The 57671-nt window shown below is 51.1% G+C and carries 51 protein-coding genes (2 of these 51 cut by a window edge); 18 read left to right on the top strand and 33 right to left on the bottom strand.

The features are described from left to right. The 6 genes from IE055_RS03350 to IE055_RS03325 form a co-directional block, all read right to left on the bottom strand. Positions 1–357 carry the beginning of a family 43 glycosylhydrolase gene (locus IE055_RS03350; protein WP_189398565.1) on the bottom strand. It extends 612 nt beyond the left edge of the window, so only the first 357 of its 969 coding nucleotides appear in the window; it begins with the start codon at positions 355–357; the stop codon falls past the left edge of the window. Between the two features lie 183 nt (positions 358–540). Next, the gene (locus tag IE055_RS03345) at positions 541–2151 is read right to left on the bottom strand and encodes a hypothetical protein (RefSeq protein WP_189398564.1); all 1611 of its coding nucleotides are present in this window, start codon (positions 2149–2151) and stop codon (positions 541–543) included. A 267-nt stretch (positions 2152–2418) separates the two neighbouring features. Beyond that, positions 2419–3081: a 2OG-Fe(II) oxygenase gene (locus tag IE055_RS03340; protein ID WP_189398563.1), complete on the bottom strand. Its 663-nt coding sequence runs from the start codon at positions 3079–3081 to the stop codon at positions 2419–2421. A gap of 155 nt (positions 3082–3236) precedes the next feature. Then, entirely contained in the window at positions 3237–4370 is a 1134-nt protein-coding gene (locus tag IE055_RS03335; RefSeq protein WP_189398562.1) for a PepSY-associated TM helix domain-containing protein, read from the bottom strand. 80 nt (positions 4371–4450) lie between these two features. Then, positions 4451–6520: a TonB-dependent siderophore receptor gene (locus IE055_RS03330; RefSeq protein WP_229794112.1), complete on the bottom strand. Its 2070-nt coding sequence runs from the start codon at positions 6518–6520 to the stop codon at positions 4451–4453. Positions 6521–6765: 245 nt separating this feature from the next. After that, positions 6766–8763 carry a right-handed parallel beta-helix repeat-containing protein gene (locus IE055_RS03325; protein ID WP_189398560.1) on the bottom strand — a complete coding sequence of 666 codons (1998 nt, stop codon included), beginning with the start codon at positions 8761–8763 and terminating at the stop codon, positions 6766–6768. Between the two features lie 353 nt (positions 8764–9116). On the opposite strand from IE055_RS03325, the gene IE055_RS03320 reads away from it, so the two are divergent. Next, positions 9117–9881 carry a sulfotransferase family 2 domain-containing protein gene (locus tag IE055_RS03320; protein ID WP_189398559.1) on the top strand — a complete coding sequence of 255 codons (765 nt, stop codon included), beginning with the start codon at positions 9117–9119 and terminating at the stop codon, positions 9879–9881. 72 nt (positions 9882–9953) lie between these two features. Here IE055_RS03320 and IE055_RS03315 read toward each other — a convergent pair whose 3' ends face one another. Continuing rightward, positions 9954–10097: a DUF3096 domain-containing protein gene (locus IE055_RS03315; RefSeq protein ID WP_189398558.1), complete on the bottom strand. Its 144-nt coding sequence runs from the start codon at positions 10095–10097 to the stop codon at positions 9954–9956. Positions 10098–10249: 152 nt separating this feature from the next. Next, complete coding sequence (locus tag IE055_RS03310) at positions 10250–10519, bottom strand: ArsR/SmtB family transcription factor (protein WP_189398933.1); 270 nt, start codon at positions 10517–10519, stop codon at positions 10250–10252. 192 nt (positions 10520–10711) lie between these two features. Between IE055_RS03310 and IE055_RS03305 the strand changes: the two genes are divergently transcribed. Further along, positions 10712–12091, top strand: a complete 1380-nt coding sequence (locus tag IE055_RS03305; protein ID WP_189398557.1) for a pyridoxal phosphate-dependent decarboxylase family protein — start codon at positions 10712–10714, stop codon at positions 12089–12091. Between the two features lie 97 nt (positions 12092–12188). Then, entirely contained in the window at positions 12189–13115 is a 927-nt protein-coding gene (locus tag IE055_RS03300; protein WP_189398556.1) for a class I SAM-dependent methyltransferase, read from the top strand. Positions 13116–13151: 36 nt separating this feature from the next. On the opposite strand, the gene IE055_RS03295 is transcribed toward IE055_RS03300, so the two are convergent. Beyond that, complete coding sequence (locus tag IE055_RS03295; protein WP_189398555.1) at positions 13152–13967, bottom strand: DUF2189 domain-containing protein; 816 nt, start codon at positions 13965–13967, stop codon at positions 13152–13154. Between the two features lie 142 nt (positions 13968–14109). Here IE055_RS03295 and IE055_RS03290 point away from each other — a divergent pair, with 142 nt between their 5' ends. From IE055_RS03290 to IE055_RS03280, 3 genes are all read left to right on the top strand, one after another. Beyond that, positions 14110–14895 (top strand): alpha/beta hydrolase, encoded by a 786-nt coding sequence (locus IE055_RS03290; RefSeq protein ID WP_229794110.1) that lies wholly within the window; start codon positions 14110–14112, stop codon positions 14893–14895. 391 nt (positions 14896–15286) lie between these two features. Beyond that, positions 15287–15625: a DUF4404 family protein gene (locus IE055_RS03285; RefSeq protein WP_189398553.1), complete on the top strand. Its 339-nt coding sequence runs from the start codon at positions 15287–15289 to the stop codon at positions 15623–15625. A 49-nt stretch (positions 15626–15674) separates the two neighbouring features. Then, positions 15675–16007 (top strand): DUF4156 domain-containing protein, encoded by a 333-nt coding sequence (locus IE055_RS03280; protein ID WP_189398552.1) that lies wholly within the window; start codon positions 15675–15677, stop codon positions 16005–16007. A 40-nt stretch (positions 16008–16047) separates the two neighbouring features. Here the strand turns inward: IE055_RS03280 and IE055_RS17795 are convergent, their stop codons facing one another. Together IE055_RS17795 and IE055_RS03270 are read right to left on the bottom strand one after the other, a co-directional pair. Then, positions 16048–17604, bottom strand: a complete 1557-nt coding sequence (locus IE055_RS17795) for a reprolysin-like metallopeptidase (protein WP_229794109.1) — start codon at positions 17602–17604, stop codon at positions 16048–16050. 84 nt (positions 17605–17688) lie between these two features. Beyond that, positions 17689–18594: an AraC family transcriptional regulator gene (locus IE055_RS03270; protein ID WP_189398551.1), complete on the bottom strand. Its 906-nt coding sequence runs from the start codon at positions 18592–18594 to the stop codon at positions 17689–17691. A gap of 248 nt (positions 18595–18842) precedes the next feature. Between IE055_RS03270 and IE055_RS03265 the strand changes: the two genes are divergently transcribed. The 9 genes from IE055_RS03265 to IE055_RS03225 all read left to right on the top strand — a co-directional run bounded on the left by IE055_RS03265 (position 18843) and on the right by IE055_RS03225 (position 29189). Next, the gene (locus tag IE055_RS03265) at positions 18843–19598 is read left to right on the top strand and encodes an SDR family NAD(P)-dependent oxidoreductase (protein WP_189398550.1); all 756 of its coding nucleotides are present in this window, start codon (positions 18843–18845) and stop codon (positions 19596–19598) included. Between the two features lie 119 nt (positions 19599–19717). After that, the gene (locus IE055_RS03260) at positions 19718–20593 is read left to right on the top strand and encodes an alpha/beta hydrolase (protein ID WP_189398549.1); all 876 of its coding nucleotides are present in this window, start codon (positions 19718–19720) and stop codon (positions 20591–20593) included. Continuing rightward, on the top strand, positions 20590–21288 hold the full coding sequence (locus tag IE055_RS03255) for an ABC transporter ATP-binding protein (RefSeq protein ID WP_189398548.1): 699 nt from the start codon (positions 20590–20592) through the stop codon (positions 21286–21288). Before IE055_RS03260 ends, IE055_RS03255 begins: the two co-directional genes overlap by 4 nt. Further along, the gene (locus tag IE055_RS03250; RefSeq protein ID WP_189398547.1) at positions 21282–23750 is read left to right on the top strand and encodes an ABC transporter permease; all 2469 of its coding nucleotides are present in this window, start codon (positions 21282–21284) and stop codon (positions 23748–23750) included. The genes IE055_RS03255 and IE055_RS03250 overlap by 7 nt, the downstream gene beginning before the upstream one ends. Then, complete coding sequence (locus IE055_RS03245; protein ID WP_189398546.1) at positions 23747–24433, top strand: response regulator transcription factor; 687 nt, start codon at positions 23747–23749, stop codon at positions 24431–24433. Before IE055_RS03250 ends, IE055_RS03245 begins: the two co-directional genes overlap by 4 nt. 17 nt (positions 24434–24450) lie before the next feature. Continuing rightward, positions 24451–25701 carry a sensor histidine kinase gene (locus IE055_RS03240; protein ID WP_189398545.1) on the top strand — a complete coding sequence of 417 codons (1251 nt, stop codon included), beginning with the start codon at positions 24451–24453 and terminating at the stop codon, positions 25699–25701. 175 nt (positions 25702–25876) lie between these two features. Next, a complete protein-coding gene (locus tag IE055_RS03235; RefSeq protein ID WP_189398544.1) occupies positions 25877–27322 on the top strand; it encodes a right-handed parallel beta-helix repeat-containing protein in 1446 nt (481 codons plus the stop codon). Between the two features lie 24 nt (positions 27323–27346). After that, positions 27347–27505, top strand: coding sequence for a hypothetical protein (locus IE055_RS03230; RefSeq protein ID WP_189398543.1), 159 nt, complete (start codon positions 27347–27349; stop codon positions 27503–27505). Positions 27506–27704: 199 nt separating this feature from the next. Beyond that, positions 27705–29189 (top strand): DUF3300 domain-containing protein, encoded by a 1485-nt coding sequence (locus IE055_RS03225; RefSeq protein WP_229794108.1) that lies wholly within the window; start codon positions 27705–27707, stop codon positions 29187–29189. A gap of 5 nt (positions 29190–29194) precedes the next feature. Here the strand turns inward: IE055_RS03225 and IE055_RS03220 are convergent, their stop codons facing one another. The 8 genes from IE055_RS03220 to IE055_RS03185 form a co-directional block, all read right to left on the bottom strand. Further along, positions 29195–29878, bottom strand: a complete 684-nt coding sequence (locus IE055_RS03220; protein WP_189398541.1) for a Fe2+-dependent dioxygenase — start codon at positions 29876–29878, stop codon at positions 29195–29197. Positions 29879–29891: 13 nt separating this feature from the next. Beyond that, entirely contained in the window at positions 29892–30998 is a 1107-nt protein-coding gene (locus IE055_RS03215) for an alpha-hydroxy acid oxidase (RefSeq protein WP_189398540.1), read from the bottom strand. A 100-nt stretch (positions 30999–31098) separates the two neighbouring features. Then, a complete protein-coding gene (locus IE055_RS03210) occupies positions 31099–33432 on the bottom strand; it encodes a TonB-dependent receptor (RefSeq protein ID WP_189398539.1) in 2334 nt (777 codons plus the stop codon). An 8-nt stretch (positions 33433–33440) separates the two neighbouring features. Next, positions 33441–34328: an energy transducer TonB gene (locus tag IE055_RS03205; protein WP_189398538.1), complete on the bottom strand. Its 888-nt coding sequence runs from the start codon at positions 34326–34328 to the stop codon at positions 33441–33443. A gap of 3 nt (positions 34329–34331) precedes the next feature. After that, positions 34332–34724: an ExbD/TolR family protein gene (locus tag IE055_RS03200; protein ID WP_189398537.1), complete on the bottom strand. Its 393-nt coding sequence runs from the start codon at positions 34722–34724 to the stop codon at positions 34332–34334. A 3-nt stretch (positions 34725–34727) separates the two neighbouring features. Next, positions 34728–35171 carry an ExbD/TolR family protein gene (locus tag IE055_RS03195; RefSeq protein WP_189398536.1) on the bottom strand — a complete coding sequence of 148 codons (444 nt, stop codon included), beginning with the start codon at positions 35169–35171 and terminating at the stop codon, positions 34728–34730. Between the two features lie 2 nt (positions 35172–35173). Beyond that, on the bottom strand, positions 35174–35827 hold the full coding sequence (locus IE055_RS03190; protein ID WP_229794107.1) for a MotA/TolQ/ExbB proton channel family protein: 654 nt from the start codon (positions 35825–35827) through the stop codon (positions 35174–35176). 227 nt (positions 35828–36054) lie between these two features. Further along, entirely contained in the window at positions 36055–36297 is a 243-nt protein-coding gene (locus tag IE055_RS03185) for a DUF5808 domain-containing protein (protein ID WP_229794106.1), read from the bottom strand. Positions 36298–36674: 377 nt separating this feature from the next. Between IE055_RS03185 and IE055_RS03180 the strand changes: the two genes are divergently transcribed. Further along, complete coding sequence (locus tag IE055_RS03180; RefSeq protein ID WP_229794105.1) at positions 36675–37529, top strand: helix-turn-helix domain-containing protein; 855 nt, start codon at positions 36675–36677, stop codon at positions 37527–37529. Positions 37530–38117: 588 nt separating this feature from the next. On the opposite strand, the gene IE055_RS03175 is transcribed toward IE055_RS03180, so the two are convergent. The 6 genes from IE055_RS03175 to IE055_RS03150 form a co-directional block, all read right to left on the bottom strand. Then, positions 38118–38600: an EVE domain-containing protein gene (locus IE055_RS03175; RefSeq protein WP_189398534.1), complete on the bottom strand. Its 483-nt coding sequence runs from the start codon at positions 38598–38600 to the stop codon at positions 38118–38120. Between the two features lie 5 nt (positions 38601–38605). Beyond that, positions 38606–39607, bottom strand: a complete 1002-nt coding sequence (gene ahr, locus IE055_RS03170; RefSeq protein WP_189398533.1) for an NADPH-dependent aldehyde reductase Ahr — start codon at positions 39605–39607, stop codon at positions 38606–38608. A 68-nt stretch (positions 39608–39675) separates the two neighbouring features. Next, positions 39676–40242, bottom strand: a complete 567-nt coding sequence (locus IE055_RS03165) for a Tll0287-like domain-containing protein (RefSeq protein ID WP_189398532.1) — start codon at positions 40240–40242, stop codon at positions 39676–39678. 17 nt (positions 40243–40259) lie between these two features. Beyond that, complete coding sequence (locus IE055_RS03160) at positions 40260–41654, bottom strand: cytochrome c3 family protein (RefSeq protein WP_189398531.1); 1395 nt, start codon at positions 41652–41654, stop codon at positions 40260–40262. Between the two features lie 58 nt (positions 41655–41712). Further along, positions 41713–43635: an FAD-dependent oxidoreductase gene (locus IE055_RS03155; RefSeq protein ID WP_189398530.1), complete on the bottom strand. Its 1923-nt coding sequence runs from the start codon at positions 43633–43635 to the stop codon at positions 41713–41715. Positions 43636–43913: 278 nt separating this feature from the next. Continuing rightward, entirely contained in the window at positions 43914–44462 is a 549-nt protein-coding gene (locus tag IE055_RS03150; protein WP_189398529.1) for a hemerythrin domain-containing protein, read from the bottom strand. 386 nt (positions 44463–44848) lie between these two features. Here IE055_RS03150 and IE055_RS03145 point away from each other — a divergent pair, with 386 nt between their 5' ends. Further along, complete coding sequence (locus IE055_RS03145; protein WP_189398528.1) at positions 44849–47095, top strand: TonB-dependent receptor; 2247 nt, start codon at positions 44849–44851, stop codon at positions 47093–47095. Between the two features lie 87 nt (positions 47096–47182). On the opposite strand, the gene IE055_RS03140 is transcribed toward IE055_RS03145, so the two are convergent. From IE055_RS03140 to IE055_RS03120, 5 genes are all read right to left on the bottom strand, one after another. Further along, a complete protein-coding gene (locus IE055_RS03140) occupies positions 47183–48451 on the bottom strand; it encodes an amidohydrolase family protein (protein WP_189398527.1) in 1269 nt (422 codons plus the stop codon). Then, positions 48448–49872, bottom strand: a complete 1425-nt coding sequence (locus tag IE055_RS03135) for an amidohydrolase (RefSeq protein WP_189398526.1) — start codon at positions 49870–49872, stop codon at positions 48448–48450. Before IE055_RS03135 ends, IE055_RS03140 begins: the two co-directional genes overlap by 4 nt. Before the next feature lie 71 nt (positions 49873–49943). Next, positions 49944–50354, bottom strand: coding sequence for a hypothetical protein (locus tag IE055_RS03130; RefSeq protein ID WP_189398525.1), 411 nt, complete (start codon positions 50352–50354; stop codon positions 49944–49946). A 20-nt stretch (positions 50355–50374) separates the two neighbouring features. Next, entirely contained in the window at positions 50375–51772 is a 1398-nt protein-coding gene (locus IE055_RS03125; RefSeq protein ID WP_189398524.1) for a DEAD/DEAH box helicase, read from the bottom strand. Positions 51773–51950: 178 nt separating this feature from the next. Next, positions 51951–54014: a glycoside hydrolase family 97 protein gene (locus tag IE055_RS03120; protein ID WP_189398523.1), complete on the bottom strand. Its 2064-nt coding sequence runs from the start codon at positions 54012–54014 to the stop codon at positions 51951–51953. A gap of 167 nt (positions 54015–54181) precedes the next feature. On the opposite strand from IE055_RS03120, the gene mobA reads away from it, so the two are divergent. Continuing rightward, positions 54182–54775 (top strand): molybdenum cofactor guanylyltransferase MobA, encoded by a 594-nt coding sequence (mobA, locus tag IE055_RS03115; RefSeq protein ID WP_189398522.1) that lies wholly within the window; start codon positions 54182–54184, stop codon positions 54773–54775. On the opposite strand, the gene gspG is transcribed toward mobA, so the two are convergent. The 3 genes in view from gspG to gspE are tightly spaced (at most 33 nt apart) and all read right to left on the bottom strand, a layout consistent with a single transcriptional unit that may run on beyond the window. Beyond that, positions 54776–55213, bottom strand: a complete 438-nt coding sequence (gspG, locus tag IE055_RS03110) for a type II secretion system major pseudopilin GspG (protein WP_189398521.1) — start codon at positions 55211–55213, stop codon at positions 54776–54778. It lies immediately after the preceding gene. A 33-nt stretch (positions 55214–55246) separates the two neighbouring features. Next, positions 55247–56473 (bottom strand): type II secretion system inner membrane protein GspF, encoded by a 1227-nt coding sequence (gene gspF, locus IE055_RS03105; RefSeq protein ID WP_189398520.1) that lies wholly within the window; start codon positions 56471–56473, stop codon positions 55247–55249. 12 nt (positions 56474–56485) lie between these two features. Beyond that, positions 56486–57671, bottom strand: the 3' portion of a protein-coding gene (gene gspE / locus IE055_RS03100; protein WP_189398519.1) for a type II secretion system ATPase GspE. The gene runs 368 nt beyond the window's last position; 1186 of the gene's 1554 nt are visible here — the last part of the coding sequence; its start codon lies beyond the right edge, outside the window — the gene reads right to left on this strand; it ends in the stop codon at positions 56486–56488.

The following is a 57671-nucleotide window of genomic DNA, read 5'->3' as shown; positions in this document are numbered from 1 at the left end:
CGTACCGGCTGGAAAGATGAGGTAATACTTGCCATTTTTATAAGCCGCATCTGGCGCCCAGGCAAAGTTATCTGCCCACGTCAGCTCATTGACCGATAGACTCGGCCCGTGATCTACCCAGTCCACTAGGTTTGATGATGAAAAGGTATGCCAGTTTTTCATGTAAAAATCGGGCTGACACTCTTCATCATGCGAGGTATATAAATACATCTTACCGTCCGACCAGACGTGTCCAGAGGGGTCAGCAGTACGAATACTACTGCCAAAGTCCAGCGGATTTCCCGCCTCCGCTGTGAGCGTTCCCACACTCGCTGCCAAAAACAAGTTCGTTATAACAAGACACTTTAATCGATCCATTTTTTCTCCTTTTACCCATCAGGCTTATATTATTTATCCAATAAGTATAACGTTTCGCGGCACCTGACGGCGGCGGCGCGGCTGATAAATTTTTAGGCTTTTGGTCGACTTTTGTCTTAGTCGATAAAGTAAGACCCCAAAGTCGACATAACTTTGGGGCCCTTAGATTAAAACAACGACGGATTATTGACTAAGCCATGCCTTTTCCGTTTTAGCAACGTCCGCTTTGAGTTGTTCGAGGAAAGCGTTGACACCATATTCCGTGCCTTTTTGAATCAACTCATCCAGCTCTTCCACCTTAATGGCGCTCCGCTTGACATCTTGACCAGCGAACTGCATTTTAAGCGACTCTCGAACTTCCTGGGTTTGAATCGCGATGCCACCTAACACGTAATCAATCAACAACTCATGCGGTGGGCAACTCAAACACACAGGGTCAATGTCGATTCGCGGGATTAACTCTTTTTCAAGCAGCTTACAGAGCCAAGGTCTAACAACGCAAATATTCTGTAATACAAACTTAAGCACACCGCATTTTCCCCAACGACGAACGAGAGATGCGTTGAAACTACGGCCAATGTCGTAAATCGAATCGCGCCCGAAATCGTAGACGTACTCCTCAATAAATGGGTAGTCAAACTGCGCGTCCAACACATCAAATGTGCAACGATTTTTGTACAAACCCTTGGGCGCGAGGTACTTAGCAACATTGAGAAAATAGCGCCCAATTTTGGCCCAGTTTTTACCACCGGCAGCTTTGATCCCATCGACATTCATACCAAACCAGTGGTGCCAGGTGGAGTCCACCACAACGCGACCGACGTTGGCTTTATGACCGTCATATGCACTGATCATATCGAAGGTGTATTGTTTAACCTCGCCCTTTTGTAAATTGTATTGGTGCGAATTCTTACCGGTCGCAATGATACGCGGTCGCTCACGGTTGCCCCCTACTTCCGGATACTCGTCCGTATTCGCCACAGTCGTGGAAAACGGAACGGCCGCGTTTAAGGTGATGGACGCGGGTTTTTCACATTCACCTTCATGCGGATGGTCCGGCATCACATTGATGACGCCATACTTTGGATGGCACAAAATTTCATGCGGATAATGAAGCCGTCTGAAAGGACTCGTGTAAAGCTTCTTGAACGGCAGCGCTGTTATGGTTTGCGGATACTCATCACTTTGTGCTGTATTTGGCACCAAGCCGGTGCCAGCCATTTGTGCGGCATCGGTAGGATCAGGCTGGTTAGTATCAATACGGTCCTCGCCACTACCAGGTGGAACACCATCCGTCGTGGTCCATTTACGCATGCTTCCAACTCGAGGAATCTTACTCGCCAAGCGCTGCCCCAATGTGGAATGGTCGCCGGTAGCGAACACACCGTGCCCTGCGTTCATCCACTCGTGCAATGCGGCGAGCTGATCATCAGGCAATGCGGTACTACTCGATTCAATGGCAAAAATGAACATCACGTCAAAATCATTCAAAATCAACTGCCCATTGGCTTTCTGAGATGTAAACTTGAAATTACTGTAGTGGGGATCGTTGTCACCTGGGGTATCGTCAATGACCACATTACCACCACCGTATCCATACACGGCACGTTTGACCGAAATCTGCGTGCAGCCTAAAGTCTTGCCCTGCATGTACTCGTAGACCGTATTGATGCTGGTAAGCCCGCCATCAATTACCATCAGTACGCGCAGCTTGGTTTTGCGCAGATAGCGATACCAGTCGTGGTAATGACGCAGCTCTTTGAGCTCCACGTGCGTTAATATATTAGGTTCCATTTAATTGCTCCTTTTATTGTCCTTAAGACATCAGTTAAGTAGATGGAAGGTGAGTGACAACCACACCAGACTGGCAGCGGTGAATGACCCCTACTTACTTTATTTCCTTTTCACACCATCCCAGTGTGCGCAGCGTCATGCTGTTCAACGACCTCCCGTAAAATGCTCGGTAATTCCTCACCAAGCGTAGGCAGCATACGTGCTGCCCCAGCTATACACTATCCTTAATAGTGATGATGGAAACGGCGGTACAGTGACAGCGGAAGACTATCGAGGCGGATCAACTTTACCGTTGATCGAGGTATTGACCCGATACCAGCCAGCCACAGAGTAACGATCTCGTGATGCGGGTAAGACTTCATGTGGAAATTCTTCGCTTAGAAACACGGCCAAAGTTCCGTATAAAGGCACCACACGGGTTCCAGTTCGATCCGTGTCACTGTGATACAACACCAGTTCCCCGCCATCGTGTGCAGTCCACCCCGGATTGAGGTAGGCAACCACCGATAAGACGCGATTGGTTTCCCCACGAAACGCATCGTAGTGACGTTTATAGTAATCACCTGGTGAGTAGTGTGCGAAATGACTCTCGAATGAGAATAAGCCAAGGAAAAGACGTCGATTCAAATACGCCTGCAGATCCGCGGTCCACGCGTTCCAGTGTCGACCAGCGTCTGATTCACCGGTGATCCAGCAAATCGCGTCAGTGCGAACAAACTCATTTTTAAGGTAGTCATCACCACGACCAATCCCCGCCTCCACAAACTTGGTCTCCTGTATACGCTGTGCATGTTGATACAACGCATCGGTAACTTCGGCTGGCATCGCGCCAGCTTGAACACTAAAGCCTTGGGTTTCGATATCCTGTGCAATTTGCTCAAATAAAAGTTCGTCGCCGGGCAACGGAGTTGCTACCGGAAAAACTGTCATGGGAGCTAATGTCTGATCAATCGCATCCAAATTCGTGTTCTTCTATTAACGCGCCAAGTAGCGCCGTATGCTGAGTTAACTGGGCGTAATAGTACTGCCAAACGTCAACGTCACCTAGCAAAAAAAACACGATTTATCGGAGATCACTAGATCGACTAACTGGTAGCGTAAGCCATCGCAGATCGTTTCTTTTTGGATCGCCGATGCGACCAGATATAGACACCGGTAATGCCCAAAATAAGCGGGGAAAGTCCGAGGATGCACCAGAGAAGCTTGCTGAAAAGACCTCCGAAAGAGCCAAAGTGCAGCTCTCGAAAACTATCAGTGACTTTGATTACCGCATTGGCATCACGACCGTCGATTGCAGCCATAAGCACACCACTCTCGCGGTCATAGGTCACGGTGGACGAGTAATCGCTGGCAAATGGATTCACGCTTGGTTGGTGCCCGAACACCGTAAAATGCACTTCCGGCTCATACGGATACAGCAGATAGGTTGGAGTAAACGCGTCAAGTTGTGACCGACTGTCATCAATCAGCGACTGGAAATCGATCGACGGATCATACAACGCTGCCGTTGGATAGTAGTGCTCGTCACTCGGGTGTTCAAATACCTCATGGTAATACTCCAGCGCATTGAAGTAGATGCCAGTGATTCCAAGAATCAGGATCACGGGCGACGCCCATGCACCGATCAGTCGATGCAGATCACCTGAGAACACGCGCAAGCTTTTATGCCAACGTAAGCTGAATAGATTCAGCCAAAATTTGCGATGAATTATCAGGCCACTGATCCCCAGAAAAGTCAGGATCAATGCCGCGACCAAGCCAATAATCGTACCCCACTGCGAGTGCTCATCACCAAGACCATTGAGCAGAAATGTGTAATGCAGGTTTAACAACCAATCAGTCAAGTTTGAGGTCGTCGACACGGGGGCACTGAGCACCTGGTTCGCGTGTGGATCAAAATACACTTTGAACCAATCGTCTGTGTTTTTTTTAACTAGGTAGACTCGATCGGCTTGCTTGCCATCGGTGAACACCTCCCAAGCACCAAGGATATACTCTGGGAAGGCTTGTTCAATATTCGACTGTAATTCGTTGTGGTTTTTACGCGAGAATATCACGCCGGACTGCTGGTGATACGGCAAAGCTGCAGCATTCGGCATCAGGAATTGGTCGATCTCGGTCTTGAACACCAAAATACTGCCGGTCAGCGACACGATCACCAATGGGATCAGCGCAATCAGAGCCAAATAACTGTGAAGCTTAAAAAGGGTGCGACGCATAAACCACCTGATTTAAAAATAGAATGCGCTGCCCATCACAACAACAGGCAACGCCAAAACACATGTTTTGCTTAGAATGTTTAGTACTTCCAACGCACCGATGCCGATACATTGCGCGGTGCACCGTAATAAGCCTGGTCCCAGTACAGACTCTGAAAGTATTTTTCATCCGTCACGTTTTCTAAGTTCATTGAGAAACTCACGTTCTCATTCAACTGGTAGTGCACGGCCAGATCCAGCAGTGTGAAGGCATCTTGATCAACCCGTTTATCTTCGGTTGTGATGTCATCCTGCCACTTAACAATGCCCCCGACTTTCAGTCCATCGACTGCCGGTACCGCGTAGGAGGCAGAGAGTTTGAGTAATTTCTTGGGAATAAAGTTGCGAATATCAGCGCCTGATTGGTCTTCGACGCTCACGTCAGTAAAACCGGCACCGATATTTAAACCGTCAAACAATTCACCGGAAAACTCAATCTCGTAACCACTACTCTCTAATGTAATACCTTCATAGATCGCGATATTCTGCTCATTACGGCCGACGAAGTTGCCGAAATTACGCTGATCCGAAGAGAAGTACGCAACCGTCAACACAGCACGTTCATCGTTGAACGATTTCTTAATCCCGAACTCTGAACTCTCACCCAATGTCGCGCCCAGCGGCAACAGGTCAGCATTCACCCAAGTTTGCTGTTTGAACACTTCGCTATAGCTACCATAGAGCATCACGTCGTCAAGTACTCGGTAAGTGATGCCGTAATAAGGCACAGTTTCCTTGGCGTCTGCATTTGCCGCACCACCATAGCTAAGGCCCGATTGTTTCAACTCGGTAGCACGCGCGCCAAGCAGCAGCGACACGTTGCCATGCACATTTAACCGCGACGCAACGTAGAACGCTTCCTGGCTGTAATCGATATCACTGGAGGATGCAGCCGGATCGAAAAAGCTGAAATTGGGTTGCGGTGACAAACCCAAAGCCCAATCGCTACCAAGTACCGGATAACCATTGACCGGGTCATAAAAGGAGGCCTCGTACAATTCGGTATCAGAATTGTTATAACCCAATACAAGTTGGTGCGTTCGATCGGCTAGGCTGAAATCGCCAGAGAAGTACAGGTCGATATTGTTCTGCTCTTCTTCGCGCTCATAACCACTGGCGTACCCGAACAAGCCGACTTCGGTCTCTCGATCCGGAACCCCGTACACATAAAACAACTCCGACTCGTAGTCCGTGGTATTACGAGTCAATATCGCATTGAACATCCAGCTGTCCGTGATTGCATGTTTGAGCTCCACAAACGTCTGGTTTTGAACGGTGTCGGCGAAGGTCCAGTCCGGTGCGTTATTGGTCGATACATCGTAATCCGTTTGTGAACCATCTGAATACAGCAGCGGTAACGCACCCCAGAGAACACCCGTTGAGTGACTGTTGTCGTAGCTGTGTCCCAGGGTCAACAGAGTGCGATCGCTCAGATCAAATTCGACGATGCCATAACCCAAGGTGGTCTCATCCTCGTGCCGATTCAAGTACGATTCACTGGTGTCGTATACTACCACCGCACGACCACGGATACCGTCACTGAACGCGCCTGAGACATCGCCCTCGATTCGACGACCTTGCCATTCACCGAGATTTAGGCCCAAGTCGGCTTGAAAACCCTCGGTTGGCCGCTTGCGTACGTAATTAATCGTTGCCGATGGGTTTGCCAGCCCAGTAATTAAACCAGCGGCGCCTTTAACCACTTCGACTTTGTCATAAATCGCAGTGTCTTGTTGGCCCAAATTTAATCCGCTGATGAAAGGAATTCCGACACCGTCATACTGAAAATTAACAATATCGAAACCGCGAGCGGTATAGTACGAGCGGTCAGTTTCCACCTCTTCCACGGTCACGCCGGGCGTATAATCTAATACATCGTTGATGGTGGTTAAGCCAAACTCTTCGATTTGCACACGCGAGATTGCAGTTACCGTTTGCGGTGTCTCGAACAAGGATAGGTTTAGCTTCGTTGCTGTGTCAGTGGTTCCTTGCTCACCATACACATAAACCTCTTCCAAGGGTTCATCGGCGGCTTGTTGGGCGAAGGCTGGTGCGACGACCAGTGCGGAAGTCACAGTAAGTGATTTAACGAATAATGAGAGTACGCTCACAGTAATTCTCCGTGCATGGATGTCCAGCATCGATGCAGTTGTGTGATAAAGACCAAAAATAAAACCCGATTCCCACCGCCAACAAGAGCGCAATGGGATAAATTTCCATTTGCTAATGATAATGGTTCCTATTTACATTATCAATAATAAGACAAAAGAAAAGGCCATTGCCTCTCGCGTTACAATAGCCTTGTGTTACCCGACAATCTTCAAATGAATATCAGAAGAACCGACCGGGCCGTGGATTACTGACTACAGGTGTTGCCACTGATCAACACATTCTGCGACTGCGCTAAGTCATTTCTGAGACAAACCAAACGCTCAGCCCCGGTTGGCTCGTAAATTTGATTGTTTTGCACCGTAGAGTCCGCCATGCTCCCGAACAAGCGCACACCATCAAAACTCTTCGGTCGTATGGTATTCGAGTTAAGCGTCACAGCCGACGAGTCGCTCAGTTGCACCCCACTGTTAAAATTATTCTGCGTGAGCAAAATTCCAACACTGTTCGACACCACCACTGCCCGATCTCCGTTGGTGGTATTGTTGTTGAAGCTAATTCGTTTGTCGCGATCTGATGCCCCCTTGTTTACATTGGCCACGTAAATATGAAAACCACTGTTGGCGTTGATTGTATTGTCTTCAAAATGGAGGTCATCGTTATAGGTATTCGTGATATTTATACCGCGTGATGAACTGGCAACCTGGTTCCGCTCAAATCGTACGCTGGTACTGCGAAACGATTGCATTCCAACCACCGTATCGACAATCTTATTATCAGCAATCAGCGTTTCCCGCGTGCTCGAGATAATGCCCGATGCATACCCTTGAATAGTGTTACGCGCAACCAGGTTGCCGAACACCGTCTCACTGTTTGCACCCGCCGCGAATATTGCATAGGAGTCAGCACCCTCTCCAATGGCGTTAAAGACATTATCAACAACCTGCGAATCCGACACCAACGAGGTGGTTACGCGAGTACCGATTCGGTTGTTACGCACGGTCAAATTCTGTCCGATGGTCAGCGTGACGAAACCGCCACGACTGCCTCGCTCTTGGTTATTCGAGATTTCGGTATCAATGACTTTCTGGTACTCCAACAAGTCACCGTTGTTGTCACGTGTGCGCGCTGGCTCGATATTGATCGCGTAGCCAACCTCGCCACCATCTGAATTTGCCGAAGGCTGACCATTATTAATAAAACGGTTACCCCGAATTTTAACGTTTCGCCCGTCAGTCAACGAGATCGACATGCGACGACTGTGACTGAACAGACAGTTCTCAACCACCAGTCGATCGGTCGGGTTATAGTCGGGATTAAACGAAAAGCCAAAGGAGTTTACGGTAATCGAGCCGGCGGACCCATTGAAAAACTTGATTCCTTTGAGCGTGACGTTTCGGCCTGAGCGAATATAGAATAGGTGTGAACCCTCCAGCCCATCATCGTCTGGCGAATAGTATCGAGTATCTCGATCTCCGTGCAAATTACCACCAATCACCGTGATATTTTGTGCGTCCCGCACCGATAAAATCGCCCCTCCGCGTAACTCAGATCCTGGCGTGGCAGGAAACACCCGTAAATGTGTATTGTTGCTCATTCTAAGCGTAAAATCGGATGGCAAATTTACCGCCTCTTTTGCCGGCCGAAACACAAATTGATCAGGTGCGGTCATCCTGGCCTGGAAAAACGCATCAAACTTACCAATTCGAAACTCTGTGCCACCCATCGATTTCACTAGGTTAAACAGCCGCTCTAACTCCTGATTGTTACGGAACGCTTTATTTGCCGTCGTGGGGCCTTGGGTAATCTGTTGCCATCGCTCCGGCACAAATTGGAACACGGGCGCTAGTAACTGTGGCGTTCCTACGATTGAAAGACTCGAACCGAGTAAGCGACCGTCAATATATCCGCCTCGTTCAAAGACCAGCTTGCCGTTGTCGATTCGACCGCGTTCAGCATTGATGGTGGTGCGAGGCGGCAAACTCACGGTTCTGCCATTAAGGTTGATATCGCAAACTAGATCAATGTTCGCAGGCGCGGAGCTCGCCGTTAGGTCTTGCAAGGTGCAAGCCTCAATGGTTTGCATGCCGGACGCAATGATTGCTGGGACTAACAACAAAAGGTCATCACCGTCTACATCCGAGGCTCTTGAAAAGGTTGAAGTGGCTAAACTGTAGGTGGCAAGTATCAATGCCCAAGCAACAGGCCGAAGCAGGGTTTGAATATTTATTAGGGTACGGGTCATGGTTTTTTTGAGCGCAATGCGTAACGTGTTGGAATCAAACCATATTTAGCCCACCTTAGCCACAGGTATGTCGCAAATCAAAGACTGGCTTGCCTAGTCAACGGCGCGAGGCATATTGCGGTAACTGAACCCTGGTTTTGTGACATGATTTACCGGGTGCATCGCTTCGGTAAAAGCGACTTGCGCATCACACCGTAAAGCATGGATAATTTGCTGTGCATACGGACTCAAGCGGACACGCTGCCCTTGAGTCCACAAAAACATATACTATAAATTGAACTTTTGATGCCAACTGACACACTCACAATCAAAATCACCGTATTGATCACAATCCAATTTTCATCCGATTAGCTATGTCGCATACTCCAATCCCTGCCAGATTAATCTGTATTCATATCGAAAAGACAGCGGGAAACTCGTTTCGAACTCTTGCTTATCAAAATTATGGTCGTGAGAATGTTTTTTGGTCCGGTATCGACTCGAGACAACCCATCGTCAGAGAGCAAGATTTAACCGACTATACTGTGGTTGGCGGGCACTGGTCGATGCATCACTACAAGTCACACAATGCAACTAACTTGTACTGCTCATTGCTTCGTGAGCCCATCAAACGGATGAAATCGCTGTTTCACTTCACACGCACACGCATGGACCCCGCCGGACAAAAAAAATGGCAGGAATTTGGCTTCGACCCTGACAGCTTATCAATGACGTTGCGTCAGTCGCCGAAGTTCATCTCGATGATAAAGAATCGACAGTGCCAAATGCTCACGGGGCAACAAAGCTATGTCGATGCGAAACGCGTGATGGAAAATGGTAATTTCATCGTTGGCACACTGGACGATCACGCGGAATACATCACGGAACTGGCACGACAATTAGGCTGGCAACACACCGCCCTGCCGCACAAAAATAAAAGCGACACTCCTTACCAAGACGACATTCAAATAGACGAAGACCTTGCGCCACTGGTTGAAGAGCTTTGCGCACAGGACCAACTGCTCTATAACGCGATCAAACAACGCACAGTCTACACTCAGGTCAACCAAGAACTGGCGAAAAGGCTCGCCCCTGAACCCCTAGAAGAAGCTTTAACACCACAGTCGATCTCAGCATGATGCTTGCACGTGTTGACCGTGCTAAATCGATCGCTTTAACCGACTTCAGCACATAGCCTGGAATATGAGTGATCAGAAGCGGATATTTAGAATATCAATCACCCCGATCGCGATTAGGTAAATCGCAACCACGTAGGCCAGAAACTTTGGACGCGCCAGGATCACCACCCCGGCCACAATGGAAAGTACGGGAACCAAACTAATATGCAAAACCATGTCAACCTCTTAAAATAAATGTGAGTGCGAAGTATACATCAGCGTAAGACATTCACCTGATCAAGGCTAGCAAGTGCAATCACAACTGATGGGGTTGATGCATTGCGGCTTGACTAAGCGACTAAGCATGGTCGAAGTCTAGCCGATTCACGTTAGTTCGCGTCAGCTTGATCGATCGGCAATGTATTAATTAATGCACGAAAACGCTGCAATTCCGCACGAACTGGTTTGTAAAATACCCAGTTCTTAATTTTTTTGGACGTCACCAGGCCGGCATCAGCCAAGACTTTCATGTGTGCCGTCACAGTTGGTTGACTCAAACCAATCTTGTCGACAATGCGGCCCACACAGACCCCATCATCAACCAAATCCCCATCGATTTGTGCCTCGAAATGCTCTCTGGGCTGCAGTATCCACGCCATAATCTGCAATCGATTGGCATTCGATAATGCTTGTAGTTGCTTCAATAACGCTTGGTCAACATTCGCGGTAGACACGACCCAGCACACTCCAAAATATTTTAAAAGAAGCAGATAGTTTATCCGGATTTAGTAGAACAGTTCGCAAAATATCTATATAGTTATTTACCTATATTTAATTTAAACGATATATCAATGAACTCACACGCCGATCAAACCATTGCGGGCCTTAAACTCGGAGCACAACTGGCAGAAGCCTATCTGCAACAAATTCATCAACGCCACGTCGCACCAAAACCGAGTGCATTGACGGAATTGGCGGCATTGGATTGTGAATTGCCTGAGCAACCCACTAGGCCTTCTGACACACTGAGCTTGCTTGATCGCGCTGGCAGTCCTGCCACGGTTGCCACGACCGGTGGTCGTTTTTTTGGCCTAGTGGTTGGCGGTGCCCTCCCGGCCACAGTGGGTAGCCGCGTCCTCAATGCTGCATGGGATCAACTCGCAACAACACAAGACTGCAGCCCGGTCGCCTTACAGCTCGAACGTACTGCGGCACGCTGGCTGCTGGACTTATTGCGGTTGCCAGCACACGCATCGGTTGGATACGTCACGGGCACCACGATGGGCAATTTCACCTGCTTGGCAGCCGCCCGCCATCGTCAACTGCAAAAACTGGGCTGGGACGTAGAGCAGCACGGACTGTACGGTGCGCCGCCGTTGCGTGTTATTGCTTCCGAAGAAATCCATGTCACGGTCACCAAAGTGCTTAGCTTGCTAGGGCTTGGGAAACAGAACGTGCTCTCCATTGAGACTGACTCGAATGGCGCGATGCGCGCCGACAAGCTACCCGAGCTGGGCCCAGACTGCATTGTTCTGACTCAAGCTGGCAATGTAAACTCCGGCGCCATTGACCCTATCGGCAGAATTGCAGAACGCGCCCATGCAGCAGACGCCTGGGTACACGTAGACGGCGCGTTCGGGCTTTGGGCCAGGGTTAATCCAGAACTCAATGCCATGACGCGTGGGATCGAACTTGCTGACAGCTGGGTAACGGATGCGCATAAATGGTTGAACACGCCGTATGACTGCGGTGTGGCAATCTGCCGTCACTCCTCAGCCATTCATGCGGCAATGTCTACGGTTGCACCGTATTTTACTTCCGACTCACACGTCGCGCCAAAAGACATGGTGCCTGAATTATCACGCTCAGCGCGAGCAATGGACGTCTGGGCTGCTCTGCACAGTCTCGGCCGTGAGGGCCTAGGAGACTTGATACAGCGTTGCTGCCGACATGCGCAAATGGCTGCCCATTCACTGCGCTCAATGGGATTTGACATCGTGAATGACGTGGTCCTGAATCAGGTGGTCGTCAGCCACCCAACAGACCATCACCAGTTAGCAAAAATAGCCGAGATCGTTCAACGCAGCGGCGAAGCCTGGTTTGGTGTCACGCATTGGAAACAACGCGACGCATTTCGTTTGAGCTTTTCTTCCTGGGCGACTACGGATGAAGATCTGGAAAGACTCTTGAACGCGATTCAGTTAGCAGCGCGGCAACTTGGATTAAAGTAATTCAAGTGCTTATTTTTCTAGTTTTGGCAATTCAGGTTACACTGACTGGCTTAACGCTATGACAGCACCAGAATAACTCAATTCCTGTTACACAATAATGGCCGCCTCGTCCACCGAAGAACAGATCGTCACAGACTACTGGAACAGCAATATCGCAGATGATTTTTTCGGCATCACCTACTGGCTTGCCAACCCGCTGATCAGTCAACGATTTAATCAAGGCCTGGTCGAAGGCTTACCCTACTGCAGTTGGATCAACTATTCCCTGAGCTTTCTTGAGTCAGTTGACTGTCAGCGAATTTTAGGAATTGGGTGCGGCAGCGGTGAGCTGGAACTTCGACTTGCTGAATTAGATGCCGCGCAGTTCATAGATGGTGTCGATTTATCTGACAAACGTATTGAAATCGCGAACCAAAGGGCGAAAACGCGGGGTATAGAGCAACGCGTAAAGTTCCATGTTCAAAATGCCGAAAAAATGACGATGGAACCAAATCTTTATGACGCGATTTACTTCAATTCGTCGCTTCACCACATGGCAGACCTGGATGCAATTTTGCTTGGCTGTGCACGCGCGTTGAAACCCACGGGGTATTTGTTCGTGAACGAATATATTGGGCCGAACCGTTTTGACTTTAGTGAGCACGAAAAAAAACTCTTGCAGAGTGTGTTTAATCTAATCCCTCAGCAATACCGGGTGTCGCATGACAAAAACGACCGTGGAGAAATACGCAACACGGTCGGGATTCCTAATCCTGAAGACGTCGCGCGAGTTGACCCATCGGAAGCAATTTGCTCAGCACAAATCGATGAAGCCATCCACAAGCAATTCAGGGTCATTAAATACAACCCGACTATCGGTGCGTTGATGCAATTCTTATTGAATGGAATTGCCGGTAATTTTAGAGAGTCGGACTCTGCGTCTGTTTCAGTGCTGGAGATGCTGTTTGATATCGAAGAAAGGCTAATGGAAGCCGGCAGCTTAAAACCACACTTCGCGTTCTACGTAGCACAGCCCAATAGCTGAGCGCTATTACCAGAAGCAAAATCCTGACTGACTACGTCACTCGGTCTCACTGACGCGCTCAGTCGACGTAATGCCACTGGTGTGGCGCGGAAATTCACTGGCGTCAATAGTCTCTAAGTAGCCGTGCCAGACGGCGTGACCAACAGCGGGAAGGAACAGGATTAAGAGTAATCCGCCAGTTGCGATTCCGAGCACCAGTCCAACGCCGATTAGACACCCCCACAAGGCCATCACAGCTTTGTTCCGCAGCACAGCATTAATCGAAGTCACCACAGCAGTGATGGCATCCACGTCGCGGTGCATAATCATGGGTAGGGAGAATACGCTGGCGGCGAAGGTCAAGCTCAGGAATACCAACGCCAGGATTGCCAGTGCGCCGTAATACCCCACCATTTCCTGCGTGGTGTAATTGCCAGTTTCAGGCATGAAGATGCTCACCGCAGAGCTCGCGCGTGCCCATACCAGGAAAATAATGAGCAGCACCAGCGCAAACACCAGCTCCGAACCTAGGTAGCGCTTAAAGCACGCCTTCAAGGTGCGCTTTAGTGACACCGGTAAATTGCGCTCCAGTTGTGCACTGATTGCATACGTACCGACACAGGCGATCGGGGCGGCAAACACGAATCCACATAACAACGAAAACACAATCCAAGCACTGCCATAGCGCCATGCGAGAACCGTAAACAACATGATTAAGCAGGCCATGACCAACCCATAGCTCAAACTGGCGATGGGGGCACGGCGTGCGTCATCCATCCCTTTGCCTAACCAACGAAACGGCGCGACAAAATCAAGCTGATCGCATGGCGCGACAAACGGCACAGTGTTTGTATTGTTCTCGTGGTTGGTCACCACGCCTCCTGATCATTTATCGAGTTAATTACTACTGCCCGCTGTACGTGGTGGCCTTGAAGCACCAGTCTGCGTATTCATTTCCGCAAGTTTAGTATGCCGATTTAACAAAAGGCTGGCTTGACACAGATCAAACTAGTTTATGATTCAGCCAATTAGTCTGAAACTCTATTCGCATGAAATGAGCACGCAACTTCCCATTCATCTGGCGCACGATTACGCCCCGGGTAACGGTCCCGTCATCCTTTTTTGTGGTGGCTTTAACTCCAATCGGAACGGCAATAAGGCAGTGGCATTGCAGGACTGGGCGTTGGAAAACCACACCGCATACGTGCGATTCGATTATCAAGGGCATGGGGACTCGCCAGGCGACTTTGCAGACTGTACTGTGTCGACCTGGCTGAATGACATTCTGACGATCATCGATGCACTCTCAGACACATCCGGTGTGCTGTTGGTCGGCAGCTCAATGGGCGGCTGGTTATCGTTGTTGGCAGCTCGTTTACGCCCCAAGCGCGTGGCTGGACTTCTGCTCATCGCCTGTGCTGCGGACATGACTGACTACTACCCTGCCCGTCTTGCCGGTTTTCCGCGACAACTAGACCCTCACGGCCGCCAATACTATGCCGTACCGAATGAGTACGACAACCATGAGCCGTACCGCATCTATCAGTCCTTACTGGAGGATGGCGCGCAATACACGTTACTCGACAGCACAATTAGCATACTCGCACCGGTACGTCTGATTCACGGTATCGACGACGACGTTGTCCCCTGGCAACGCTCAGAAGCCGTATTACAACGACTTGAAACCCAATATTGCAGCCTGAGCTTGGTCAAACACGGCGACCACCGCTTATCCAAACCCCACGAGTTGCGTTTTATCCAAACCCAACTCGCAGAACTGCTACGTGAATGCCACGACTAACCACAACATTGGTCGCCATAGTAATTATTGGTGTAATTACACTGTTTAGCGTCCGTACGGCGCGGTAATTTTAGAAGTCTTAATAGCGGCTTAATTCGTTTCATTGTGTCACTCCAGTGATTGGGTTATCTTCAACTCGAAACAGTTTGAACCAGAAGGCCCTCACAATACAGTGAGCAAGTTTGAACATTAGGATCGGTTTTGCTGAATTACCTACGCCGATCACAACACGTGGCGGACCACAGCCAGATCATGGCGGGCAGCCAAACGCGACGAGACACCTCCCTGAGCAGAGCGACGGCGAAGACCAATCACCGACGCCGCGGAAAGATTAATTCGTATCAACAGATTCACCAGCGTGCTTTAATCTTGCGTAAGCTTAGAGAGTCTAATGGCCGTTTCGCACGTGACTCACGGTATCTGCGATACCTTACTTATTAACCATCAACTTGACGATACAATTATGGGAAGCAACGAACTTCACGACTTACTTGAGCAGCTTCGAAACCAACACCAAGGGGCTGACTTTGTCGACAGCGAATATCAACAGCGCCTAGACGAGATTATCGTGTCGCTAGAACAACAATCGCTTTATCCAGACAGCTTTGATGAGTATTCCAACCTTGATGAACAAATCGGCGCGCTCATCCTTGACCTGGAAACTGAGTACCCGACGTTGAAACGCGTGTTGGATTCCGTGCAACAGGTTCTAAGTAATTTTAGGGTTTGACGTTTTCTACGCCAGCTTTTTTATATCAATACTGACAAGAGGTAACGTTATGCCCGAACTCACTAAGTCAATCAAAACTGGGCTGCTCGCCGTGAGCCTGTGTGCCGTCGCCAGCGGCTGTACTTGGGTCAAAAAGAATCCCGGCGCGGATCGTGTCCGCATCGCACCGGCGGATTTGGTCGGTAGCTGCAAAAGCCTTGGCACGGTCACCAGCAACACCGTCAACAAGGTCACTGTGGTCAATCGTAGCACCAAGAAAGTTCAATCCGAACTTGAAACGCTGGCCCGCAACGAGGCCGCCAAATCGGGAGCCGACACCATTGTGGTGCGCTCCCCAATCGTTGACGGCCAACAAACGTTTGAGTTGTTCCGCTGCCTTTAAGTCGGCTGCAAAATTTCTCGCAGCCGAGAGAATATGGGGCTTATAGGCAGACAACCGCCATACGCCCCATTCCAGCGTCGACAGGGAAGCACATTTCACCCGGATCGCACACATCACCGAGACCATTAGAATCAGCGTCGGCTTGATCAGCATTTTCATCGAGCGGACAATTGTCGATATCGTCATTCACCCCGTCATTATCACTGTCGTCATCGCACACATCCCCAAACGCATCACCATCGGAATTTGTTTGGTCTGGGTTCTCCACATTCGGGCAATTGTCGTACTCGTTAAATACCCCATCAGAATCTACATCTCGCGAAGGATCATAGCGAAATCCTGCAACAAGAGGACCACTGGAATTGAATGCTCTGCGATTATCTGCTTGGTTGCTCTGGCCAGCTGGAACACCACAGGGTTCGCCATTACAGTTGAGGTCCGGATTAGAGAACACGTAGTTCCAAGCCGCATCATTCAAGTACGACATAATAGTGCCTTGCGAACCATTACCATGACCGCATGCATAGTCTTCAAACGTATAGCGATTGTCACAGGGGCTTGGTTGACCGGAATTTGCCGAAGCACGCTCGTGTCCCGAACCCAGGTTATGACCGATTTCGTGTGCAAATACAGAGTCGGAACCCCAGCTGGCAAACTGCGTAACAGAGAACCCATAGGCTTCGCTTTCTCCATTTATCCACGCGATGCCAGCCACACCACTGTTGCCTACATATGGCAACACTGCTACTAAATCAGCAAAGTATTGATTTCTGAGACTGGGCACTGTACTGAATACACCAGTGCTGTCTGTTACAGCATCGAGTAAAGTGCCAGTAGAAGCGCTGTTATTAAATGCTAACTGCTGGGCCCGCGCCAACTCTAGTTGAATATTTACGCCACTACGATCATAGGCAGCATTCGTGAAAGCTATCATTTGATTTATTCGTGAAACTGGATCTGAGAAACCAGCGGAGAATTCATCAGAGTAAATTGCCATCACACCGATGATCGCTTTAGTTCCTGTCGAATGCCCAGTTACAGGAGTTTTGGAGCCTCGCACGTCGTGAGCCACCAGCTTTGAAGGGGGCACCTTAATATCATCAGCCAAATCTATTGATTGTTGCACCTGTTTAGCATCGATCAATACCGTACCACTTAATTGATCCCATCCGATCGAATAGTTGCTCGTCTCATCACCAAAACTTGCATACACTTGTTTCTTACCAAAGGTGATCACCAACCAATCTTCAGTGTCATCGTTTTTACCCCACAGCTGCACATCACCATTGGGTGCAGTGCCGGTTCGATAGATCTCCAGTGTCATCAACGCGCCGTCCGGCATCGGAATTTGCAGCGTGTCGCCTTCCTTTAATTGCGCAATTTTCCGATTCACATCAATCGGCTTCACACTCTGAACTGCGCCATCAGCAACCATTTTAGATGCCACGGTACGCGTCGAATAAGAGAATAAATCTGGCGCAACGCCAGTTTGTGCACTGGTCGTGTGTGAGCAAACACTCAGAACAAGCGCCACAATCCACCAGTAGCCAACCAAACTTCCGGACTCAGAAGCACCTAAATATTTTTTACCGACCATAATCTACCTATTCTAATTCGTGTAATCTGCTCGCCCTGCCCGTCCATAAGGTAGCCGATTTAGCACCAGAATCCTAGCTTTCTCTCACGTGCGCTTGCCTAGTTGCTCTACGCGATGTTGATCCGCGTCTCGGCCCGGCGTCACACCAAAGGCCCGCACATATTCCCGATTAAACTGGGACGGGCTCTCATAGCCGACACGATACGCCGCGCTCACCACGTCACACTGCGTCGACAACATCATCTGGCGGGCCTCGGTTAAGCGCAGTTGCTTTTGAAACTGCAGGGGACTCATGGCGGTCACGCGTTTAAAATGCGCGTGGAAGGACGACACACTCATGCCAACCTGATTGGCGAGATACTCGACCCGCACCGGTTTATCGAATTGATGGCGCAGTATTCGAATCGCCTGCGCTATCCGTTGCAGATGACTGCCCCTCTGCGCCAGCTTGGTAATACTTTGTGCGTGTGGGCTGGTGAGCAGCCGAAAATACAACTCACGCTGTAACAATGGGGCCAACACACTGATCTCCTTCGGCGCGAATAAAAGGTCAGCGATACGCGCTATGCAATCACTTAATTTGTCATCGCTCTGACCAACAAATACCGCACGACTGGGCAACTGCGTATTCGAGAGGCAGCGTTCCCCCGTGGCCACTAACTCAGCCAATTGCGCTTGATCTAAACTAATTTTCAATCCCAAGTATGGTCGCGCCGAACTCCCCTCCACCACTTCACCAATGACCGGTACATCCACCGACACGGCCAGAAACTCACCCGGCTTGTATTCAAAGACCTGATCGCGCAGCAGGACGCGTTTCTTTCCTTGCACGATAAAGCATACACAGGGATTGTAGACGGTAGGAAGACGTCTTCCGGCTCGACTGAATCGAAGGCACTCGACGCCTGGTATTTGAGTGCCATTGACACCTTCATTGGGGGCGAATTGAGACACAATCGCAGCGAGCGTTGGTCGTTGTCGAGTATTCATCTCGGCGAACCCATTCGTTACTCCAGGAGTTTCATCTAGTCTAACAACGGTATCACTGCGCTCAGTACCCGTCTATTTTTTTAGAGAAACAGGCAATACATTCAGAGTATCAGGCAGCACCCTACCCCATGCAGCTGAGTATGCTAAGTCACGACAAAATAAACACATTTCTAATGTCATCGGAGACATATTGGGTTTTTGTCGCGCCCCTAACAGCAACTTAGAACCTGTAACACTTGGAGAAAACCATGAATAAAATTGCGCTTATCACCGGTGGCAGCCGTGGCCTTGGTCGCAGCATGGCACACCACTTAGCTGCGAATGGTCGAGACATTATCCTCACCTACCACAGCAACCACCAAGCAGCACGAGACACAGTCGACCAGATTGAACAGTTCGGGCAACGCGCAATCGCCGTCCAGCTGGACATTACCCAGACCATGCGTTTTGCGGAATTTGTGACGCAATTGTCGAGCCACTTAAGCGATACATGGCAAACCGCACAGATCGACTTTCTCATCAACAACGCAGGATCTGGCGTATTCCAAGCTTTCCAATCCACTACCGAAACGCAGTTCGACAAAATGGTCGATGAGCATGTGAAAGGTCCCTTCTTCTTGACCCAGGCGTTGTTGCCCTTGATCAGGGATGGCGGTCGCATTCTAAATGTGTCGTCCGGTCTAACACGTATGACCTTTCCGGGCTTCTCGGCTTACGCCAGCATGAAATCCGCGGTCGAGACACTGTCGATATATCTGGCGCGAGAATTAGGCGAGCGAAGGATTTCGGTGAATACTCTGGCGCCCGGTGCCATCGAGACTGATTTCGGTGGTGGATATGTGCGAGACACGGCCGAGGTAAATCAGCACCTCGCGGACATCACCGCCTTGGGGCGGGTTGGCGTGCCTGACGACGTTGGTGGCGCAGTTGCGGCAATCCTGGCTGATGGTGCCGCTTGGATCAACGCACAACGCATCGAGGTTTCCGGCGGGCAAAACATCTAAAATATCTCGCATCGAGACTTTTGGGTGCAAAAATATGCGGGATTTCAATTCTATTTGAGCTTCATTTGAAGGTCTCACGTCTAGTCTTTCGGTTATCAACAACAAACCGAGACTAACTCATGAAAACCTGTGTATTACCCGGACTGCTTAGCATCTTGATGGTGTTAAGCAGTCCCTGCACGATCGCCCGATCAGCGGTCACCGTGCTTCCAGGCACACCGCCTGAGACGCGCGAGGTAAGGCTCGAATCATTGTCCGAAAAGTCGGCCACATTGCGCTTTATCGCTGCCGATGGTGCCAGTGTCACCGGTAAGCTTCTATTGCCAGAGTCCCCGCACACCAAACTTGCTGTACTGTTGCACCCAATGGGCAGCGACCTAACTTTCTGGACCCGCACGGATCACTCGATGCGAGCAAGCAGACTCAGCAACTATTTACGCCAGAATGGGTATGCTGTGATCATGTTGGATGCACGATTACATGGCCGCCGAGCTGTGTCACACATCACAGCACGAGACCTGTTGAAAAGCGCGCACAGTGCCGACCCGACGCTCTACCACGACACAATTCAAGGCACAGTTCGCGACTACGCCAGCGTGCTAGCCTGGGCAAGAACGCAGTATCAACCCAAAGAGGTCTTGATCATGGGTTACAGCATGGGCGCGCAAATGAGCCTGATTCTGGCCGCGCAGCATCCGTCAATCGACCACGTGGTTGTGATGGTCCCGCCTTATGTGGCCGCCGATACCTCGCCGGTTGCACCACGAATGTTTACCGCTCAGATCCTACAGGCCAATGTACTCTGGCTGGCAGCCAAGCAGGACGAGCACTCAACCACGACACAAACGCAGGCAACCTTTGATTTAATCCCCAGTAAGCATAAACGCCTCGTCTGGCTGGACAGCGCCCACCGCTTACCGAGCACCTATACCGATCTGGTACTCGCGCACTTGGAAAAACTATCGCAAAGACCTGCTACGGAGAATAAACCATGAGCACCGCTGTTATTCATGCCCACAAGCTAAGCAAAACCATCTATTCAGCCAGTCAACCGATCAAGATCTTGCGCGGCGTTGACCTGACGGTCAACGCCGGTGATTCAGTCGCCATTCTGGGTGCATCCGGCAGCGGCAAATCCACCTTACTTGGCGTACTTGCTGGTCTCGACACCGTCAACAACGGGCATATCCAGCTGCTCGGCGAAGAGTTAACCACGCTCAATGAAGACCAGCGCACGGCATTGCGGGCTGGGCAGATTGGCTTCGTGTTTCAGTCATTCCACCTGTTGCCGGAACTCTCCGCAGTGGAAAACGTGGCTCTGACACTTGAGTTATTCAATCGCTCTGACGCATTAAACGTGGCGTATGAGTGGCTTACTCGACTGGGTTTGGCACACCGGGCCGAGCATTACCCCAGCCAACTGTCGGGCGGTGAGCAGCAACGGGTAGCCCTGTGCCGTGCTTTCGCAGTCGAGCCAAAAATATTATTTGCCGATGAACCGACCGCCAATCTGGACGCACATACGGCTAACAATGTACTTGATCAGTTATTTTCGTTGCTTGACACGTCTCAGACCAGTCTGGTGGTCGCAACGCATGACCCGGTATTGGCTCGTCGCTGTCGGCACCGCTTCCAACTGCAAGATGGCATTTTAAACAGTGCACCCAAAGATCAGGAGTCGTTATGTTAGTTCGACCAGCATGGAGGTTAGCACGTCGCCTAATTCAAAAACGCGCGAATGCACGTGAATCTGTGTTGCTGGTGATGACCATGGCACTCAGCAGCTTCGTGATAGCCAGTCTGAACCTTTTCAGTCTGAACGTGCAGCAAAGTCTGCGTGACGATATCAGTCAATTTTTGGGCGCACCACTGGTAGTACGCAGTGATGTGCCGTTTGCAAAACTTGCGTTTAGTCACCCAGAATTGCAAAGCCCAGTGATTACACGCACGTTTACCACCGGAGCTACCAGTGCGTATGCCTATCAAACCGTCTCCTTAAAAGCCGTGTCAAGCACCTACCCGGTGCAGGGTCGCTTCGCCGTGCAACTGGCAGACAACATGCTAAAACATCATGCCGCAGACCTCGAACCAAATTCTGCGTGGCTGGATCAACGTGCTATGCAAACGCTGAATCTAGGTCTAGGCGACACCGTCAAGCTCGGTCGTGCTGAGTTTGTGGTGAGCGGAGAAATCCTGGCGGAACCCGACCGATTGACACAACTGCAGCACACCCTGCCGCGCATAATGATTAACCTGAAAGCGCTGGCTAACACTGGGGTTAACGAACAGAATAATCGCGGTGAGTACCGCCTATTGTACTCAGGTAGCACCAGTGCACTTGAGCAATTAAAAACAAACCTACGCGCAACCAGGCCTGAACTCGAGGTCCTGACCGCAGACAGTGGACGCCACCCATTTGCACGAATCGCTGCACGCGCATCTAACTTGCTGCACTTGGTGTTCGCCTTTTTGGTATTGATCGCAGGCACTACCGTGGCGACCCTAAGCAAACACTTGCTAAACGAGTTCAGTATCTCCGCGACCGTATTACGCGCCATGGGGGTAGGCAAGAGTGTGGTAATCAGCGCGCTTGGATTGATCTTCTCAGCCACTGCACTTTTGGCTAGCACATTGGGCTACCTCGGCGCGTTCTTAACCCAGCCTTGGCTATTATCGCTGGCCGAGCCACACATGACTTTGACCGCAAGCAAAATGCAGTTCGCACAATGGTGGCCTAGCCTATTGCTAGCCGTTGCGTTGGTAATTGGGTTTGTGGTGCCGGGTTTACTGGCCTTGAGTCGAGTACCTGTCACGGCAGCGCTGCAACAAATCAAAACGAACCTGCGCAGTTCATACCTGAGCAGTGTATTGGTTGGCCTGGCACTGACTGTATGGCTCTGGCTCAGCAGTGACAACCCTCAACTGACCACACTATTGATTGGCACGGTGATGCTGGTGGTGATTCTGACCATGTTGTTCGGCTGGATCCTCACTAAGCTCACCGCGCAATGGCATCGCGTGTTGCGCGGCCCCTTAAAGATTGCCATTCGCAGTCTTGGGCGCAGCGCACACCGCAATACGGCTCCGTTGGTAACGGTGGCGATAACCGTGCTGGCAGTGCTGCTCACCACCACACTGCGCGGCAGTTTTTTGGACACGCTGCATTTACAAAGTCTGGACCAGGACGGCAACTATATTTTCACCAACCTGCCTGCCGCCATGGAGCCCGAGTTCAGGCAACATTTAGCAGCAAACTTCATGGAATTACGTCAGTCGCACCCGGTCGTGCGAGCAGTCCTCACGCATATCAACGGCGTCGAAAAAGCCGCGTATCTCTCGCGTGAGAGTGAGACGCGTGAACAAGCGCGCTCGGCTGTCAACCTTTCTTACGCGGATGCCTTGCCGAAAAACAACCGCCTACTGGAAGGTAGTTGGCCGAGATCCATCAATGAAGTTTCAGTCGAAAGTGAGGTCATGGCAGATCTAGACCTTAAACTGGGCGACACACTCCGGTTCGCAATCGGGGCACGTCATCTAGACGCCAAAATCACCAGCAGGCGCGAATTTCAAGCTGGTGGATCTCGTATGATGTTTTGGTTTATGTTCGCCCCGCAGACGCTGCGAGACTACCCGCAGACGCGCATGGGGGGGCTGTTAGCAACGCGGGATACACGCGCTGGCCTGGCTAGCCTAAGTGCCGCGTTTCCCACACTCAGGCTAACTGATCTGGCTCAACATATTGATCGAATCCGTGCCACGATGCTCGTACTCACGCGGTTGATGAACACCGCACTCGGTATGTTGCTTATTATTGCCACCTTGTCAATTGTGGCAGCCGCCACCGTCAATGCCAGCCTTAGACGCGTACCCGCTACCGTGATGCGCGCACTGGGTTTGCAGCGTCGAGGTGTGTACAGCATGGCACTGTTAGAGCAGATTATGCTTGCCGCGACTGGCTGCTTGGTTGGTGTTATCGCTGTTCAACTCTGCGCCGGACTGATGTTTCAAAACCTATTTGCGCTACACTATCGTATGGATTTCGTCTATCTCTCACTCGTGGTCAGCAGTGTCTTAGGACTCTTTGCACTGATCGGTTTTCTGGCTGGCCATCGCCAAACCCAGTTATCACCCAGTGAGGCGTTCAGGCTATGAGGATTTTAATCATTGAAGACAACCCCGATATTGCCGCTAATGTTGGGGATTATCTAAGTCTGGAAGGGCACGATGTCGACTTCGCCAGCGACGGTGTAATGGGGTTACACTTAGCCTTGGAACTGCCCGTCGACCTACTGGTGTTGGACATTAATCTGCCACGCTTAGACGGCTTTTCACTGGCACAGCGTCTACGCGTTGAGCACCAACGGCAGACACCCATTTTAATGCTGACCGCGCGTGACTCATTGACCGACAAAGTGCGCGGCTTCCATAGCGGGGCTTGGGATTATCTGGTCAAGCCATTCGAGCTGAAAGAATTGGGACTTCGGGTAGACGCACTGGCGTTACGCAATCAGGCGAATCAGTCTCGCGAGCTTCACGTTGGCGACCTAAGTCTTCTGGTGGATGCCCAACTGGCCACGCGTCAAGGGCAGGTACTCGCGCTACACCATGCCGCTCTAACCATTCTTGAGATGTTGATGCGGGCATCACCGAATGCGGTGTCCCGACGTGATCTAGAATACGCTCTGTGGGGCGAAGACCCGCCACAAAGCAGCCCGCTGCGATCTCACATCCACGAACTGCGTCACGCTTTAGATAAAGGGTTTGCGGACCAGATGCTGCACACACTGCGTGGTGTCGGTTATGCGATTCGCGATCCACAAACCGAGACCGAGTAACGCTCCCCAGGTTCATCATGTCGATTGCCATTTCAAACCGTATTCGCAACGCCATAATTGCCTTAACGCTTGTGCTAAGCCTGGGGTTTGGCGCACTGATCTTCCTCCTGGTTTATGTGATCGAAGATCAAGTTTTTATTAATCAACTGCGGCTTGAAAAGCAACGTATTGATCATAGCGAGGGGATACCAACGTGGGGCACCATTAACCGAGAAATCCAACTATTCACTAAAACTGATGACTTGCCTGCCACATTACCAGATGCGTTTCGCGCAAGGGTCGAACGAGACACCGGCATCCACGAGTTCTTCGACGCCAACCATGCGCTGTTCGTTGCGCACTATATCGAGCCCACATCAGGCGACCCGTATTATTTAGCGTATGATGTGAGTGCGTTGCTGGCAGTTCGCTCATCACGAACAACAGTGCTAGGAATGATCGTCTTGCTTACCTTATTGGTCGCGGTTCTCGGCGTGGTCGCGGCACACTGGATCACTCGCTCTGCTTTTTTACCGCTGCGGTACCTGACTCAGCATCTGAGCGACAAAGAACTCGATGACGCCGCGATTACTTTGGCACGCGAATTTTCCGACGATGAAGTTGGACATCTAGCCAAAAGACTGGCACTGGCAATGGAAAACGAACGGCTTGCCTACCAGCGTGAGTACGAATTCAACAAAAACGTCAGTCACGAACTGCGCACACCGATTCAGGTGGTGACCTCGAGCATCGAGCTGCTTCGAATGTCTGACCGCCCCCTGCCCGCACAACTCGATCGATTATCCCGCGCATCCGAACATATGCAGCAGATCGTTGAGGTGTTTTTATGGTTAGCCAGTGATCGTCAACTCAGCGCGCACGATCAGGTCAATGCTAATCACGTGGTCACCATCGCCACGCAAATAGCGCAATCGCGCCAGCTCGATTTACAGATTAAAAACCACCTCTCCAACACGGCGCCATATCCGATCCCGCAAACGGTACTGAACGTGGTATTGCGCAGCCTGATTCAAAATGCCGTGAGTCACGCAGCCGATCAGCGATTGACTCTGTGTCTCGAGCCAGACACGCTCTCACTCAGTAATCGCATGACGCTAGCTGGTGAAGCCGCGCCTGGCTTTGGCATTGGCCTAACGATTGTGGAACGGCTTTGTGCCCGCTTTGGCTGGACATTGACCTCAAAACCAGAGCACGCCCATGGCCGGTATGTGGTGACATTGTCGTTTGCCTCAGACGCGCATCATCGGAATCCGGTCCCAGAGCGATAATCGCGCGACCCTAGCAGAAACGAGCGCGTCTGCTGTTACAGCACGCATTGACGCGGCAAGTCGGTGTCGGGCTCGGAATGGACTCAATCCTCAGCTCGGAAACCAAGCTCGACTTGAGCACCACCGTAATCTAATGGTTTAATGGGTTGGCCCAAGCCTGACCCGAGCCCACACAATGCCGCCCCTAATTCATCCAGCAACTCGATTTTCTCTCACCTTACTGTTACTAAGTTTGCTGCCAAACGTCGCCAGCGCAGCAACATTTTATATTGACCCGGCAACCGGGAGTACCAGCAATGATGGTAGTCAATCATCACCTTGGCGCACTCTGCAAGAAGTCATCGAGCATGGTTTAATTGAATCTCAACGCTGGAACCGGCCTTACAAACCTGGCGGCGGCAAGGTAGCACACAATGCCGGTGCGCCGGTAAAAGGCGGTGACACGCTCATACTAATGTCCGGCTACCATGGCAAAATCGACATTCACTGGTATCAAAATAGCCGAACCATTACCGTTCGAGCCGGCAACAATCAAACCCCCACTGCCAGCCAACTGCATTTTCAATCCTCCGCACGCTGGACAGTCTCAGGCTTGACCATCAGCCCCGAGTTTGGCGAAACAGATGAAAGCAATTTGATTCGCGTTGAGTCGCATAGTTATAACGGACCGAGTAGCCATATCACCATCACCAACAACACGCTGTACAGCGCCAAACAAATTCGAAACTGGTCGGTAAACGACTGGCTAAGTCGCGCCAAAAGCGGTATTTCGGTGGATGGCGAGCACAGTGTGATCCGCCATAATACGATTTCAAATATTGGGTTTGGTATTACCGTCAGCGCGGATCACGTGACCGTGCAACATAACTCGGTGATCAATTTCTCTGGCGACGCACTGCGTGGCCTTGGAAACTACGGCGTGTTCGAGTACAACTTTGTGGCCAATGCCTTCAAAGTGAACAGCAATCATGACGACGGCTTTCAAAGTTGGTCGCGTGACGGTAAACCGGTGGTCGGCGTGGTACTGCGTGGCAACCAGTTCCACACCAATTCTGATCACCCAAACCCAGCATTGCTTTCGACCTTTCAGGGAATTGGGTGCTTTGATGGTTACTACAATAACTGGATCATCGAAAACAATTTACTCGCGGTCAGCCACTGGCATGGCATCAGTTTGTATGGTGCCAACAATTCCAGAATCGTAAACAACACGGTGGTCGACAGCCCTGCCCACGATAACGATCGCATGGTGCCCTGGATTCGCCTAACCACACACAAAAATGGAACGCATGGCAGAGGCAATGTGGTGCGAAACAATATCGGGCGTTTGGCGTCGATCAGCACCGGGGTAAGCCTTGACCACAACCTCGATCCGCTAATTAGCCCGTCCGATCACAGCAACTACCAAACGATTTTTCGCTCCCCAGACAGTGGCAACTACCAGCTCACTGCATCGTCACCAGCGATTGGCGCTGGAAGCACGCTGCTGGCACCGGCCATCGACATCACCGGTAAACCGCGCAGTGGTGCTATTGATCTCGGAGCATTCCAACACCGCTCGGCGCCATTGACGCCGCTAATGCTGTTACTTGAAGACGAGCCAAAAACGTCTAAACAATGACCAGCGCTTCTCGGATACACAGAAATGAGCGCTACTGACTGGGCGAGCATCGTACATTTTGCATGGTGCGCTCTAGATCCGGATCGCCCTGCAGAGTATCCACATCGACGACACTTTACGCTTCTAGCCGCGCCGGTCGACGATCGTTTACAGGTCGTACAAGCAATGCGGCATGTAAACTGATGGTTAATTCAGAGGACTGGTTATCACCAACTGACAGCGACGATCGGTGACCGAACGGCCGCCATCATTCAGTGCCAGAAGATATTTGAAAGCGCGATACCGCATCCTCAAGCCTGGCTGTTCAGCTTGAGTTCAGCTTAAGACGTGCATAATGGTGCGAAAACAGGCAAGGTGTGTCTGTTAGGTAAAGAGGTAATCAATGATGGGTTTAATTTTTCGAGCACGTTTTCTCACCCTGCTGTTATTGGTATTCGGCGGCTGGAGTGCGGCTGCGGCCCAGGAATCAACAGTTGAAGAATTAAGCCAAGGCGAATTAGAACGACTATTGTCGCCCATCGCCCTGTATCCAGATACGATCCTGTCACATATATTGATCGCCGCCACATACCCGCTGGAAGTCGTACAGGCCGAACGCTGGAGTGAGGACCACCCTGAAGTCGCGGGTTCCACTGCGGTGGAAGCGGTCGCGGATATGGACTGGGACCCAAGTGTACAGGCGCTGGTGGCATTCCCAAACATTCTGCAACGCATGAGTGAAGACCTGGACTGGACGCAAGCCTTAGGTGAGGCATTTCTGGATAATGAAGAGCGCGTATTGGCCAGCATCCAGGATCTACGCCAGTTGGCAGCCGATGCCGGAAGTCTGGATGACCTAGATAAGTTACGCGTGTCTCGCGACAACGATCAAATAATCATTCAGCCCGTTGAAGAACGCGTCGTGTACATTCCCTATTACGATACTCGGCGCGTGTACGGGAACTGGCGCTGGTCTATGTACGACCCAATCTACTGGGATTATCCCTACGCCTATAATTACTATTCACGCAACGACCGTCGACGGTTCTACTGGGGCCCTCGGGTATCGATCTCGTTCGGATTCTTTTTTAATACGTTTTCTTGGCATGATCGCCACATCGTGCGCATCAATAGCCAGTATTACCGGCCAAACGATTATTACAATTATCGTCAGATCGTGCGCCATCAGCACGGCCAACGCTGGCATCACAATCCTCGTCATCGTCGTGGTGTGACCTACCGCAACCAACGCGTGCGCCATCACTATCTGTCAGACCGCGGTCAGTATCGCGATGGCTATCGTAGCCAACGCTACCCAGAACACACAAGAACGCGTCGAAACAGTGTCTATAGCGACGGTATAAATCGCCATGTTCGCGATCGACGACCACAAACAACTCAGCGCCGTTACGTGCCTATCCGCGACCGGAACACACAACCCAGACGCACCGCTGTCCCCCAAAGTAATCGTCCAGATCGGACTACCAACCGTGAGCGAGTACGTCGCCCAGATGCGGTGAATCGAGCTGCAAGTCGACACGTCGAACGCCCTGTTCGTCGATCGACGACACGCAGTCAATCGGATTATCGGCCACGCCAAGCCACACCCAATCAACAGCGTCAAGTGCGATCAACTGGTAGCAATTATCAGCGTGCGATTCCGCGCACCCAGGATCGACCACAACGAAACAACCAGGTTCAACAACGCCAGCGTCCTGTCGTTGGTGTGCCGCAACGCAGCACAACCTCAACAGCAGCGCCAACCACACGCTCAGTGCCGGCACAACGCCCACAACAACGCACCCAACAACGACGGTCGTCGTCACGCAGCACAGGGCATCAACGTCGTGATACTGTGAATCAACGACCTCGTATCAATCCCCGCTAAACAAATTAACAGTCGGACCAGCGGCGAACCAGGTTGTGATACACACCGGATAAGCGCACCACGTCATCATGTTCGGGCCCCAGTACCGATGTTAACGACTGCACCGACTGATCCAGATCGTACAAGTTGCTGCGTTGGTCTGTGTCCCGCACTAGGCTCTGAATCCAGAAAAAACTGGCGACTCGTTCGCCGGATGTAATTGGATTAACCCGATGCAAACTGGTCGCCGGATACAAAACCATATCACCAGCTGCGAGCTTCACCGGTTGTGCCCCGTAGGTGGTTTCGACCGTCAACTCACCACCCTGGTATTCTTCGGGATCCGACAAAAACAGGGTGGCTGAAATATCCGTTCGTAGCGACTCGCCACTATGCGGCAGTGTCATGATCGCGCCATCAATGTGGTTGCCATACGTGTCACCCTGCTGGTAACAATTAAATTTCGGCGGGTAAATCTTATGTGGCAATGCGGCAGAAATGAAGTTTGCGTTGCCGCCGAGCGCAGTTAAGAGCTGTTGCTGCAACTGCTTGGCCGTGTCCGACGAATCCAGTAATTGTTGGTTCGACTTGCGATTTACGGCCAAGCCACCGGCACTGGCTTTGCCGTCGTGCCAAGGCGCATTCATTAGAGCGTCTCGAACTTCGGCAACTTGGTCTTGGGTCAATACCTTTTCAATGACGATAAGCATGATGGTCTCGCTCTCAATGTCGAAACAACGACGACGGGGTTATATCTTCGATCCCAGCACAACCTGTCAGTGCCATGGTCAGTTCAAATTCATTTCGCAGTAACTTAAGCATATGTGCCACACCAAGTGCACCGGCAATGGCCAGCGCGTAAATCTGGGGTCGCCCGATTAGCACCGCATCCGCACCCAGAGCCAGGCTGATGAAGACGTCTGCTCCGGAGCGAATACCGCCGTCAAGCAGCACCGTGGCGTCGTCACCAAGCGTGTTGCGAATCGCTGGCAATAACGCCAGACTTGCGGGTACGCGATCCAGCCCGCGACCACCATGATTTGACACCACCACGCCCTGCAAACCAGAGTCTAAGGCGCGTTGTGCATCATCTGGATGGCTGACTCCCTTAAGTAAAATTGGCAAGCTAGTCTGACGGCGCAACCAATCAAGGTCTCGCCATTGCGGCGCAGTGCGCATCATGCCCTGGAAAATCACGCTGTCATCCGCGCTTAATTCAATCGGCTTAGCTGCGGTTTGGTCCAGGTCTTGTGCGGTCAATGGCAGCGTAAAACCAGCGCGTTGAACCCGATATCGTAGACCATTGATGGGCACATCCACGGTCACCACCAGCGCGGTATAACCAGCATCTTCCGCACGGCGTACCAGCGCTAATGTGTCAGCCCGATCAGTCTGAAAATACAATTGAAACCACTTAGGACTCGCCGTTTGCTCAGCCACTGCTTCCAGGTTGGCTGTGGCCAAGGTGCTCAACACCAGACCGGCATCCACGGCATCCGCACCCTGCGCAGTTGCGAGCTCTGCCTGTTCGTGAACCAATCCTTGGTGTGCCACAGGCGCGAGTAAAATCGGGTGGCGAAACGTTTGCCCCAATAGCTTGGTGTAGGTGTGCGCATGTGTCAGGTCCGTCAGCACGCGGTTATACACTTGATAGTCCTCGAACACCGCATGGTTACCGTGCAGGGTTAGCTCTTCCCCAGCACCACTGTCAACATACTCAAACACCTCGGGGGGCATAAACTGCACCGCCATTTCGGCGTAATCGTTTAGCGTCAGCAGATCATTGGGAATAGCGGACAATTTAGGATAAATCGGGTAGTTTGATGACATGCGTCGTTATACAGCAAAGGAATGTGTCTATATTCAAAAACAAAAGGGCTGATCGCGTCAAACACGACCAGCCCAGTGTAACCCTAAGTGAAGATCAGAACTAGAACTCGAACTTAACACTCAAATCGGCTCGTCGCGCATCACCAATGTAAGTGAAAGCACCACTGCGGTAAGACGCTAAGTAGTAATCTTCATCAGTCAGATTGCCGATATTCACGCGTGCACTGATTGTGTCCGAAAACGCATAGCTGGCGAACATATCAACCACGGTGTAGCCGGGTACTTTGTATGTTTCACTTGCGGCTGCATCCGGCTGACCTGAAAACAGCTCACTTGAGTACGTGATCGATCCGCCAACCGCGAACTTGGGCGAGGCCTGGTACTTCAATTGCATGAAAACGCTGTCATCTGCGAAGTTACTTAGTCGCTTACCAATGTTATCTGGGTCAACTGATGCCAGTACTTCAGAGTCCATGGTAGAGACACCGAACTGGGTACTCAAGCGGTCTGTCAGATTGCCCACGACTGAGAACTCGACGCCTTGTACTCGATTTTTACCTGTATTCAACGTGCCAACCACGGAGTAGTCCTCACCTTCCATAATGTCGTCCTTAGTAATCTGGAACACCGATGCGGTGGCCAACAGTTTACCGTCCAACAATTCCCATTTCGTACCCAACTCGAGGTTTGAGACCTGCTCTGGCTCACTCAGGGCGATCGTTTCAATACCACCACAAATACCGCCATAACCGCAGTTTCCACCTACGTCAGACTCGCCACCGTTTATGTTGGTCGCGGAACTGTAGGTTAGATAAATGTTACCTTGCTCAGACACGTTGTAGACCGCACCTACGTGCCCATTCCACAACTCGTCGGAGTATTCGTAGGTCGTCGGCTCAGTCGCACCGCCACCAACAACATTATTTTGATAATCAAAGCTGTCGAGTCGCAGCCCCAGGAAGACACTCCAGCGATCGCTCAACTCAATTGTGTCCATCACCGCCACCGAGATCGTGTCGATATTGTAGTCTGAGTCAAAGCCACCGCGAGTGATCTGACGCCCCATTAACGAGTCAATATTGGCTACCGTTGCGCCACTCGGGTCGACGATGCAGTAATTCGGGTTTGCGCCCCGGCGTCCCCCAGTAATACAGTTGGTAGCGCCGGTATTTTCCACATTGAATACGCCGTTCACCACGCTCATATCTGAATACTCGAGACTGAATACAAACTGATGATTCATATCCGCAATCTGTGTATCGAGATACAGGTTTGATTGATTAACGAAATACTCGACTTCCTGCCAGCCCTGATGGGTACTCAACCCAATCGTGGCTGCGCCCGGAGCCAACAAATCACTCTCATCCCGGTTGGTGCCACGCGCACCGGTGACGACATAGCCGTTGTCAGTGGTCCCGAATCGTGTCGCATTGGCGAAGTTTAGCTGTGCATTAATTTCAGTATCTAAACGCAACGTAAACGTCTCAACATCCGACTCCAAAAAGTCCTGCTGTTGCAAATACACCGGCAGATCGTCGACTGGCTCACCGCCACTGACAATATAGGTGCCCAAATCCGGCGCGTCCTGCGCCTCCAGATAATAGTAATCGGCTGTCAGATTAACACGCTCAGAAGCGTGCCACAGCGCCGACAACGCCACGCCATTACGCTCACGACTTGCAGGCGCACGGTTCGGTACATCTTCATACGTGTGCAACACATTGGCACGCACTGCAAACGAATCCGAAAATCGGTTATTACTGTCTAGAGTAACCCGACGATAATCGTCTGAACCCAACGCGGCTTCCACATGGTTGAAGTTGTACTCGGAGCTCGCCTGTTTAGTGATACTGTTGATCGCTCCACCACTTGAACCACGCCCTGCGAAGGTTGAACTTGGACCTTTAGTAATTTCGACCTGTTCGGTTGCGAAGCTCTCACGCGTGGTCATGCCTGGGTCGCGTAAACCATCCACGAACACATCACTGCGCGCTTCATGGCCACGTACGATGTAGCGATCACCGAAGGCGTTTCCATTCTCACCAGTTCCCAAGGTCACGCCTGGCTGCGCCGCTAACACTTCGCGCAAATCCGACTTACCTGATTCTTTGATCTGCGTTTGCGTCAACACGCTGATGGTGGCTGGTGTGTCGGCAATCGGGTTGACTCGGCGCTGATCACCTGACACATTGGCTTTATAGGGCGCACCCGGCTCGGTGTATGGGTTAGTATCAATGGCACGCTCTTCAATCTGCAATGTGTCAAGTACCATCGGCTCATCATCGGCGCTCTGAGCCATCACTGGGCTACCCAGTAAGGCGGCAGACACGCCAAGCGCGAGTGTGCTTAAACTTGGGGAAGCTGTTCGGCTGTATCGCAGACTGCTCGGAATAACCGCACCTGTCTCAACCTTGTATCCTGATTTTAATGACATTTTCTTACCTACTTTGTAATTAATGAGTATTCAACGGGTATCGCGAGGGTTAGCACCTCACGATTAAATTCATCGGGGAATGGCGGCAACGGTTCTGCCAGCCGCAACATCTCGAGCGCCGCCGCATCCAATTGGGTGTGTCCGGAACTGGTTCGAATGGATGCGGCTAGCACTTGGCCAGACTGATTAATCGAAAACTGGAGTTCGACCGTGCCTTGTAATTTGGCTTTCTTAGCCGCGCTAGGGTACGTTTTGTGCCGATTGAGATGTGCCATCAAGACCATCTGAAAGTCTCGTGCACGCCCTTTTCGACTCCCTCGTTGTCGGTGATCGGCCTTGCCCGTTGCGCGAGTGCGTTTAGACGCGGGATGTTTGACTTTGTCAGTCGATGTGCTCTCTGACGACTGTTTCCGCGGTTTCACAACTGGGTTCGATTCGGATACCTGGTCTTGTTCTGGGTCCAGGTCTGGTATGGTGATCGCTGCTGGTGCGACAGTCTCGACTGTCGTTAATTGCGGCTGCGCCGCAGCTATGGGTTCCGGTTTAGGTTCCGGTTTAGGTTCCGGTTTAGGTTCCGGTTTAGGTTCCGGTTTAGGTTCCGGTTTAGGTTCCGGTTTAGGTTCCGGTTTAGGTTCCGGTTTAGGTTCCGGTTTAGGTTCCGGTTTAGGTTCCGGCTTGGGTTCCGGTTCAACCTTTTCGGCTTCAACCAACTCGCTACCCACCTGTTCGACCAGATACCCATCCATACCAAGTCCGATATGAACGCCCTGCTCTCCGTCGTTTTCTGCGCCAGATAACAGCACCGACTGCGTGTTGATAGTGGTGATGATCATGGCGGCAGCGACGTGCAACCCAATGGCCAACAAACCAGCGATTAACCACTTTACTGCACTCATCACTTAGCTCTCGGGGCTCCGTGCCACCAACGTAAGTGACGCAACGCCGTGGCGCCTGAATACCGACAATACGGCGTCTAGGTCTTTTGCTAACATGGTGTGGTCAACAGTCAATTTGATGTCACCATCAAACTGCGCAGCTCGATCCGACAAGACTTGCGGACTAATCGCTTCACCATCCCAAAACAATTGATTTTGCCGATCAAGAACCAGGCTCACTGCAGTTTGGTCGACAGCTTCCTTGCTGGTCGATGCCGGGGGTACCGTATCGCGCGGATCGAACGCACTGATCTGACCCGCAATCATGAAGAATATAAGCAACAAAAACACAATGTTGATTAATGGAATTAGGCTTTGGTCGTTATTACTCACACGCCGTGCAGATAGTAAACCCATTGTTCAATCTCCGGCTGTACTGCTTGCTGCGTTGTGTTGCACGTCGCCCAATGAAACCTTCGACCAACCAGTGGCCTGCAGAGCTTCGATCGTGGATACGATCTGTTGCACACTGACATCAGAGTCTGGCAACACCACCACAGCATGATCACGCGGCACATCTACAAACAAGCTACTGCTTAATTCACTCGCCGAAGCCAGGCTAATGTCGCTGGCATGGAACACCAGAGCACCATCCGCGCGCAGTCCTACTAGCGCAGCAACGTTGTCGGCAGTCTGATGCACACTGGTTTGTGGCGCTTCCAGCTCAATCGCTTTCCATCGCGTAAAGGTTGATGTGAGCATAAAAAACAACAGCAATATGAACACCACGTCGATCAGGGCGGTCAGGCTGATCGCACGACGGCGGCGTGGAGACCATATCGAGCGCGAATCGACGGTCGACATACTCACGCAATCTTTTTGCTTTCACCAAGGTCGCGGCGTGCCGCTTCCAAGGTAAAGACTTGGTCTAATGCATCTTGCATTGCAGCCGCTTCACGTTCAGCCCTGCGTTCGAACCAACTGTGCACAATCGACGTTGGAATTGCGACCGCTAAACCAACGGCGGTAGTCAACAAGGCCTGCCAGATACCACCTGACAATATAGCTGGATTAACTTGCGCACCGGCGGACTCCATTGCGCGAAACGCCTCGATCATACCGAGCACCGTCCCCAGCAAACCGAGTAAGGGTGCAGTCGCCGCAATGACCTCAAGCGGCCTGAGAAAGCTAGTGAGTTTCGCCATCGACACCCGCGCTATGCGCATAGACTCATTGCGAACCTCATCGATTGTCAGACTGGTTTTATCCAATAAACCGATCGTTTGTTTGACCAATTGCGCACGCGGGTTCTGCGAGTTATTCAGCATCAGTGCGGCTTGATTCCGCTCATTCTGGCGTAAATGATGGAGAGCACGCTCGGCATTGGCATGCGGACGTGCTCGCATTAACCACAGCTGCCAGCTCTTGAGCAGTGAGATCGCCGTAGCAAGAATGGAGCACAGCAGTAAGATCGCCACGACCGGACCACCCGCTATCACAAGTTCAAACAGTTCGCCCATGGAGCATCACCTTCAAATATAATCTAAATGCTAATCATTCCTATTTAGGGATGCGAATGATATTCATTAAGAGAAATAAATGCAAGTCAAATAGCCAGGATTCCGCACAATCATTTAGGCTTAATTGAATGCACAGAGACCGCGGATTCGCGATGCCGTACAACGCAACGGTCAAGAGTGTGTGTCTGCTCGCATCCGTGTGGGCTATGGCGTTTAATTGGCGGTGTCTAGAGATAAACTGCGAGCAAAACTAGCAGAGCAAGAACCCCCAAAATGCACCAGAACAACAGCGGGCCACGCGGATGTCCGAAATTGATGGTCCAACCCAGCGCAGGCATGCGTTTTGGCACCCAAAGCCGAGAGTCTCGACGGCTACTGTAGATGCCGAACCAGGTTACCCAATTCCGTTCATCTTGCCACTCTTGTTGATTAATCTCTGACTCGGCCAAAATACACTCCAACGATGTCATCCTGCTTCGATCTTCATTTTGCGCATATCGCCGGCGCATGTAAACTGCATGCAGATCATTTCGCCACTTAGTTAGTGATTACCATTGCCTTACTCACTTAAGTGCAAACAGACGATGTTGCCAAGCAGAATGCACATCCTCCTGTCGGTTAGGCAGTCCGCCCCTTAAAAACAGCGCATCAACGGACTTTCAGCGTGGCGGTACTGAGCGTTTTCGGTCCGCTAATCGCCGACAAACGCGTCGATTCAAGCATTGCTAGACAGTTGTTGATGGTAGTATCATTCAACGTATCCACTCGTAGTTTTAAGAGGCGGCGCACAGGCTGGGTATTTTATAGCCTGAAACGGGGAGTCGACGAGCAGGAATGCAGGTAACCAATGTCGGTTACGTATGATGAATTGGGTCATCAGATCCCCCCGTTGCATATGTCTAATTTAAAATCCGATGGTGTTCGCGCCCCGAATTCGTTTGGAGAACGTTTGCGTGTACTGCGTGCGCGGCGAAAGCTAAGTCAGTTGCGTTTGGCAGAAATTGCCGACACCACGCCTCGACACATCTCGTTTATTGAAACTGGGCGTTCCAGGCCAGGCTTAGAATTGGTTCAGCGGCTGTGTAAAGCACTTGAGCTGAATATATCTGAACAAAACATCCTGCTCACTTCTGCTGGACTCCCGATAAACTACATACCCTATCGTCCTAACGGCGAGAATACGCAGCTGCTCGCCAATGTGGTCGAAGCGGTCCTGACAAGTCACGATCCCTATCCTGCCTGTGCCGTCGATACGCGAGCACAGATTCTGTTTGAGAACACGGCCTTTCAGCGATTGTTTCCGGGCATGAGTCAACGCTCGCCAGAACAGTCAATTGACGACTTCTTTGCATCGACTGCAATCCGTAAACGAATCGCAAACTGGTCGGAACTCGCTTGGGCTTTTATCGATCGGCGACGGTTTGAAGTCGCCCGCAGCGGCGACCCAAAGTTGGTGGAGTTAACAGAGCGAGCCCTTGCCCATATGCAGGATGTCAGACGTCCTGAAGAATCGCAAGATTCGCGTCTAGGGTCGATGGTTATGTACCCGAAGCTCGTCATTGAAGGAAAGATCTACTCGACCTACATGACAGTGTTACGCTTCGAAGGCATGGTCGAGGCAGCGCTCAGTGATATCCGAATTGAAATGATTTACCCGATGGATGAGGCAGCGGATGCGTTGTTCCACCGTCTCGCGCGGTAAAACCAACAACTCGGATACGCCGTGCCAGCCAGCACGATGTATTTCGCCAACAACAGGCGATTCGTTGAGTTGTGCGATCACGCGCGCTATGTGATCAATTCTCAAAAATGTCAAACGAGGTGCACGCCGCGTACTTGTTAAGCGAGGCTTAGAATTGTTGCCTACGCGGTGCATAAGACGTTGCTGTGCCGAGATCCTTAAAAACCCGCCGTACGCAATCTACGCTGAGCACGAGCCTGTCTTCTAATTACTCGAAAAAGTAGCCGCCCTTCCCTGGCAGGGAATTGCACGACTTATGACCAGAACCTATCATTAAAATTCTGTTGAACGTGACGTCATTCAATCAACCAATATCTCATTGCAGCATGAGGTGTCAGGGTCGACGACGGTTGTTTACTGTGCGCATGTACCAGCGGAGTTCGCCCCCCATGCTCCTGTGGTGCGAAACGATGGAAGTAGGCTCAATTCCCGTATCCGACTTGAACCCTACCAACATGGACGTTTCTTTTTATTGCAGAGGACTCTGTTGCCTACCGTCGAGGACTCTGTTGATTACCGTCGAGGACTCTGTTGACCCCGAGCGCGTCTTCACGAATTCTGAGCCAACGCCACAATGTATGCCCATTGTGGTCCCGTTACTGGCTGAATCGATAGGCGACTCTGGTTCAACAACACCATCTCGGCCGGCGGTGACTCGATCTCAGCAGCCAGTTCTTTCAGTTCGCTTAACAACACAGTACGTGCAAATTTTTGCTCAAAAGAGACGTCGACACAGTACCACCGTGGCGTGTTCATGCTCGCTTTCGCGTCATAGTACCCACTACCCTGATCGAACTGCGCTGGGTCCGGATACCCTGCACGCACTACCGTCATCCTGCCTGCTATACCCACTTGTTTGCAGCTGCTGTGATAAAAGAACGCCTTGTCGCCTTGCTTGACTTTGTCGCGTAACAGATTTCGAGCCTGATAGTTTCGAATACCATCCCAGACCCCAACACCACTTGGCTCGGCCGCCAAATCATCAATGCTGTACTCGTCAGGCTCAGATTTAAACAACCAGTACTGAGTCATCACACCTATCGCTCTAACACGACTCGATATCGCGCTTCGCCGCTACGGAGCCGCGCGATGGCATCGTTCACCTGATCGAACTTATAGGTCTCAATAATGGGCCGAATATCGTGCAAGTTGGCAAAATCAAGCATTTGACGAATGGTTGCCGGGCTGCCTATTGGCGAGGCCGACACGCTGAGCTGTGTAAACATCAAATTCATCACACCGACATTTAGAGGCTCCAGCGCAGCACCAACAAAATGCAAACGTCCACGTGGTGCCAACGTACCGAGATAAGCATTCCAGTCCAACGAGACGTTTACCGTGGAAATAATCAGGTCAAATCGTCTCGCCGCCTGTTTCAGCGCAGACGGGTCACGTGAATTTAAAATATGATGTGCACCGATGCGATTCAACTCGTCACGCTTACTCTCGCTGGAGGTGAACGCGGTGACCTCACAACCCCACGCGTTGAGAAACTGCAACGCCATATGCCCAAGACCACCAATGCCAATCACGCCGACTTTGGCGGTCGGTCTCACGGCGTATTGGACGAGCGGGTTGAACACCGTAATACCACCACAAAACAAAGGCCCAGCGGATTTCGGGTCCAGGCCATTCGGTAGTTTGACCACACTGTTTGCCGCAGCCCGAACTTTGTCTGCAAAACCGCCGTGACGACCGATGATGGTCGCTTGGCTTTGTTGACAGAGGTTATGGTCACCGCTGTCACACAATGCACAATGATCGCAATACCCAGCATGCCACCCAAGGCCGACATAATCACCGACCTCAACCCCCTGAACCTGGTCACCGACTTGGCCTATGGTTCCAACCACTTCGTGACCGGGCACCATTGGGTACGCCGTTTTGCCCCAATCGCTGTCCAATACACTGAGGTCGCTGTGGCAAATGCCACAATACTCAACGTTAATTTCCACATCGTTTGGCGCCAATGCACCTGGATCATATTCAAAGGGATTGAGTTCCCCTTTAGGCTCAAACGCCGCATAAGCTTGGATCATGATTTAGAACCGGTTAAGTCAAAAAAGAAGCAGGGTATCACGCGCAACTCATCATCGCGTCATGAAACCTAATCGAGCTTAATACGCAGCACCACGCCGCCCATGACATCACCTATTTTAAAATCGTCGCGCGGGCTATCCAAATGATCATTGTGGCATTTTACGCAGGCATCGGAAACCGCGATGTCTTGATAGATCGCGGTAAAATACCGCTCGCCAGCCAGTACTTCTTCGGAATAAAAACGCTGTGTCGGGTTCGCAACAATAAACTCCATGCCTTTCTTTTCGATCTCAGTGACTGCCTCATTTTGTTTATTGATCGGCCAGGTGCTCAATAGTGCATACGTGATGCCCAGATCTTTTTCTGCAACTTCTTCTGCCCCCATACGCAACATTTGCGCGGGTAACGGCAAAGCTTGCTCATCTTCCCAATACTCGTGCGCATCAATGACCTCCTCTTCATTTTGCAAGCGGTTCACCACGTTTTTGGTATACACCGCTCGGTCGGATTCGATCACGGCATAGATCGCATCAGCCATACGTTGTGGACTGATCTCTGCGACGGCGGTGTGAGCACCGAGAACAGTCAATAGGGCCAAAGAAGAAATGCTAGGAATTAACGATTTTGCTTTCATAGGGTGGTCTCTGTGAGTCATTGGTTGGATTTGGTAGCACGTGCACGCTGTTTCTGCGCCTTTTTAGCCGCAATGCGTTCCCGTACCAGTGCAAAGCTCGGATGCGTTGCATCAAACGCACCAGAGAAATTTCGTCGAATCAGATTTCGATCTGACAATGCTGCGATCGAATACTCCAGTCCATGACACTCAAGACAGACTGGCCGAATCATTTTGCTATTCGGCTCCAAAGTGAGGCTCTGATTATGTTCTACCGACACCAGCTTGCCCTTCTTGATACGCGGCATGTGGCAACTGGCACAACTGACGCCCACTCCGGCATCCACTTGGCCAGCAACTTCCTGACGCCAAAGCGTCGAGTGTGCCGATTTTGTGTAGTTCAAACTGTGCTCATCAGCATGACAACCGAGGCAGGCTTCGGTGGCAGCAAACTGTAAATCGGGCTGATGGGGATCGTGACAACTACTGCAAGTGAGACTCTTGTGGGCTGCGTCCGTATGCATGGGCAAACGGGCGTCAGAGACCTTGAGAGGTGGCAACTCAGAGGCCAGCCGCATACCGTGTAAGCCTTGCTTAAAACCATCGACCTGAGCCGTATGACAGTCCGTACACGATGCCACACTCAGGTCATGACCGCTGCGCCAGCTAGAGGCCGTGGAATCGGTTCGTGCTAACGGGTTTGCATGGCAGCTAGAACAGTTCGCGCCGACCTGTGCATGTAAGCTGGATTGCCACGCCGAGATCAAGGCAGGTTCAGTTCCCGGTATCTCACTACCATCATGCGCAGTGGCAGGCAGCGGTGCTGCATCTGGGTTGCGCTGCTGCCACACCGCAAAGGCATTTGGCACGCGCAACCGCGCTTCGGACAACAACGCGGGTTTATCAATATGCTTCGCCAAAAACGATTCATACAATGCTTTATTGTCGTGAAAATTATGGCAGCCTGCATTACCACAAGTGTTGAACTCAAATTCTTCATGACTGGGCCGCTCCTCTGCGATCTGCTGATGACAGTAGTAGCAGAAATCCGGTGGCAACGTGACGCCAAACTGACCGGTCACCTCAGGCGAATGTTCAATATGGCAAGTGACACACTGAGTCGCGTCAAGGCTCGCAAGCAGGTCGGCATTGCGCGGATCCGTAAACTTTTTCATTGGGTGTGTGTCCCGGGCCTTTTGCAGCGCATCGCTGTGACAACTCAAGCAAGCTTGCTGCATTGCATCGTCGGTATCAAACGGCGTTGCGTGACACACGTCACATTGCGCTTCGATTTGATGATGTCCTTTGGTACTGCTACCCGGTAGAAACAAATCTTTGCCTCCGACAAATAAGTTGTAGCCCAGGAACGCGCTCAGCAGCAGAGTCACTGCCGCGCCATATTGTAAGAATCCAACCCGCTGAAAAAACCGCATGTAATCTCGTTATGGTTATTGTTGTTATCATTTGAAAATCGTCCCTTCACTCATGGGGTTATGCGAAGTAGTACGAAGAAAAAATATGGAATATCAACAGTGCCGGTAATAGCCACAGCAAGCTGTAATGGACTCGCGACCACCAGGCCCGGTACTGAGTTAATTTGAGATCAGTCCAATGATGATTTCGCGACATAAAAATCCCCACCAGCGAGCCGGTTAGCGTCGCCAACAAGAACACCATCATCAACGCAAAGCTGAGGTTCTGCCCGAGCCGGAAGCCGGTGTGCACAATCAATGCCAGCAACGCCACAAAGCCAAGAATCGTGTGCACGAACCGCCAGTTGTCGAGATTGCCAACCGAGACTTTTTTCCAACGTTTGCGCAACGACAACGCACCGCTGAGTGCACACAACCCCAGCAGCACGTACCCTGTTGTTTGCTTGTAAACACTGCCATACCAAATTTTCTCGAACTGGAAAGAAAACTGAACTGAGCGCTCGAACGGCAGTTTGGGGGCCATAAACGTGAGACCAATAATCAATACCGACAGGATAGACACCATGAAAATCGCGCGATAATGACGCATGATCAGGTTCGGCACGGGCTCCTTTATCATGTGTTTCAATAACGGCTGACACGAACCGCAAGTGACACCGGCCTGTAATTGCTCACCGAGCGCTGGCAGGCTGCGGTAGCCTTTTTCCATGCAGGCTGAAATTTCACCACGCGTCACGTTTTTACACAGACAAACGATGTAGTCCTCGGGCTGATCCAGAATCGAAATGCGCTGCTCACTCCAGAGATTGCCACGCTTTTCGAACAATCGCATGGCACTGCGGCTGACGCGTTTACGTGTTTTAATCCGACTCGCAACTCGGCCTGCTTCGCCCCAATCACCAATGATCGTGGCGCCGATCAACCGCCGCCCATCAAGCACCAGTTTGCGGTAAACATTTTTTAACGTATTGCGGTAAACAAGCACAGTATTACCTGGCTGCTCTGGCGCGCCTAACACCTGACTCGAGAATCCACGAAAGTGGAATTGCAGCTCGCTATTGGCGCCGGAGAAACGACGTGGCGAATGCAATATATGATCGACGCAGATTTCGGCCTGTTCATAACCGGGACTCACCAGACCATAGGTTGTGCCGGCGTGTTCCGCACACTCACCGATTGCGTAAACATTTGGGCAGTTGGTCTGCATAAAATCGTCCACCACGATCCCGCGCTCGACGTCAATTCCTGCCGCGCTGGCCAACTCGACAAACGGTGAAATGCCGGTACACAGAATTACGATTTCAACTGGGATTTCGCGCCCGTCGCTCAATCGCACGCCAGTGACACGACCATTGCCATGAATCCGCTCCACTAAAACCTGATCGTGTACGATCACGCCATTAGAGCGTATATAGTCAATCAATACACCCTTCGCATGTGAGTCCAGACCCTTAGCAAACAGGCTGTTGCGTACCTGCAGATAGACCTGATTAGTTTGGGTTTTCATGGCCAGCGCCGTTTCGATTCCTAGCGGGCCGGAACCAACTACAAACACATCCTGGTTGGCGTCACGGAGTTGCAGCAAACGTTGTGCATCGTCCAGAGAACGAAAACTGTATACGCCGGACTTGTCATCGCCAAAAATTGCTGGTGTGGAGACGGATGAGCCGGTCGCAATAATGAGACGGTCATACTCATGAACATGGCCGTGCTCGTCTATGACGGTTTTTGACTGCGTATCGACTTGGCGAATGTGACAGCCATCATATTCCTGTAAGCGGGCGTCGGACTCTGGCAGGCGGTTTTCGAGATCGCTTAAGCCGATCTCACCAGCCAGATAGTACGACAGTCTCGCGCGATTGTAGGGTAGAACGCGCTCACCGTTGAAAATTTTAACCTGTACCTGCTCGCTTTTTTCCAGCAATTGTGTAGCCGCTTTGACGCCTGCTGGACCAGCGCCAACAATGACAATTGTATCCAAGGTAGTAACGATGGGTGGTGTAGGAGTTTGTGTGCCAAGTTTGTATATGTAGGGTTACAAAACAAGGCACCTGAACCAGTTCAGTGATTACTCAGACCTAATCACCAAAAACGCTGTTCGTCATCCTCGAGTCAAAGTGATGCGCGAACAATCTTAATGACAGACCAACTCACTGAGTGGATTACGCTATAAGAATCTGCCCTCCTATATAAAATAAGTGAATATCGAACACAGCGAATTTGTCGGCAGACCCTGAACGCGGGGCTGCCGAGACAGAATTAGACGGGCGCGTATAACGAGTAGAGGTCGCGCTCTTCGAGCTGAACTCGTCGAACTAAGGCCTGACCAATCCCTTGATATTCTTTTTTGAATGAGTCTTTCGCGACCTTGGTGTATTCAGAACGTTCATACTTTTTGCAAAAACTGATGACCGCATTGGCAATGTCGTTCATGTCGCGTCTAAATTCACGAACCACACTTAAGGAATGTGAATCGGTTCGCATCGTCTGTTCCAAGTAAGCATAGAACTTGACGTTCTCTTTAAGGAGGTGACTCTGGAACAACGTTTTGAATTCCACTAGATGGGCGGATAAAGCTTCGAAATCGCTGGCCTCGTATCCTTCTTTCCAAACCTTGCCAAACAACTCAACGAGCTGTTCATGGTCGTGTTCCAGATTGTCAATTAAGGCCGCGTCATACTTGATGCCAGTTGTGCCGCGACTTGCGGAAGGTCGGCGTTTTGCTGCTTTGGCTTGTGCCTGAGCCTTGGTCGTAGTTGCCTTCTTCTCCGGTCGCCCTTTAAAGAATTTTCCGACGAAATCAAACATTTCGTTACCCCATTATGTGTTGGAAGTCAGAGTATGTCGGTACTCTGCGTTTATTATTTGGTACTTCCGCGCTTGCCCAGGCAAAACAAACCGATTCGAACCACGCTTTCCAACAGCCAGTCTCCAATTTGCGCTCCCAACACATAGACTTCTATTGACTGTCAGAGTCGCCAGCGTAATACAGAAAATGGACAAGTGCAAGCCACAGTCGAACGCACAAAAGCAACTGGAAACCGATTATTTTTAAAGTGTTATTCACACAAAGCATAAGCCCTATAATCCTGAGGCATTGCAAACCTAAGGAAATTAAGACATTCTTGACCGTAGCTCAGTATAACTACCTAAGAATGAGCACCACGAATTAATCCTAATCCAGAGGAGGAACTATGAAAAAACCATTAAGTTGGGTATTCCGGCTGTCTGCCGTTTCCGCAGCCATAGCCGCTATGGTCAGTACGCCGACGGCAGTCGCTCAGGAGGAATCCAGAGCCAGTGCCAAACTACTAGAAGAAATCGTGGTCACAGCACGAAAGAGAGAGGAGTCAATTCTTGATGTTCCAATCGCGGTGACTGCCTTCAATGCAGATCAACTTGATGTGCTCAAAGTTCGCGATATCGAAAGTCTCAGTGTTGGGTTACCCAACGTGGCATTCGACGATGTTGGAACGTCGCGCAGCGTCGCCAACTTTTCAATTCGGGGCCTGGGCATTAATAGTTCCATTCCAAGCATCGACCCGACCGTCGGTACCTTCGTTGACGGTGTCTATTTAGGCACGAACGCGGGCGTTATCTTAGACGTGTTCGATCTTGAGAGCATCGAAGTACTGCGCGGTCCTCAGGGCACGCTATTTGGTCGTAACGTCACAGGTGGTGCGGTGTTGTTGAACTCGGCCAAACCTGGTGATGAGTTCGGTGGCAAGATCAAAGCCGCCTATGAAACCGGCGGTGAAGAGCCGAGTGTTTACCTTCAAGGAACAGTCGGTGGTCCAGTTAGTGACACATTGGCTGCCAAAATCTCAGTTTACAGTAACAAAGATGATGGGTATTTTTTCAACCAGTTTACTGGGGCTGCACACGGCGAGTCAGACACATTAGCGATTCGACCGATGGTGGTTTGGACTCCAACTGAGCGACTCTCCATTACCGCTATCTACGATTACTTCGAGACAGAGGGCCACGGCCCAGCATCGCAAAACCACCGTAATGGCAGTGGTATTGCCAATGGCGCCGCAGATTTTGATCGCGATTCATTTGACTTGTCTATCGATGAAACTGGGTACATCGATTTACAATCCGATTTTTTCCGTAGCACCATCGAGTATGAACTCGATAACGGCACCATCACCAATGTTTTCGGTTACCGGAAAATGGAATCTGAGGGCTCGGTGGACGTGGACGCCACGCCAATCAGCTTGTTCCATTCTCCTAATGGCATCGACAACGACCAAATCAGCAATGAAATTCGCTATTCAGGTGAAGTTGGAGATCGATCACAGCTCACCCTTGGTGCGTACTACTTTAAGAATGACCTAAAGTACAACGAGAATCGCCGCTTGCTCGGCGTTGTGGCCCCACCAGGGTTTTTTGGCTTAACGCAAGACGGTGGCGGTGATTATTCGGTTGAAACGCTTGGGCTTTTCGCCTCGCTTGATTATGATTTGACCGATCAAATGGTGGTCAATCTGGGATTGCGTTACACCGACGAAGAAAAGTCAGCAGACATCGCGTCATTAGTACGCAATGTCAATGCACCATGTAGTGTGATTGATGGCACGTGTCCATACGACTTTCAAGACCAAAAGAGCTGGAGTAACGTGTCACCAAAAATTGGTGTGACCTACAACCTCAGTGACACAAGCATGATGTACGCGCACTGGACACGCGGTTTCCGTTCTGGTGGTTACAACCTTCGTAACACTGCCATTGACACCGTGAATTTTGGTCCAGGCCCGTTCGATGAAGAAACCGTAGACAATTTTGAAGCCGGTTTCAAAACCTCATTGCGCAACGGTGGTCGCATCACAGGCGCGATTTTCTACAACCAAATCGACGACATGCAACGTGAGATCAACTTGGCCGATCCAATTTCTGGTGTGGTACAGGTAATTCGCAACACTGCCGATGCAACAATAACAGGCCTCGAGATCGAAGGATTGTTCCCACTGACGGATCGCTTAGTATTCAATGCATCGCTCGGTTACATCGACCCAGGTTACGACGCGGTGCGATTTGACCTGAATGGCGATGGCGTGATCAACGATGTTGATAAAAACCTAGATTTACCTCGTGCTGCGGAATTGACCTACAGTGTTGGATTGACGCTCGACTCCGATGTTGGTGACTGGGGTACCGCGGTATCTCGCATATCCTATGCGTATCGAGATGAATCCGCTTACACTGACAACAACCTTGGATTTATCGGTGAACAAGCTATTCTCAATGCTGGAATCGACTTCTTATCCGCTAATGGCCGCTGGTCTTTTGGTATTTTCGGAAAGAACTTAACCGACGAAGTTAAGCATGGTGGCGACACGCAGTTACCGGAATTCTTAGGTCCGATTCCATTGGGTGGTAGCTTTGCACCACTGGCCAAAGGCCGCGTATACGGTGTAGATCTGACATACAAGTTCTAAGCTGAAGCGACTTTTGCCCTATGTGGCAAACCAAAAAAGGCCATCGAACCTCGATGGCCTTTTTTATTGCGTCGTGGGGCGCGCTATCTAGTTCGTATATTGCTGGATCGCTTGAAAGTACCGGTCTCGAAGTCGCGTGTGTCGACTTTCCAAGGGGTACATCTGGCCATCAATCAGCACTAACTCCGGGTTACTCATGACCTCAAGCGGATCACCGGACCAGACCACTAAGGTGGCACTCGCACCGGCTTTGAGATGCCCGTACTGAGGCACGCCAAAGATCTTAGCCGGCGCAGAGGTAATCGCTTGAATGGCAGCGTTGTACGGCAAGCCATTTGCAACCGCGTTACCGGCAGACTGACGCACAAGATACGCATTATGCGTAGTCTGCCATCCCATCCCAGTAAACATTAATGTCACGCCGGCCTCGTGCATGAGTTTGGCGTTATCTAGCCGAGCACCCAAGGATTCATACGAATTCGGCAAGTTACGAATCGGATCGATGATCACCGGCACTTCAGCCTTGGCAATTTTGTCCGCTACCCGCCAGCCTTCACTGACGCCAGACAAAATAAGACTGATCCGAAGGTCCGCGGCTAATCGCAACACGCGCTCGATATCCGATGCCCGCTCTACATAGACCAACAGCGGCATTCTGCGCTCTATAACCGGTTTGAGCGCTGCTAGATCGTGTCGCGACAGACTGTAATCTCGGCGATTGCCAGAATTGAACTGCGTCGTGTTGCGCGCGTAGTCGCGCGCATCTTCTAATGCCTCGCGCAATTTCGCCATTGCCGCAGCCTTGGACCCGCCAGTCAATGCACTGCCGGTATCGGCCAGGTTGACCACCATCGCAGCGCCGGGTTCCACCACACCGTCAGTCGCACTCAGCTTTACGACCGCGGCCGTGCCTGCGATCAAGCTCGTGCCATTACCTGGCTGAACTACCGCGTTGGTGATGCCGAGCATCCGGTTATAGGGCACCACCGTCGATGACGCGTTGTAAGCGTCAGCAACGCGCAGTGAGGCGGTGACATCTTCGCGCATCGCCCTCGCATCCACCGAGGCCGCCACCGCGCCGACTTCCATCAAACCGATTTGCGTGTTTACATTAAACAATCCTGGCGTGACCGGCTTACCGGCGGCATCAATAACTCGAGTCGTGTCGTCGGCAGTCAAGTCCGTACCAATTTGTTGGATACGGCCGTCACGTACCGCGATATCGACCACGCCTTCGGCACGCTCCACACCATCGACCAGCTTCGCGTTCTTGATCAACAAGGTATCCGCCTGCACGGACGTCGAAACCAGCAAACAAGCGCTAATGCCTGCAATTTTTAGCCAATTAAGTTTCATGGTCGATCCTCCGTTGGGGTAATAATGCCGAGATTAAAATCACTGGTGGTATTGATATCAGGGTTGCGACGATCGAAACGCAGTGCGCCATCGACCCAGACTTTGTCGGCTTTCGTGTAGACACTGAGTGGGTTTCCGCTCCAGAGCACGACATCTGCGTTCATACCGGGGGCCAAACTCCCGATACGATCTTCTAAACCAATTGATTTTGCAGAATTGGAAGTGACCCATCGAATGGCCGTAGCGACCGGGATATCGATCCCAATTTGCTTTGCAGCGCTGACGACTTTACCGATTTCTTGCGGGAGACGCTGAATTTGCGTTTCATCGTCCGAATGGATTATCGCGCAGCCCTTGGCGAACTCAATCAACGCAGCGTTCTCACGAATCATATCGTAGGCCTCCTGTTTGAAGCCCCACCAATCTGCCCAGACCACAGCGCAAATATCATTTTCAGCCAACAAGGGCGCGACCTTATACGCCTCAACGGCATGATGAAAGGCAGCAATCTGATAACCAAACTCCTTAGACAATTCAATCATATTCGCCATCTCATCGGCGCGATAACAATGATTGTGAATCCGAATTTCGCCATCCAGAACGCCGCGCAGTGTCTCCATCTCGAGATTTCGTTCCGGCGCCTGAGCCGACTTGTCACCGTTCGCAACCTTGGCTTCATACTCATCCCACTGCTTATCATAAGACTGGGCCGCAATCCACGCAGATCGATAGCCCGCCATATTGCCCATGCGTGTGCCTGGGCCGCCTTTCTCGCCGTACACGCGTTTGGGGTTTTCACCGCAGGCCATCTTGAGTGCGTGCGGTGCGTCGGGGAACTTCATACCCATCATCGTCACTGAGGGTATGGTCTTGAGCGTAACCCCACGGCCACCAAACAGATTGGCAGAGCCCGGCAGTATTTGTGCAGTGGTCACGCCACCGGCCAGCGCTTTCTCAAAATTTGGGTCTTGTGGCCAAACTGAGTGCTCAGCCCAGACTTTCGCCGTCGCCGGGGCGACCATTTCGTTCCCATCGCTGTGTGATTCGACGGATGGATTTGGATACACACCCATATGCGAATGTACGTCGATGATCCCAGGTGTAATCCACTTACCACGGGCATCGATCGATACAGCGCCTTCTGGAACATCGATCTCAGCCCCAACAGCAACGATCTTCCCGTCAGCAAATACGACTGAAGCGTTGTCAAGTTGCTCGCCAGACCCCGTGAGGACTGTTGCCCCTGACAGTACATACGCTGGCGCAGGAGGAATCGAATAAGTTGAGGAAAACGGTGAGGCGCGCTCAGCTGTCGGGGCTGATGGGCTGGTGGTGGTCCCAGTCGACGGTACACTTGCACAACCGACTAAGCCAACAGAGAACAACGCGATACTGCATGATTGAATAATTTTCACAGGCATCTCTGAACAGTTAAAAGGTTGCGCCAGAATACCAGAAAAACGTGTTACGTCGACGTTCGCATTACCCTGACTCAGTCGTGCAGGTTACGATGTGCCTGCGCCAGCCCCCTTACATATAAGATGCAATACACGCCACCGATCACATAGCCGAGAACCACGGTACGAAACACCTCTGGCGTTCCAGCCAACACATTGACATACCATGAGCCGGAAAAGACGGCACCACAAGCAGTGGCGATCGTGGTCCAATCTATCAACCAGCGTGCCTTAAAATAGCGACTCATTACTTTAAACACGGTTTCCAATACTAAGGTCATACCCAGCGTCACGGTAAAGCTATACAGTCCTTGTACACACGCTGCTTTTGCTGCCGCCCGCGCGCCGTGTTCTAGGTTTACCAACGCCGCCCAAGCTCCATAAAAAGCGAAGCCGCAGGCTGACGCCACCAAGCTTCGCTGTAGTGGGCTGAACCGACTAAACATACACGCTTAAGGTCGCCCCACTAGTCTGACCTTGAGGGGCTCGGTTTGCGACGACGATTACGTCGCCGCTTTTTATTTCCGGCACCGTAGGGCGAACCACCTGGACGCAGCGCCTGGTCCTTGTCACCGGTCGCGGATTGGTTACGCGACTCACCTCGCCCTGATTTATCGGCATCCGTATCTTTAGCTTGGTGGTTTCTGGGACGACTCGTTTTTTTCTTATTTGGTCTAGGTTTTTTCGGCTTATTTTTCGACGGAGTCGGCGAGTCTGGCAATTGGTTCAGCGGTGCATACCCATCCAGCTCAACCCGTGGCACAGTTTTACCAATCAGCTTTTCTATATCAACGAGCAACTTAAATTCGTCATGACTGACCAGCGAGACTGCTTCACCGCTCGCGCCTGCACGCCCGGTGCGACCAATCCGGTGCACGTAATCCTCAGCCACCTGCGGCAAGTCAAAGTTCACCACATGTGGCAACTGGTCGATATCAATACCGCGAGCGGCAATATCAGTCGCCACCAACACACGTAACTTACCGGACTTGAACTCAGCCAACGCCTTGGTACGAGCTCCCTGACTCTTGTTACCATGAATCGCAGCCGCGTTCACACCCTTGCCATCGAGCTGACGAACCAGACGGTTTGCGCCGTGTTTAGTACGTGAAAAAACCAACACCTGATACCAGTCGTTGTCGTTAATTAACCGTGTCAGCACTTTGGTTTTATCGGACTTTTCGACGGCGATCATACTTTGTTTGACCGTGTCAACGGTACTGTTCGGTGGGCTAACCGATACTTCCACCGGTTGATGCACAATGGTCTTAGCCAGTTCGCGAATATCTTTTGAAAAGGTCGCCGAAAACAGCAGTGTCTGACGTCGCTTAGGCAGCAACTTAATAATGCGCCGAATATCGTGAATAAACCCCATATCCAACATACGATCGGCCTCATCCAGTATGAGTACCTCGAGATTATCAAAACGCACTGCGTTTTGCGTATGCAGATCAATTAACCGGCCCGGCGTTGCGATCAAAACGTCGGTGCCACCGCGCAAACGCTGCATTTGTGGATTGATTTTGACGCCGCCGAACACAACCACCGAACGCGTACCTAAACCAGCGCCGTAAGTTTTCACGCTGTCGGCAACTTGGGCCGCCAATTCGCGGGTTGGGGTTAACACCAAGGCTCGCACTTGATTGCCGTTACCACTGGGTTTGGGTGTCTCGCTTAGGCGCTGAATGACCGGCAAAGTAAAACCCGCGGTTTTACCGGTCCCGGTTTGCGCGGCAGCCATCACATCCTTGCCTTGCAACACATGCGGAATGGCCTGAGCCTGGATCGGTGATGGCGTCTGGTAGCCAAGATCGTCAAGGGTTTCCAATAAGGAGCTGGACAGGCCAAGATCGGCAAATTTCATGTTTGGTTCTCAAAGTGTTAGAAGCAGCGCAGAGTACATGAAACCCTTACGTAATACTATCTGCCAGACCCGAATTATAGTCGAGTCAACCCGGCACGATAATCCCGTGTCAGAGCTCGCAACGCAAAACAGGCCGCACGAGGCGGCCTGTCCGGTACACAGAGGTACGATTGTGGTTTTATCGCTTGATAAACCTTACTACCGCACCGCCGCTGCGGCCGAGATCAAACGACAGTGACTCTTCTGCATTCACTTCACGGGTCTCGATCACAATATCATAGGGGGCGGCATCGTAATCGGCATTTTCTCCATCGCGGTAGATTTGCGCGGTATACTGCCCTTCGCCCAGAAAGCGTAAGTCGGCATTCAAGGTGCGTGCTTTTTCGTTGGTGTGTGCGGCCAAATACCAGTCCGACGAATTACGATCTTGCCGAGCAATAACCAAATATTCGCCCACTTCACCGGACAACGCGATTGATTGTTCCCAATCCGTTGGTACGTCTTTAATAAACTGAAAGGCATCAGGGCGTGCAGCGTAGTTTTCCGGCAGATCCATCACCATCTGAATCGGCGAGTAGATCGTCACATACAAGGATAGCTCTTTGGCCAATGTGTGCTCGATGCGCGACCGCTTGTCATGGCGCCCCATTTCTTTGGTCACAGGTGGACGTTCACTCGGTCGTAAATCGAACGCGCCAGCGGTGTAGTCCATCGGGCCAGACAACATACGCGTGAACACCAGATTAGACACATGGTTTGGGCCATTCGGCGGCACACCCCAAGCGTTAAACTCTTGTCCGCGTGCGCCCTCACGACTGACCCAGTTCGGATAGGTGCGGCGCAGACCGGTGTCTTTGACCGGCTCATGGGGATTGATGGCGATTTTATGCTCAGCCGCTTTGTCGATCACCAGCTGATGATGATTCACATTGTGCTGGCCGTCGTGGTACTCGTAGCGCACAATGCCTTGTTCGTCGATCCGCTTAAGTTTGCCAGCATCCGCCACGTAACCGGTTTTGATGATCGCAACATCGTTGGCTTGATACAAGTCCAATGCGTCATCTAATTGCTTCTCGTAATTGGAGATATTGCCAGATGTTTCGTGGTGACCGATTAGGCGCACGCCGACCTTGCGGCCATATGCAGCGACTTTCTCGATGTCGAAATCATTGTAGGTTTCGGTAAAACTAAATACATCACCGTTGTTGTACCAATCGCCATCCCAGCCGATATTCCATCCTTCGACCAACACGCCATCGAAACCGTTTTCAGCAGCAAAATCCATGTACTCGATGGTCGCCTCGGTGGTTGCCGCGTGAATGCCATCGCTACCCCAAGTGCGATCTTTGATGTGTTGTTGCCACCAGATACCAACATACTTTCCTGGTTTAAACCAAGACACATCGCCCATTTTGTTTGGCTCATTCAAGTTTAGAATCAAGTCGGAATTTACTAAGCCAACCGCTTGTTCGGCGATTTGAATGGTGCGCCAAGGTGATTTGAACGGGGTACTCACTTTCACCAGTGCACCGTCTGAACGAGGCGCCAGATTAGCCACCAGATTCGGACCGCGTCGATGCTCGATTGACATGCCCGCGTAATCCACCAGTGCGGCTTCGTGTAGACTCACATGCACACCATTGGTCAAACGCATGGTAACCGGTGTATGCACCATCTCCATCTCATCGACCGTGGTTTTTTGGTACAAATACTCATAACGATTCCACTTACGTGCGGGTATCCACCACGCAGTGGCTTTTTCATCCATGTTAAATTCAGTGAACTCTTCTGTGATCGTGAGGTCCTTCAGGTTGGGCTGTTTTGGCACTTCGTAACGAAAACCAATGCCGTCATTAAACGCGCGAACGCGCAAAGTCAGCGACTGTTCTGGTTTATTGCGTTTCACTTCCAGCGTCAATTCATTATGATGGTCTCGCACAACACGACGTTCGCCCCAGGGCTGTTCCCACTGCGTGTCACTCGACGATTCCTTCGCACCGACTATTTGCAAATCTGCATCAAACCCGTGATGCGCAGCGAAACGCATACCCAGCAACGACGGCTGGATAATTACTTTCTCAGCCCGATTAACACGGTAGCGTAATTCACCACCATCATCCGACACATGCACTTGTATCGCGCCATCTGGTGAAGTCACCGTATGGGTTGCCGCACCAGCCGTTGCGCTAAGTACTATGGCGGCACAGCTCACGGTAATTAGAAACGATTTAAGACCAGTCATCTCCATCCTCTATTTATGTTCTAGTTTGAATCGGTTCACTATAAAATAATTCGTGATTAGTCGTGAATGAATACGAATGCGTAGTTTAATGACTGTCACTCTTGTCACTTGGTTCGTACACACTTCGCACACCAGAGGCTCTCCATCAACAGTCATTTTCAATCAATATGCAACTAGACACATCCAATCTGGCGGGGCTTATTTTGGCTGGCGGGGCAAGTCGCCGAATGCAAGGACTAGACAAAGGTCTTCAGGCATATCAAGGTCGCGCGCTTGTCGCGTGGACAGCCATGGCGATGCAACCCTGTGTCTGTGACCTGATCATTAGCGCAAATCGAAATCATGAGCAGTATGCACAGTTTGCGCGACGTGTGCTGCATGATTCCGAATCGTCGGCCTACCTTGGCCCCATGGCCGGTATTTGTCGCTCAATTGAAGGGTGCGTGCCATCATCGACGATTCAGGGACTACTCGTTTCGCCGTGCGATACGCCAGGTGTCACGACGAAACTGTGGCAATCCTTGGTGTCACTGGCCAACGCCAATCCAAATTCTGCGGTGGTCTGTCATAACGGAGAGAGACTGCAATCCTTGCATTGTCTATTGCCAAGGCCAACCTGGGATTCATTGCTGGCAAGCTATGCCGACGGGAATCGTGCCATGCACCGCTGGCTGCGAAAAAACGGCGCGGTCGAACTGGATTGCTCGGACCACGCCACAGAATTTCAGAACCTCAACTACCTTGAGGAATTGCGTGGTTGATCAGCCCTGCTCCCAGTTGACGATATCCTTTGCATCGCCTTCACCACCCGTGGCACCATCCGCCCCCATACTCCAGAGGTCAAATTTGTCTGGATTGTGTGTGCCGGGACGCACGTACTGATAGTCGTTCTGCCAAGGGTCTTTCGGCTTTCGATCTAGATAGGGACCATTCCACGTATTCTTACCCGGGTTGGTAATTAATGCATCCAGACCCTCTGAGGTAGTGGGATATTGAAAATTATCCAACCGGTATAACGCCAAGGTGCTTTCAATCTTGCTAATGTCATTTTGTGCTTTGACGACATCGGCTTTGTGCTTAGATTTGAACAGGTTCGGCATAATCATCGCCGATAATAAACCGATAATAATCACGACGACCATGATTTCGATCAACGTGAAACCGGCCTGTGTAGAACGTTGCGTATAAGTTTTCTTCATTTTTGCTCCTTCAATGAGTCACAGCTCATTGCACTAAAAATTCACCATTTCTTGGAGTTTCATCATTGGCATCAGAATGGCAAGAATAATCGTCATTACCATCGACCCCATGATCAAGATCATCATTGGCCCAAGCAAACTGACCATCATACTGATTCGAGTTTGCATTTCATTCTCGGTGGCGGTGGCTGCTTTTTCAAGCATATGCCCTAGCCGACCGCTGTTTTCGCCACTCGATACCATGTGTACTAATAGCGGTGGAAAATGGCCGCTGCGATCCAGTGCTCGACCAATTGAGACACCTTGAGAAACTTCCTCGGTTGCCTGCTGCAAGTCTTGCTGCAATACGCGATTCGTCATCACCGCCTGACTGGCACGCATGGACGATAGAATCGGCACGCCCGAACCAACCATGATCGACAAGGTACGTGACATTCTGGCCGAATCGATGTTCTGCACCATCTTACGCAAGCCTACGATTTTCAAGTAAGTCCGATGTAACCACAGCTTAGGTTTATCCTGCCTGAATAACAATCGAATCAGTACCACCAACACGACTAATCCGATCCCCACGATAACACCATAATTGACCATGAAGTCTGAAATCTTGATTACAACCTTGGTGAGCGTTGGCAATTCTTGTTTGGTGTCTTCGTACACACCGACGATCTTTGGCACCACAACCACGATCAGCACCACCAGAATCGCTGCACAAACGAAGAACAAGAAGATCGGATACACAATGGCTTGCGTAATCTTTTGCTGCATCGCGTGACTGTCTTCCAGATAGTCTGCTAACCGGTCCAAGACATTATCTAAGGTGCCCGATTGCTCACCGGCCGCAATGGAAGCACGGTAAATCTCTGGAAAGCTATTCGGATACAATGCAATCGCATCTGACAATGAGTAGCCTTCGGTGACCATGGATCGTATATCGCTGATCACCGTTTTGACTTTGTGTCCTTCCGACTGCTTGATTACCGCACTTAAGGTTTCCTCGACCGTCATACCCGATTCCAGCAGCGTGGCCATCTGACGAGTCATAATCGACAGTTCATTAGTGCTGATTTTGATGCGGCGAGACGGACGGCCTTTTTGATCCGACTTACTCGCGGCACTTTCGGAAATCGACTTTACGTTTAAGGGAATCAGTCCCTGAGCGCGCAATTCAGCCCGCACCTGTTTGGCGTGATCACCCGAGGTGACCCCTTTGACCGTTCTCCCCTTAGCGTTTAAGGCCTGATATTCGAAGGTTGCCATCGGTGTTGACCTTTAGGACTGCGTCACGCGGAACACTTCATCCACGGTGGTCTCACCTTGCAACACTCGGTCGAAGCCGTTATGCATTAGACTCCGAGATGTTTTGCGTGCGTGTTTGGTGAGCAAATCCTCGGAGGCTTCGTCATGGATCAAACGCCGCATTCCTTCATTCATTTCAATCAGCTCGTAGATACCTAATCGACCTCGATAACCAATTTGCTCACAATTCGGGCAACCTTGTGGTTTAAACAGAGTCGATTCCTGCGTCGCCGACATCCCCAGTAATTCTCGCTCAGCATCATCGGGCTCATGCGGTAACTTACAATCCGGGCATAAACGTCGTACGAGACGCTGGGCCAGCACACCAACCAAACTGGATGCAATCAAAAACGGTTCAACGCCCATGTCCACCAAACGCGTGACCGCACCAACTGCGGTGTTAGTGTGCAGCGTTGACAGTACCAAGTGACCAGTCAAACTGGCTTGAACCGAGATTTCCGCTGTTTCCAGATCGCGAATCTCACCAACCAGGACCACGTCTGGGTCTTGCCGCAGAATCGAACGCAAGCCGCTGGCGAACGTCAGCCCAATCTTGCTATTCATCTGGGTTTGACCAACACCATCTAGATCGTATTCAACTGGATCTTCCACTGTCAAAATATTCAGTCGTTTACGATCCAGTCGGTGTAAGCCGGAGTACAGCGTGGTGGTTTTACCTGAACCGGTTGGCCCGGTTACCAGCAAAATGCCGTTAGGTTTACGAATCAACACCTCAAATGTTCGGAGAATATCAGCCGGCATGCCGAGCTTTTCCAGGTCGAGTCGCGCACTTTGCTTATCTAGCAGCCGTAATACGACGCGCTCGCCATGCTGAGTCGGCAAGGTCGAGACCCGCACGTCAACTGGGTGCTCGGCCACGCGCAATGACATGCGACCATCCTGAGGCAGGCGTTTTTCAGCGATATCGAGCTTCGACATCACCTTGATACGTGATACCAATGCGCCATGCATCTCTCGACGCGGACTGAGAATATCGCGCAGCACACCATCCACTCGAAAACGGACCACGGACTCTTCCTCGAAGGCCTCAAGGTGAATATCGGAGGCATTTTCCCGAATTGCCTGAGTCAGCAGCGCGTTGATAAGGCGAATAATCGGCGCATCGTCGTCGGCTTCCAACAGGTCCGTGGTTTGCGGC

This window comes from Arenicella chitinivorans, from assembly GCF_014651515.1.
Classification (GTDB): domain Bacteria; phylum Pseudomonadota; class Gammaproteobacteria; order Arenicellales; family Arenicellaceae; genus Arenicella; species Arenicella chitinivorans.
The sequence above is the reverse complement of the archived record's forward strand: the minus strand, read 5'-3'. Positions and strand labels throughout refer to the sequence as shown.

Coding starts and splice junctions, on each gene's coding strand:
- IE055_RS03250 (WP_189398547.1), top strand. CDS start 21,282: ATGTTAGTTCGACCAGCATGGAGGTTAGCACGTCGCCTAATTCAAAAA.
- IE055_RS03280 (WP_189398552.1), top strand. CDS start 15,675: ATGCCCGAACTCACTAAGTCAATCAAAACTGGGCTGCTCGCCGTGAGC.
- IE055_RS03175 (WP_189398534.1), bottom strand. CDS start 38,600: ATGACTCAGTACTGGTTGTTTAAATCTGAGCCTGACGAGTACAGCATT.
- IE055_RS03180 (WP_229794105.1), top strand. CDS start 36,675: ATGTCGGTTACGTATGATGAATTGGGTCATCAGATCCCCCCGTTGCAT.
- IE055_RS03120 (WP_189398523.1), bottom strand. CDS start 54,014: ATGACTGGTCTTAAATCGTTTCTAATTACCGTGAGCTGTGCCGCCATA.
- IE055_RS03150 (WP_189398529.1), bottom strand. CDS start 44,462: ATGTTTGATTTCGTCGGAAAATTCTTTAAAGGGCGACCGGAGAAGAAG.
- IE055_RS03195 (WP_189398536.1), bottom strand. CDS start 35,171: ATGTCGACCGTCGATTCGCGCTCGATATGGTCTCCACGCCGCCGTCGT.
- IE055_RS03310 (WP_189398933.1), bottom strand. CDS start 10,519: ATGGCGTGGATACTGCAGCCCAGAGAGCATTTCGAGGCACAAATCGAT.
- IE055_RS03255 (WP_189398548.1), top strand. CDS start 20,590: ATGAGCACCGCTGTTATTCATGCCCACAAGCTAAGCAAAACCATCTAT.
- IE055_RS03235 (WP_189398544.1), top strand. CDS start 25,877: ATGCCGCCCCTAATTCATCCAGCAACTCGATTTTCTCTCACCTTACTG.
- IE055_RS03140 (WP_189398527.1), bottom strand. CDS start 48,451: ATGAAACTTAATTGGCTAAAAATTGCAGGCATTAGCGCTTGTTTGCTG.
- IE055_RS03285 (WP_189398553.1), top strand. CDS start 15,287: ATGGCCGTTTCGCACGTGACTCACGGTATCTGCGATACCTTACTTATT.
- ahr (WP_189398533.1), bottom strand. CDS start 39,607: ATGATCCAAGCTTATGCGGCGTTTGAGCCTAAAGGGGAACTCAATCCC.
- IE055_RS03245 (WP_189398546.1), top strand. CDS start 23,747: ATGAGGATTTTAATCATTGAAGACAACCCCGATATTGCCGCTAATGTT.
- gspF (WP_189398520.1), bottom strand. CDS start 56,473: ATGGCAACCTTCGAATATCAGGCCTTAAACGCTAAGGGGAGAACGGTC.
- IE055_RS03260 (WP_189398549.1), top strand. CDS start 19,718: ATGAAAACCTGTGTATTACCCGGACTGCTTAGCATCTTGATGGTGTTA.
- IE055_RS03215 (WP_189398540.1), bottom strand. CDS start 30,998: ATGTCATCAAACTACCCGATTTATCCTAAATTGTCCGCTATTCCCAAT.
- IE055_RS03270 (WP_189398551.1), bottom strand. CDS start 18,594: ATGAATACTCGACAACGACCAACGCTCGCTGCGATTGTGTCTCAATTC.
- IE055_RS03200 (WP_189398537.1), bottom strand. CDS start 34,724: ATGGGTTTACTATCTGCACGGCGTGTGAGTAATAACGACCAAAGCCTA.
- gspG (WP_189398521.1), bottom strand. CDS start 55,213: ATGAAGAAAACTTATACGCAACGTTCTACACAGGCCGGTTTCACGTTG.
- IE055_RS03345 (WP_189398564.1), bottom strand. CDS start 2,151: ATGGAACCTAATATATTAACGCACGTGGAGCTCAAAGAGCTGCGTCAT.
- IE055_RS03160 (WP_189398531.1), bottom strand. CDS start 41,654: ATGCGGTTTTTTCAGCGGGTTGGATTCTTACAATATGGCGCGGCAGTG.
- IE055_RS03225 (WP_229794108.1), top strand. CDS start 27,705: ATGATGGGTTTAATTTTTCGAGCACGTTTTCTCACCCTGCTGTTATTG.
- IE055_RS03190 (WP_229794107.1), bottom strand. CDS start 35,827: ATGGGCGAACTGTTTGAACTTGTGATAGCGGGTGGTCCGGTCGTGGCG.
- IE055_RS03325 (WP_189398560.1), bottom strand. CDS start 8,763: ATGACCCGTACCCTAATAAATATTCAAACCCTGCTTCGGCCTGTTGCT.
- IE055_RS03230 (WP_189398543.1), top strand. CDS start 27,347: ATGAGCGCTACTGACTGGGCGAGCATCGTACATTTTGCATGGTGCGCT.
- IE055_RS03300 (WP_189398556.1), top strand. CDS start 12,189: ATGGCCGCCTCGTCCACCGAAGAACAGATCGTCACAGACTACTGGAAC.
- IE055_RS03335 (WP_189398562.1), bottom strand. CDS start 4,370: ATGCGTCGCACCCTTTTTAAGCTTCACAGTTATTTGGCTCTGATTGCG.
- IE055_RS03205 (WP_189398538.1), bottom strand. CDS start 34,328: ATGAGTGCAGTAAAGTGGTTAATCGCTGGTTTGTTGGCCATTGGGTTG.
- IE055_RS03130 (WP_189398525.1), bottom strand. CDS start 50,354: ATGTTTAGTCGGTTCAGCCCACTACAGCGAAGCTTGGTGGCGTCAGCC.
- IE055_RS03340 (WP_189398563.1), bottom strand. CDS start 3,081: ATGACAGTTTTTCCGGTAGCAACTCCGTTGCCCGGCGACGAACTTTTA.
- IE055_RS03305 (WP_189398557.1), top strand. CDS start 10,712: ATGAACTCACACGCCGATCAAACCATTGCGGGCCTTAAACTCGGAGCA.
- IE055_RS03135 (WP_189398526.1), bottom strand. CDS start 49,872: ATGCCTGTGAAAATTATTCAATCATGCAGTATCGCGTTGTTCTCTGTT.
- IE055_RS03185 (WP_229794106.1), bottom strand. CDS start 36,297: ATGACATCGTTGGAGTGTATTTTGGCCGAGTCAGAGATTAATCAACAA.
- IE055_RS03165 (WP_189398532.1), bottom strand. CDS start 40,242: ATGAAAGCAAAATCGTTAATTCCTAGCATTTCTTCTTTGGCCCTATTG.
- IE055_RS03210 (WP_189398539.1), bottom strand. CDS start 33,432: ATGTCATTAAAATCAGGATACAAGGTTGAGACAGGTGCGGTTATTCCG.
- IE055_RS03290 (WP_229794110.1), top strand. CDS start 14,110: ATGATTCAGCCAATTAGTCTGAAACTCTATTCGCATGAAATGAGCACG.
- IE055_RS03125 (WP_189398524.1), bottom strand. CDS start 51,772: ATGAAATTTGCCGATCTTGGCCTGTCCAGCTCCTTATTGGAAACCCTT.
- IE055_RS03265 (WP_189398550.1), top strand. CDS start 18,843: ATGAATAAAATTGCGCTTATCACCGGTGGCAGCCGTGGCCTTGGTCGC.
- IE055_RS03315 (WP_189398558.1), bottom strand. CDS start 10,097: ATGGTTTTGCATATTAGTTTGGTTCCCGTACTTTCCATTGTGGCCGGG.
- IE055_RS17795 (WP_229794109.1), bottom strand. CDS start 17,604: ATGGTCGGTAAAAAATATTTAGGTGCTTCTGAGTCCGGAAGTTTGGTT.
- mobA (WP_189398522.1), top strand. CDS start 54,182: ATGCAACTAGACACATCCAATCTGGCGGGGCTTATTTTGGCTGGCGGG.
- IE055_RS03145 (WP_189398528.1), top strand. CDS start 44,849: ATGAAAAAACCATTAAGTTGGGTATTCCGGCTGTCTGCCGTTTCCGCA.
- IE055_RS03240 (WP_189398545.1), top strand. CDS start 24,451: ATGTCGATTGCCATTTCAAACCGTATTCGCAACGCCATAATTGCCTTA.
- IE055_RS03220 (WP_189398541.1), bottom strand. CDS start 29,878: ATGCTTATCGTCATTGAAAAGGTATTGACCCAAGACCAAGTTGCCGAA.
- IE055_RS03320 (WP_189398559.1), top strand. CDS start 9,117: ATGTCGCATACTCCAATCCCTGCCAGATTAATCTGTATTCATATCGAA.